General features: G+C 44.0%; 52 protein-coding genes and 1 tRNA gene. 31 read left to right on the top strand and 22 right to left on the bottom strand.

Going from position 1 to position 51830, the window contains the following annotated elements; all coding sequences use genetic code 11:
* Nucleotides 1–1744, bottom strand: a 1744-nt coding sequence (locus tag ABIO93_RS05600; protein ID WP_348065299.1) for an LTA synthase family protein, incomplete at its 3' end; no start/stop codon positions are given.
* A 105-nt stretch (nucleotides 1745–1849) separates the two neighbouring features.
* Between ABIO93_RS05600 and ABIO93_RS05595 the strand changes: the two genes are divergently transcribed.
* The 8 genes from ABIO93_RS05595 to ABIO93_RS05560 all read left to right on the top strand — a co-directional run bounded on the left by ABIO93_RS05595 (nucleotide 1850) and on the right by ABIO93_RS05560 (nucleotide 7787).
* Nucleotides 1850–1922: transfer RNA gene (locus tag ABIO93_RS05595), tRNA-Met, on the top strand.
* A 193-nt stretch (nucleotides 1923–2115) separates the two neighbouring features.
* A complete protein-coding gene (locus ABIO93_RS05590) occupies nucleotides 2116–2349 on the top strand; it encodes a hypothetical protein (RefSeq protein ID WP_348065297.1) in 234 nt (77 codons plus the stop codon).
* 193 nt (nucleotides 2350–2542) lie between these two features.
* A complete protein-coding gene (locus ABIO93_RS05585; RefSeq protein ID WP_348065295.1) occupies nucleotides 2543–3958 on the top strand; it encodes a hypothetical protein in 1416 nt (471 codons plus the stop codon).
* A 123-nt stretch (nucleotides 3959–4081) separates the two neighbouring features.
* Nucleotides 4082–4240: a 50S ribosomal protein L34 gene (gene rpmH / locus ABIO93_RS05580; RefSeq protein WP_015813300.1), complete on the top strand. Its 159-nt coding sequence runs from the start codon at nucleotides 4082–4084 to the stop codon at nucleotides 4238–4240.
* Between the two features lie 98 nt (nucleotides 4241–4338).
* Nucleotides 4339–4776, top strand: a complete 438-nt coding sequence (locus ABIO93_RS05575; protein WP_348065292.1) for a ribonuclease P protein component — start codon at nucleotides 4339–4341, stop codon at nucleotides 4774–4776.
* Between the two features lie 14 nt (nucleotides 4777–4790).
* Complete coding sequence (locus ABIO93_RS05570; RefSeq protein WP_348065290.1) at nucleotides 4791–6443, top strand: S41 family peptidase; 1653 nt, start codon at nucleotides 4791–4793, stop codon at nucleotides 6441–6443.
* Between the two features lie 38 nt (nucleotides 6444–6481).
* On the top strand, nucleotides 6482–7174 hold the full coding sequence (tsaB, locus tag ABIO93_RS05565) for a tRNA (adenosine(37)-N6)-threonylcarbamoyltransferase complex dimerization subunit type 1 TsaB (RefSeq protein ID WP_348065288.1): 693 nt from the start codon (nucleotides 6482–6484) through the stop codon (nucleotides 7172–7174).
* 76 nt (nucleotides 7175–7250) lie between these two features.
* Nucleotides 7251–7787 (top strand): DUF2480 family protein, encoded by a 537-nt coding sequence (locus tag ABIO93_RS05560; RefSeq protein WP_348065286.1) that lies wholly within the window; start codon nucleotides 7251–7253, stop codon nucleotides 7785–7787.
* Here ABIO93_RS05560 and ABIO93_RS05555 read toward each other — a convergent pair.
* The 4 genes from ABIO93_RS05555 to ABIO93_RS05540 are packed head-to-tail and all read right to left on the bottom strand — an operon-like array spanning nucleotide 7745 to nucleotide 11215.
* The gene (locus ABIO93_RS05555; protein ID WP_348065284.1) at nucleotides 7745–8374 is read right to left on the bottom strand and encodes a ribonuclease HII; all 630 of its coding nucleotides are present in this window, start codon (nucleotides 8372–8374) and stop codon (nucleotides 7745–7747) included. The two genes, ABIO93_RS05560 and ABIO93_RS05555, sit on opposite strands and share 43 nt — an antisense overlap.
* Complete coding sequence (locus ABIO93_RS05550; protein WP_348065303.1) at nucleotides 8374–9393, bottom strand: VWA domain-containing protein; 1020 nt, start codon at nucleotides 9391–9393, stop codon at nucleotides 8374–8376. Before ABIO93_RS05550 ends, ABIO93_RS05555 begins: the two co-directional genes overlap by 1 nt.
* A 12-nt stretch (nucleotides 9394–9405) precedes the next feature.
* A complete protein-coding gene (locus tag ABIO93_RS05545) occupies nucleotides 9406–10341 on the bottom strand; it encodes a hypothetical protein (RefSeq protein WP_348065282.1) in 936 nt (311 codons plus the stop codon).
* Complete coding sequence (locus tag ABIO93_RS05540) at nucleotides 10328–11215, bottom strand: DUF58 domain-containing protein (protein WP_348065280.1); 888 nt, start codon at nucleotides 11213–11215, stop codon at nucleotides 10328–10330. The genes ABIO93_RS05545 and ABIO93_RS05540 overlap by 14 nt, the downstream gene beginning before the upstream one ends.
* 84 nt (nucleotides 11216–11299) lie before the next feature.
* Here ABIO93_RS05540 and ABIO93_RS05535 point away from each other — a divergent pair, with 84 nt between their 5' ends.
* On the top strand, nucleotides 11300–11659 hold the full coding sequence (locus ABIO93_RS05535) for a DUF4296 domain-containing protein (RefSeq protein WP_348065278.1): 360 nt from the start codon (nucleotides 11300–11302) through the stop codon (nucleotides 11657–11659).
* A gap of 52 nt (nucleotides 11660–11711) precedes the next feature.
* The gene (locus tag ABIO93_RS05530) at nucleotides 11712–12461 is read left to right on the top strand and encodes a polyprenol monophosphomannose synthase (protein WP_348065276.1); all 750 of its coding nucleotides are present in this window, start codon (nucleotides 11712–11714) and stop codon (nucleotides 12459–12461) included.
* Here the strand turns inward: ABIO93_RS05530 and ABIO93_RS05525 are convergent.
* On the bottom strand, nucleotides 12439–13632 hold the full coding sequence (locus ABIO93_RS05525) for a M20 family metallopeptidase (protein ID WP_348065274.1): 1194 nt from the start codon (nucleotides 13630–13632) through the stop codon (nucleotides 12439–12441). The genes ABIO93_RS05530 and ABIO93_RS05525 overlap by 23 nt on opposite strands.
* 165 nt (nucleotides 13633–13797) lie before the next feature.
* Here ABIO93_RS05525 and ABIO93_RS05520 point away from each other — a divergent pair, with 165 nt between their 5' ends.
* The 5 genes from ABIO93_RS05520 to ABIO93_RS05500 all read left to right on the top strand — a co-directional run bounded on the left by ABIO93_RS05520 (nucleotide 13798) and on the right by ABIO93_RS05500 (nucleotide 18200).
* Nucleotides 13798–14679, top strand: coding sequence for a class I SAM-dependent methyltransferase (locus ABIO93_RS05520; protein WP_348065272.1), 882 nt, complete (start codon nucleotides 13798–13800; stop codon nucleotides 14677–14679).
* 39 nt (nucleotides 14680–14718) lie between these two features.
* Nucleotides 14719–15654, top strand: a complete 936-nt coding sequence (locus ABIO93_RS05515; RefSeq protein ID WP_348065270.1) for a hypothetical protein — start codon at nucleotides 14719–14721, stop codon at nucleotides 15652–15654.
* An 89-nt stretch (nucleotides 15655–15743) separates the two neighbouring features.
* Nucleotides 15744–16562: a phytanoyl-CoA dioxygenase family protein gene (locus tag ABIO93_RS05510; protein ID WP_348065268.1), complete on the top strand. Its 819-nt coding sequence runs from the start codon at nucleotides 15744–15746 to the stop codon at nucleotides 16560–16562.
* A gap of 4 nt (nucleotides 16563–16566) precedes the next feature.
* Nucleotides 16567–17397, top strand: coding sequence for a glycosyltransferase (locus ABIO93_RS05505; RefSeq protein ID WP_348065266.1), 831 nt, complete (start codon nucleotides 16567–16569; stop codon nucleotides 17395–17397).
* Nucleotides 17398–17435: 38 nt separating this feature from the next.
* Nucleotides 17436–18200, top strand: coding sequence for a glycosyltransferase family 2 protein (locus ABIO93_RS05500; protein ID WP_348065264.1), 765 nt, complete (start codon nucleotides 17436–17438; stop codon nucleotides 18198–18200).
* Nucleotides 18201–18207: 7 nt separating this feature from the next.
* Here the strand turns inward: ABIO93_RS05500 and ABIO93_RS05495 are convergent, their stop codons facing one another.
* The 3 genes from ABIO93_RS05495 to ABIO93_RS05485 are packed head-to-tail and all read right to left on the bottom strand — an operon-like array spanning nucleotide 18208 to nucleotide 21348.
* Entirely contained in the window at nucleotides 18208–18657 is a 450-nt protein-coding gene (locus tag ABIO93_RS05495) for a hypothetical protein (RefSeq protein ID WP_348065262.1), read from the bottom strand.
* Nucleotides 18658–19818 carry a 1-deoxy-D-xylulose-5-phosphate reductoisomerase gene (locus ABIO93_RS05490; RefSeq protein ID WP_348065260.1) on the bottom strand — a complete coding sequence of 387 codons (1161 nt, stop codon included), beginning with the start codon at nucleotides 19816–19818 and terminating at the stop codon, nucleotides 18658–18660.
* 27 nt (nucleotides 19819–19845) lie between these two features.
* Nucleotides 19846–21348, bottom strand: a complete 1503-nt coding sequence (locus ABIO93_RS05485) for a GH3 auxin-responsive promoter family protein (RefSeq protein WP_348065258.1) — start codon at nucleotides 21346–21348, stop codon at nucleotides 19846–19848.
* A gap of 174 nt (nucleotides 21349–21522) precedes the next feature.
* On the opposite strand from ABIO93_RS05485, the gene ABIO93_RS05480 reads away from it, so the two are divergent.
* From ABIO93_RS05480 to nadD, 7 genes are all read left to right on the top strand, one after another.
* Nucleotides 21523–22548, top strand: a complete 1026-nt coding sequence (locus ABIO93_RS05480; RefSeq protein WP_015813280.1) for a rod shape-determining protein — start codon at nucleotides 21523–21525, stop codon at nucleotides 22546–22548.
* A gap of 86 nt (nucleotides 22549–22634) precedes the next feature.
* A complete protein-coding gene (mreC, locus tag ABIO93_RS05475; protein WP_348065255.1) occupies nucleotides 22635–23474 on the top strand; it encodes a rod shape-determining protein MreC in 840 nt (279 codons plus the stop codon).
* On the top strand, nucleotides 23471–23974 hold the full coding sequence (locus tag ABIO93_RS05470) for a hypothetical protein (RefSeq protein ID WP_348065253.1): 504 nt from the start codon (nucleotides 23471–23473) through the stop codon (nucleotides 23972–23974). Before mreC ends, ABIO93_RS05470 begins: the two co-directional genes overlap by 4 nt.
* 179 nt (nucleotides 23975–24153) lie before the next feature.
* Complete coding sequence (locus tag ABIO93_RS05465) at nucleotides 24154–24753, top strand: sigma-70 family RNA polymerase sigma factor (protein ID WP_035360656.1); 600 nt, start codon at nucleotides 24154–24156, stop codon at nucleotides 24751–24753.
* Between the two features lie 81 nt (nucleotides 24754–24834).
* On the top strand, nucleotides 24835–25125 hold the full coding sequence (locus tag ABIO93_RS05460; RefSeq protein WP_348065250.1) for a phosphohydrolase: 291 nt from the start codon (nucleotides 24835–24837) through the stop codon (nucleotides 25123–25125).
* A 7-nt stretch (nucleotides 25126–25132) separates the two neighbouring features.
* Nucleotides 25133–25702 (top strand): guanylate kinase, encoded by a 570-nt coding sequence (gmk, locus tag ABIO93_RS05455; protein WP_348065248.1) that lies wholly within the window; start codon nucleotides 25133–25135, stop codon nucleotides 25700–25702.
* A 4-nt stretch (nucleotides 25703–25706) separates the two neighbouring features.
* On the top strand, nucleotides 25707–26279 hold the full coding sequence (gene nadD, locus ABIO93_RS05450; protein ID WP_348065246.1) for a nicotinate (nicotinamide) nucleotide adenylyltransferase: 573 nt from the start codon (nucleotides 25707–25709) through the stop codon (nucleotides 26277–26279).
* Nucleotides 26280–26289: 10 nt separating this feature from the next.
* Here the strand turns inward: nadD and ABIO93_RS05445 are convergent, their stop codons facing one another.
* Both ABIO93_RS05445 and ABIO93_RS05440 read right to left on the bottom strand, forming a co-directional pair.
* A complete protein-coding gene (locus ABIO93_RS05445) occupies nucleotides 26290–28032 on the bottom strand; it encodes an SWIM zinc finger family protein (RefSeq protein WP_348065244.1) in 1743 nt (580 codons plus the stop codon).
* Between the two features lie 37 nt (nucleotides 28033–28069).
* On the bottom strand, nucleotides 28070–28462 hold the full coding sequence (locus ABIO93_RS05440; RefSeq protein ID WP_348065242.1) for a hypothetical protein: 393 nt from the start codon (nucleotides 28460–28462) through the stop codon (nucleotides 28070–28072).
* Nucleotides 28463–28647: 185 nt separating this feature from the next.
* Here ABIO93_RS05440 and ABIO93_RS05435 point away from each other — a divergent pair, with 185 nt between their 5' ends.
* Nucleotides 28648–29082 carry a nuclear transport factor 2 family protein gene (locus ABIO93_RS05435; protein WP_348065240.1) on the top strand — a complete coding sequence of 145 codons (435 nt, stop codon included), beginning with the start codon at nucleotides 28648–28650 and terminating at the stop codon, nucleotides 29080–29082.
* Between the two features lie 71 nt (nucleotides 29083–29153).
* Here the strand turns inward: ABIO93_RS05435 and ABIO93_RS05430 are convergent, their stop codons facing one another.
* Nucleotides 29154–30083 carry an AraC family transcriptional regulator gene (locus tag ABIO93_RS05430; RefSeq protein WP_244824830.1) on the bottom strand — a complete coding sequence of 310 codons (930 nt, stop codon included), beginning with the start codon at nucleotides 30081–30083 and terminating at the stop codon, nucleotides 29154–29156.
* 172 nt (nucleotides 30084–30255) lie between these two features.
* Complete coding sequence (locus ABIO93_RS05425) at nucleotides 30256–31395, bottom strand: acyl-CoA dehydrogenase (protein WP_348065237.1); 1140 nt, start codon at nucleotides 31393–31395, stop codon at nucleotides 30256–30258.
* A gap of 186 nt (nucleotides 31396–31581) precedes the next feature.
* Between ABIO93_RS05425 and ABIO93_RS05420 the strand changes: the two genes are divergently transcribed.
* The 3 genes from ABIO93_RS05420 to ABIO93_RS05410 all read left to right on the top strand — a co-directional run bounded on the left by ABIO93_RS05420 (nucleotide 31582) and on the right by ABIO93_RS05410 (nucleotide 35498).
* Entirely contained in the window at nucleotides 31582–32853 is a 1272-nt protein-coding gene (locus ABIO93_RS05420) for a hypothetical protein (RefSeq protein ID WP_348065235.1), read from the top strand.
* Nucleotides 32850–34091, top strand: a complete 1242-nt coding sequence (locus ABIO93_RS05415; RefSeq protein ID WP_348065233.1) for a hypothetical protein — start codon at nucleotides 32850–32852, stop codon at nucleotides 34089–34091. Before ABIO93_RS05420 ends, ABIO93_RS05415 begins: the two co-directional genes overlap by 4 nt.
* Nucleotides 34092–34154: 63 nt before the next feature.
* Entirely contained in the window at nucleotides 34155–35498 is a 1344-nt protein-coding gene (locus ABIO93_RS05410) for a DNA mismatch repair protein MutS (RefSeq protein WP_348065231.1), read from the top strand.
* Between the two features lie 30 nt (nucleotides 35499–35528).
* On the opposite strand, the gene serS is transcribed toward ABIO93_RS05410, so the two are convergent.
* The 5 genes from serS to glyA all read right to left on the bottom strand — a co-directional run bounded on the left by serS (nucleotide 35529) and on the right by glyA (nucleotide 41016).
* Entirely contained in the window at nucleotides 35529–36821 is a 1293-nt protein-coding gene (gene serS, locus ABIO93_RS05405) for a serine--tRNA ligase (RefSeq protein ID WP_348065229.1), read from the bottom strand.
* Between the two features lie 12 nt (nucleotides 36822–36833).
* A complete protein-coding gene (locus tag ABIO93_RS05400) occupies nucleotides 36834–38192 on the bottom strand; it encodes an aspartate kinase (RefSeq protein ID WP_348065227.1) in 1359 nt (452 codons plus the stop codon).
* Nucleotides 38193–38238: 46 nt separating this feature from the next.
* Entirely contained in the window at nucleotides 38239–38736 is a 498-nt protein-coding gene (gene ribH / locus ABIO93_RS05395; protein ID WP_348065225.1) for a 6,7-dimethyl-8-ribityllumazine synthase, read from the bottom strand.
* 110 nt (nucleotides 38737–38846) lie between these two features.
* The gene (locus tag ABIO93_RS05390; protein WP_348065223.1) at nucleotides 38847–39548 is read right to left on the bottom strand and encodes a tetratricopeptide repeat protein; all 702 of its coding nucleotides are present in this window, start codon (nucleotides 39546–39548) and stop codon (nucleotides 38847–38849) included.
* A gap of 163 nt (nucleotides 39549–39711) precedes the next feature.
* Complete coding sequence (glyA, locus tag ABIO93_RS05385; RefSeq protein WP_348065221.1) at nucleotides 39712–41016, bottom strand: serine hydroxymethyltransferase; 1305 nt, start codon at nucleotides 41014–41016, stop codon at nucleotides 39712–39714.
* A 361-nt stretch (nucleotides 41017–41377) separates the two neighbouring features.
* Here glyA and nagB point away from each other — a divergent pair, with 361 nt between their 5' ends.
* The 5 genes from nagB (at nucleotide 41378) to dxs (ending at nucleotide 49485) form a co-directional block, all read left to right on the top strand.
* On the top strand, nucleotides 41378–43318 hold the full coding sequence (nagB, locus tag ABIO93_RS05380; RefSeq protein WP_348065301.1) for a glucosamine-6-phosphate deaminase: 1941 nt from the start codon (nucleotides 41378–41380) through the stop codon (nucleotides 43316–43318).
* Between the two features lie 492 nt (nucleotides 43319–43810).
* Nucleotides 43811–45697 carry a DNA mismatch repair endonuclease MutL gene (gene mutL / locus ABIO93_RS05375; RefSeq protein ID WP_348065219.1) on the top strand — a complete coding sequence of 629 codons (1887 nt, stop codon included), beginning with the start codon at nucleotides 43811–43813 and terminating at the stop codon, nucleotides 45695–45697.
* A 59-nt stretch (nucleotides 45698–45756) separates the two neighbouring features.
* Complete coding sequence (locus ABIO93_RS05370) at nucleotides 45757–46542, top strand: rhomboid family intramembrane serine protease (RefSeq protein WP_348065217.1); 786 nt, start codon at nucleotides 45757–45759, stop codon at nucleotides 46540–46542.
* 3 nt (nucleotides 46543–46545) lie between these two features.
* Nucleotides 46546–47460, top strand: coding sequence for a rhomboid family intramembrane serine protease (locus ABIO93_RS05365; RefSeq protein WP_348065216.1), 915 nt, complete (start codon nucleotides 46546–46548; stop codon nucleotides 47458–47460).
* An 84-nt stretch (nucleotides 47461–47544) separates the two neighbouring features.
* Nucleotides 47545–49485, top strand: a complete 1941-nt coding sequence (dxs, locus tag ABIO93_RS05360; RefSeq protein ID WP_348065214.1) for a 1-deoxy-D-xylulose-5-phosphate synthase — start codon at nucleotides 47545–47547, stop codon at nucleotides 49483–49485.
* Nucleotides 49486–49985: 500 nt separating this feature from the next.
* On the opposite strand, the gene ABIO93_RS05355 is transcribed toward dxs, so the two are convergent.
* The 4 genes from ABIO93_RS05355 to ABIO93_RS05340 form a co-directional block, all read right to left on the bottom strand.
* Nucleotides 49986–50405 carry a transposase gene (locus ABIO93_RS05355; RefSeq protein WP_348065212.1) on the bottom strand — a complete coding sequence of 140 codons (420 nt, stop codon included), beginning with the start codon at nucleotides 50403–50405 and terminating at the stop codon, nucleotides 49986–49988.
* Nucleotides 50406–50479: 74 nt separating this feature from the next.
* Nucleotides 50480–50794, bottom strand: a complete 315-nt coding sequence (gene tnpB / locus ABIO93_RS05350; protein WP_348065210.1) for an IS66 family insertion sequence element accessory protein TnpB — start codon at nucleotides 50792–50794, stop codon at nucleotides 50480–50482.
* Nucleotides 50795–50827: 33 nt separating this feature from the next.
* The gene (locus tag ABIO93_RS05345; protein ID WP_348065208.1) at nucleotides 50828–51136 is read right to left on the bottom strand and encodes a hypothetical protein; all 309 of its coding nucleotides are present in this window, start codon (nucleotides 51134–51136) and stop codon (nucleotides 50828–50830) included.
* A gap of 91 nt (nucleotides 51137–51227) precedes the next feature.
* On the bottom strand, nucleotides 51228–51503 hold the full coding sequence (locus ABIO93_RS05340; RefSeq protein WP_348065206.1) for a hypothetical protein: 276 nt from the start codon (nucleotides 51501–51503) through the stop codon (nucleotides 51228–51230).
* Nucleotides 51504–51830 lie beyond the last annotated feature (327 nt).

The following is a 51830-nucleotide window of genomic DNA, read 5'->3' as shown; positions in this document are numbered from 1 at the left end:
CGTCATAGTTCACGGCAAAGTTCAAAGGCATCTTGCCAAATATGTTTTTGCCATACGCGAAAAAGGGTTTATCATAATGTAAATAGCCCAGTACCGATGGCAGAATGTCAATCTGCTGGACCAATGTGGTACGATCAATACCATTCATTGTGGTGTCGCCCGGTGCATAAAAAAGTATCGGGACAGAGAAATTCCCCGCGGCTGTCTGGTACTCCGGGTAATGCGCAAAGGTGGCCGAATGATCAGCAGTAATGACGAAAAGGGTATTCTTAAACCACGGCATTGTTTTCACATGATCAAAAAACTTCCGCAATGACTGATCGGTATAGCCCATTGTTTCATAGATAGGTAACACTCCTTTGGGAAACTTTCCTTTGTACCGCCTAGGAACTTTATAGGGGTCGTGGGAAGAAACGGTAAACAATGTACTCATGAAGGGCTGTTTGAACGTATTCATTTTATTACCCCAGAATTGCAAAAACTCTTCATCCCAAATACCCCAGATGCCATCGTAATCCGCATCATTATGATACTCGGTTTTTCCATAGTAATTTTTTACGCCGATCAGGTTTGTAAACGCCTGAAAACCCATTGATCCGTTGGGAGCTCCGTGGAAAAAAGAGGTGTTGTATCCTTTCTCCTGCAACATTTCCGGCAGGCTCGGTAGCTTGTTGTCCGTGTACCGCGTCAGTACAAATGGCTCGACCATTCCAGGTATACTAGTGAGCACCGACGGGATCGCTTCGATAGATTTGGCACCATTTGCAAACGAATACCAATTTACCTTGCTATGCAGCATCAGCGAATCAATGAAAGGCGTGTAACCCTCATATTTCCCATTTTCAAGGTGATGATTATAACTACCTACCATCTCCTTTCCAAAACTCTCCCATATCAGGATGACCACATTCTTAGGCTGAAATGGCTGACCGTTAGTCTCAGGGGTGTGGACGGGCGTGTAGATACGGTTCAGTTCATCATCGTCCGTAAAAAATGTAACCCGTACGTAATCTGTTTGTTTTAATGTTTTATAAATACAAAAAGGCGTGTTCAGAACAATGAACATTTCCTTCGGCTTATTCACATATTCACCTGCATTACTCAATGTAATAGGTCGGGTACTGTGCAAAAATCCGCCTCTTACCCCTCCTATAAAAAGAAAAACGGATCCCGCCATCAATACGCTGTGAATCAGGAAGACCTGCCAGGCGGGTTTAGTAGGTCGGTCAGTAACCTTCCACTTTTTGGTAAAATAAATCACCACGATGACCAGCAAAACCCATATCACGAAAACATACCAATAATTAAACAGGAAGCCGAGGAAAAGCTTGAAAAGGTTGCTTTCATGTGAAAATTCCTGTAAAACCGTCCAGGTACTTCTTTTGATCGTAAAGCGGTAGTAAATAAAGTCGGCGCAGTTAGCGAGCAGGGCAATGCTGTTGGTCCCGATAAAAAGGTAATCCAGTACTTTCTGATATTGTCTCCTGAACTTGAAAGTAAAAGGAGCGAGCATTAAAACGATGTAGAGAATATTGGTGTAAAGTACAGCTACAGTGTCAAAACGCAATCCTCCAAGCAATAACCTAAGCGCCTGACTAGCGTCAATCCCGGGAAAAAAGGAAATGTTAAACCAATAAAACAGAATCCGGCAGACCGTAAATAAAATCATGATGCCAAGCAGCCTGATCAGCAGCACCTGATGCACACGCCACCCGTAACCGGCAGCGCTAAATTGAAAACTCATATGTTGATGTCAGAATGTTAGAGTCGACTTTCTAATATTTTTTTACAAAAATAGTTGTTTTCTTCAAAACAAATGTTGTATGTTTGCACTCCAATTCAACGACACCGCGGGATGGAGCAGTTGGTAGCTCGTTGGGCTCATAACCCAAAGGTCGCTGGTTCGAGTCCAGCTCCCGCTACACAGAAAAAGCCTAATTAGTTATTTATTAACTGATTAGGCTTTCCTCTTTTTACCCGTTGGACGGATTTTTGGAGGATTGCCAAGACAAGAAGAACTACTCCCCTCTAAATAATCAAAATAATTCTACAAATTATCTACAACAAAAGCCACATTCTCGTATCTTTCGGCCGTATTATGACGAAAGCACGAAAATGACTACCACCACAACCTCATATTTTTCCGGATTTGAACATGGTGCTGCTCAGATACAGAAATTTCTACAAACTCAAAAAACATTCACCCTGGTGCTCTCCGAGGGAAAAATCGTCCATTACAGAATGGAAGATGACATGCATTTTCGCAATTGGCTCATCAATAATCACATTGAAGACATGCGGGAATCGTTCTACAAGAACTACTCAGCACTAGTATTTCCATCCGCATAACAATTCTTCCTCCCGGACGACAACCTTCATCTTTTTAAAAACAAAATCTGATTTAACCGTCTAATTTCAATACGAACCGTTCAGTCAACCGACTGATGAATCGCGTATGCTTGCGGGGCAAAACTGCTGTCATTAGAAATAAATGTTTTAAGTTTGACTATCGTCCTGACGTCAGAAATAGAAACTTTTACTTATGATCAATTTGTCCTGGTTTGAAAATCCCGGCAACAAACAAAAGTTGCTTGTAACGGCTTTTGTTGTACTTCTTTTGCCTTTTGTGGGAGTCTCATTCTTTACTTTTCCAACCACTGACGATTACTGTCACACGCTCGCTGTGAAGGATCTGGGGTATTGGGGCTACCAGCAACATTACTGGAAAACATGGTCAGGCCGCTACATAGGCACACTGATATCCTCCACACAGCCACTCGCATACGACTCTTACCTGGGTTACAAAATTGCGCCGATCGTGCTGCTGCTGTTATACGTGCATGCCTTTTTTTGTTTTGTAAAAGCACTGACATTGAACAAATTTTCTGCCTGGCAAACAGGGCTTTTTGCATTCCTTTTACTCTTTGTAATGCTTGCCGAAATGCCTGCCATTTCAGGATATTTTTATTGGTATACCGGCTACTACTACACCGTTGCCGACATTGGTACGCTCTACTTTTTCGCCTACCTTTTCCGACATTACCCTACACTCAGCAGTAAAAATGTCGTCCTAATATCCCTGGGACTCATTTTGCTGATCGGTATGAATGAATACACACTGGTTTGGCTGGTAATACTTTCAGGCTCTCTTTTCTTTTTCCGCAGTATAATCAATAAGAAATTGCAGACTAAGGAGTTGCTTTTCAGCATTGTTACACTGGCTTTTGGCGTGTTGTCCGTAACGGCACCAGGTAATGGCGCCAGGGCTGAATCCGGACTGTATCCTACTCCGCTCAAATACAATCTGATCTTTTCGCTAAAAAACAGCCTGGTGTGGGGTATTCATAATTTTTCAAAAATGGCCCCGACTTTATGCGTGCTGACATTGGTACTGATCCCTTTGGCCGCACAACTTTATCATTCCAGACAAAAAGGAGAGTTCAAATTTTTGTCGGTTAACCCCATACTTTCGTTGCTCATTTTCGCAGGATGCCTTTATCTAAGCTATTTTCCCTCCTACTGGTCCATTGCGGAGCCGCCAAATCTTCGCGGGCAGTGTGTGATCAATTTTTGGACGCTGATCGGCTGGACTTTCAATGTATTTGTACTGACTTTCAGGGCAATGGAAAAACCTAATGTGAAAATCGCCACCAGTCTCGGCGTCCTCGGCTGGGCTGTCGGACTATATTTTCTGACGGTTTATGCAAGTAATTTCAATTATCGCTCGGCCTGGTCCGACCTCCTTACCGGTCGGGCTTACCGCTACAATCAGGAAATGGTGGCCAGAACGGCACTCGTATTGAATACCAAAGAACCACAGGTTTATGTCCCCAAATTGAAGAATATGCCCTACACTATATTGTCCGTTACCGACCTTTGGGACCCTGCGTGGGCGTCCATGGAAGTGAATAACGGCTGCGCAGAATGGTATTTCAAGAAGAAGTTTTTCTATAAATGAGGCCTACAAGCATATATTTTTTAAAATTCGAGTTAAACATTGACTTAATTTAAATATTTGTCTACCTTTGCAAGCCAAAATTACGGGTAGAAGAGATTTATATCGCAATAATTTGATACTGAGATGAAACGTACCTTTCAACCATCGAATCGCAAGAGGAGAAATAAGCACGGTTTCCGTGAAAGAATGTCCACGGCAAACGGGCGTAAAGTAGTTGCCGGTCGTCGCAAAAAGGGCCGTTGGAAACTGACGGTGTCTGACGAAAAACGTCATAAGCAATAATCAGTGTTTGAAAGTTTAAGTAGAGGACGTTAGTCTGAGACGCATAGTCGGGGACGCATAGTCTTTTCATAGTCTGACAAGTTCGATCATATTCAAACTTGTCAGACACTTTTTTCTACAAGGACTTGAAACAAACATTTGGTAAAAAGGAACGTTTGTGCAGCCCCCGTCTTATCGGAAGGCTTTTCCAGAGAGGTAGTGCGGAGATTCATACGTTCTACCTTTTTCCTTTTAGAGTGCTGTATATCTATGACATGCAGTCTCCTCCCCCCTTTCCACAAGTGCTCTTTTCTATTTCCAAGAAGCAGTTCAAAAGAGCTGTTGACAGGAATCTGGTACGCCGCCGTTGCCGCGAATGCTACCGCCTCAACAAAGCATCTCTGCTTGCATTACCCACGGAATCAAGACCTTCATACATTGCTTTTTTGTATCTTGCAAAAGAAATAACATCTTACGACGTTATTGAAACGGCCATGAAACAATCGCTCAAAAGACTTGAAAGATTGCCTGCGTCGCATCCGAAAAAATCAATCTAATTTCCTGAACATAGATGAAAAAGTATTTTCGCTCAATCTGGTTGGCCATACCAGTTATTGCAGGTCTTGCATTTGTATCCTTCCGGCAGGACGACCGCCTGTTCGAAATTGCGCGTAACCTCGATATATATGCCACTTTGTTCAAGGAGCTGAATGCCTATTATGTCGACGAAATCAACCCTAATCAGCTGATTAAGACTAGTATCGATAACATGCTGCGGTCGCTGGATCCTTACACCGTGTATTATGCGGAGGATGATATTGAAGACTATATGACGATGACCACCGGGAAATACAATGGTATTGGGGCGATGGTTAACTCTGCGGAAGGAAAGCATACAGTAATGATGGTATATGAGGATACCCCTGCACAAAAAGCGGGATTACAACTTGGCGACGAAATCACAAAAATCAATGGAATAGACCTTTCGACCAGAGAAGATTTTGATACCGGAAAACTATTAAAAGGCCAGACCCAGACCAGCGTTACCCTGACGGTAAAACGTTACGGGATTACCAAACCACTCGAAATATCGCTCAACCGCGACATCGTGAAAGTGACCAATGTTCCTTATTATGGCATGATCAGTGAAGATGTGGGGTATATTGACCTGAAAGATTTTACGGCTACGGCATCCCGCGAAGTTCGCAATGCATTTCAGGAGCTGAAGGGAAAAGGGATGAAATATGTCGTCCTCGATCTCCGTGACAATCCGGGAGGTTTGCTGAATATGGCCATTGAAATTTCAAATATTTTTATTCCAAAAGGTCAGGAAATCGTTTCTACCAAAGGTAAAGTGAGTGAATGGAACAAAACCTACACGGCCTATAATCCTGCATTGGATACCGAAATTCCGGTGGTTGTACTGACTAATAACCGCAGCGCTTCCGCGGCAGAGATCGTTTCAGGGGTTATTCAGGATTATGACCGCGGCGTGCTGATCGGGCAACGTACTTACGGAAAAGGTTTGGTACAAACTACCCGCGATCTTTCATTTAATACTAAGATGAAGATTACAACTGCCAAATATTACATTCCCAGCGGCAGGTGTATTCAGGCGATCGATTATAGCCACCGTAATGATGACGGCAGTGTCGGTAAAATTGCTGATTCATTGATGACTGAATTCAAAACGAGCAACGGGCGCTCGGTATTCGATGGCGGCGGTATCCTGCCGGACATTATCACAGAAAAAGAGACTTATTCACCATTAGCTACGTCTTTGGGCCGTAATCGCCTGTTCTTCGATTATGCCGTGAAATATCATTTTGAACATCCTACAATTAAACCTGCAAAGGAATTTCACTTGTCTGATGCCGAGTATGCAGCATTCGTGAAATGGTTGGGAGACAAGGAGTACGACTATACCACACAGGTTGAAAGGGACCTGAACAATCTGGAAGCGTCTGCGAAGAAAGAAAAGTCCCTGGAAGTGATCGAGGATCAATTGAAAGCGTTGAAATCCAAACTTACGCACAGCAAGGACAACGATTTGCAGATTTTCAAACCAGAGATCAAACAGATTGTGGAAGAGGAGATTATCAAACATTACTACCTTGAAAAAGGAATGCGGGAAGCTTCCTTCAATGAAGATGCGGAAGTGAAAGCTGCTCTTGCCCTTTTTAAAGACTCCGCCCGCTACAACGAAATCCTGAAAAAGAAATAACATTCCGCCCGTCACTAACCTGACGGGCTTCTCTTTTTATGCTCTTATTAAGTATTGACACATCGATCCGCGGATGCTCCGTGGCGCTTCACGGAGATACCGGCTTACTCGCATCCTACGATCTTTATACCGACAAGTCATCGTCCGCCATGCTGACCACGCTTATAAAAAATGTCGTTAAGGACGCTGGTTATAGCTTATCAGACCTGGATGCGATCGCGATCGCGAAAGGCCCGGGCTCGTATACAGGCTTGCGGGTAGGCGTATCCACCGCGAAAGGACTTTGCTATGCATTGGAAAAACCATTGATCGCCATAAATACTTTGGAAGCAATGGCGTTACAGCTCTCTCCTTTCTATGCAGGACATTTGCTTTGTCCGATGATCGATGCGCGTAGAATGGAAGTTTACTCAGCTGTTTTCAATGATCAGAATGAATTTGTACAGCCAACGCAGGCCGTTATCATGGATGCCGATTCTTTCCAGGGCTTGCTGAAAGAGAACAAGGTTGTGTTTTTCGGTGATGGAGCGGCTAAATGCAAACCATTGCTTTTCGATCATCCCAGTGCTGTATTTCCTGACCAGAACATCCGGCCGTCTGCCAGAACGATAGGAAGCCTGGCTGTCAGGGCATTTGAGAATAGCCAATTTGAGGACGTGGCGACTTTTGAACCTTATTATTTGAAAGATTTTATGTCTCCGGCGCCCAAAAAGGCTAAAATAAATGCCTGAGAAAATTCATTTTCAGCCCGCGGACAAACAATCTCTATCTTTTTGTTGTTAGCCTTTTGAAAAACAAAGTTTAAAGATGGAAACAGAGGAAATTGTAAACCGGGTTGCAGGCAGTGGCATTATTTCATTGGATCTGGAAGAACTATATCACCCCGGCGAGCGTGTACTTTACGATATCAAAGATAATCTCTGGCAGGGAATGATACTCCGGGAAAAAGATTTCCGCGAATTCCTTAAAGCCCATGACTGGGCACAATATCAAGACCAAAACATCGCTATTATTTGTTCAGAGGATGCAATAGTCCCTACCTGGGCTTATATGCTGCTCGCGGTACAGCTCGAACCATTTGCTAACACCATTGTTTTCGGAGATTTGAATGCATTGGAAGACAAGCTCTTCACAAACGCTATTCAGCAAATTGATCCTGAGGAATACCGGGGAAAAAGAGTGGTAGTAAAGGGATGCAGCAAGGTGGAAGTACCCATATCAGCCTATGTTGAGATCAGCAGGATATTAAAGCCTGTGGTTCAAAGCCTCATGTTCGGGGAGCCTTGCAGTACCGTTCCGCTTTATAAAAAACCCAAATCTTCCGTCGCTTCTTCCGCCGACTGATCCAGTTCTTCTTTTAACAATTTGAATGTCATGCGGTGATATGGGCAAGGACCGTGTAGGCCGATGGCTTTCCTGTGATGTATGGTAGGATAACCAACATTATGCTCCCAGCCGTAATGCGGAAAATGTGCAGACAGGTTGGACATCAGTTCATCGCGGTAATTCTTGGCCAGTACAGATGCCGCTGCAATGGACAGGTAATGTGCATCGCCTTTGATGATGCATGTATGCGGGATCATCGGATACGGCGTAAACCGGTTTCCGTCCACAAGCAGATGTTCCGGCTTCTTTCTCAGCTTGTCAACCGCACGGTGCATGGCCAGAAAACTGGCTTTCAGAATGTTAATTTTATCAATTTCAAGATTATCCACTTCTGCGACAGCCCACGAAATCGATTCACGGATTATTTCCTTTTCGAGTTCAAGGCGCTGAATTTTCGTGAGTTGCTTGGAGTCATTCAGAAATGAATGCTTGTAATCTCTTGGCAAAATAACAGCGGCTGCTACAACCGGACCGGCCAGGCACCCTCTCCCCACCTCGTCCAGGCCAGCTTCAACTACATCAATGTTATAATAAGATTTCAGCATTAATCTTCCAGAATATTCGACATAAAGGTACTTTTTGTCCCAATCGCCAGGAGCAGGAACAACACTGCCCAGTAAAGATAAATTCTGTAAAAGTCACTTACATCCCGCGACAACACGTCCCGCGACTTAACTTTTTCCAGCTGGTCTATTTGTTTAAACACTGTTTCAAGAGCGGTATTATCGGTAGCACGAAAATACTTTCCATTGCCCAGACCTGCAATATTTTGTAGCTCCCCTTCATCTACTAACGCGCCTCCAACACTAATACTGTCTGTCCGTGCACCTTTTTTGGCTCGGCCCACAGAAATCGTATACACTTTTACGCCAAATGCATTAGCAAGCTGCGCCGAAGTCGCCGGCCCCAGATTACCTGAGGTATTGTCGCCGTCGCTGATCAGAATGGCCACCTTACTCTCTCCCGGTGTTTCTCTCATGCGGTTCACGGCCACGGCCAGCGCGCTGCCTATTGCGGTTCCGGCAGTAGGGATCATGGCAGGGTTAATTTCATCCAAAAAACCATAAAGCAATTCATAATCCGTAGTAAGCGGGCAAAGCGACACTGCCTCCCCAGCAAAAATGATCAGCCCGATCCTGTCCTGCAAACGTCCTTTAATGAATTGCCTCGCCACTCTTTTCGCCGCTTCCAGCCGATTAGGGTTTAAATCTTTTTCCATCATGGAATCCGAAATGTCCAGCAATAGCATAATATCAATGCCTTCTGAATACTGGTCCCTGCGCTCTGAAATGACCTGCGGCCGCGCCAGGGAAACCAATATAAGACAAATGGCCAATCCTACGAAAACAGGCTGAACGAAGCGCAAAAGGGTAAGCCAGCTTCTGAGACCATCTACCGAAGTATAAGTAATGGTGAGCCGCTGCTTGTGATTGCGATGAAATGCATTTCGCAGCCAGAACAAGATAGGAACTAACGGCAGCAGGTATAAAAAATATGGGTACACCCATTCGTATGAGCGCAGCGCCTCATAACCAAACCATTTGGGTGAAAACCATGGGTCTATCATAGGAAATTATCAGGTCATCTGGGTATCGAGGATGAATCTTCTTTTGGCGCGGTACAGTCGCGTTGCACCGGTTTTCAGCACTTCGAGGTACACATCCATGTTTTTGGATTTTTCCTGTCCATACACAATGCCGTCCATATTTTTCAATGCGTCGGCCAGATCATCGTCGGGCATATTGTCCATAATCTCGCGGGTAGTATAGGTTGCAAATGGCTTTTTTTCAAGTCGTTCCAGGTAATTTTTCCAGACAATAATTGCCTTTTCTGCATCCTTAATATTGCTTCTCTCCCTTGCATTCCGCATCAGTCTGTTGAATGACCGCAGGTATTCCAAATGTCGCCGCTGCAATTTCACAAGCTGCCACTGCTTGTATATATCTTGTCCGAAAACCCAATAAATGCTTCCCACTACGCCGATGATCAATGCTATCGAGCCAATCAGCATAGAGAAATTGAATTCTCTGCTTAATGGCGACAGGCCTGTTTCGGCTTTTAAGACCGGTTTTTCCTTCGAATCCAGTATGTTGCTTTTGATCAAAAAAACAGAATCCGGCACGGTAAACACAGCAGTACAGTCCTTTTTCTGAAAAATATAAACCGGCATTCTGAGTGCCTGTACTTTGGCAACATCAAATGACACTAGCTGATACACTGCACTGTCTAGCGTTCCCCTGTCATCGGTGACTGAAACGAAGCTTTTCAGCGATATGATTTCGAAAGGCGAGAAATTGTAAGATGAGTCAGGAAAGAAAACCTCAACCTCTGGCTTGTGACGGGCAATGAGCGAAAAATAGACTGGTTTTCCTACCTCAACACTATCCGAAAGGAAAATTCCCGTGGGCTTAATCCGCTGAGCTGAGGCAGTTTGAATGTTCGATGCGAAAAGACAGATCAGCCATATTCGAAGATAGAAAAAAGCTATTTTATCCATTTCACGACTGGGCATTACTTTTGGTATAACGCCTTACTTTAAACAAATGGATAAGTGCAGGCACATAGTCTTCCTGTGTATTGATCGAAATGTAGTCTGCCCGGTTTTGGTGGCAGAGCCTTTTTAGCTCCGAGCTTCTCACGTCGAATCGGGTTGCCATTTCTTCACGGTATTTCTTTGAAGATGTATTGACCCATACGGTACTTTGCTTTTCGGCGTCGTATAGGGGAATAATACCAAGTCCTGGTAAATTCACTTCCCGGGAGTCGTACAAATGAATGACAATGAGGTCATGCTTTCTTGCCAGTGCTTTCAGGTTGTGCTGGTAATTGCTATCGATAAAGTCGGAGATCAGGAATATAAGACTACGCCGTTTCAGCACATTCAATGTGATCAGGATTGCTTCGGCTATGTTGGTTTTGGTTGACTCAGGGACTAATTTGTACAATTCCGAAATCACCCCGTACCCGTGTTTCATTCCGTCGGAAGGCCTGATATAGCGCTCATTCCGATCGGAAAAACACAGCAAACCTACCCGTGTTGCTTCCTGAATGGCTGATAGCGCCAAAACTCCGCAGATCTCTTTGGCAATGTCAATTTTGAGCCTGTTCACTTCCCCTACCTGCTGGGAAGCACTCACATCCAGCATGAAGAAGGCGGTCTGCTCTTTGTCCTCTTTGAAGATCTTAACGAATGTACCGTGTCCCTTCGCAGAAGTGTTCCAGTCTATGGCCCTGACGTCGTCCCCATACTGGTAAAGCCGGAGATCGTCAAATTCTAGGCCCGAACCTTTGAAGACCGAATGAAAATTGCCGTGACGTTCACTGGTCACCGCTTTCCGCATCCGGATTTCATACTTTCTAAGCTTTCCCAAAAACTGCTCAAACATAAGTTTTCCGAAAAAATTACCACCTTTGTTACCAGGTGTACCTTAACAAAGATATGCATTTTGAGAGTTATGCTGCGTCCTACTATGAATTTCAAGAATGAAGTAATCCTTTTTCTCTTCTGTTGTTTGCTTTTTTCAAGCTGCGTAGATGAAGAAAAACCACCTAAAAATACACTTTCAGAAGAGCAGATGGCGACCATATTAACGGATATCCATTTGGCGGAATCGCGGGTGAACAGGCTTCAATTGAGATCCCTGGATTCGTCTTTAATGATTTTTAACCAACTCAAAAACGATATCTGGAAAAAGTATAAGGTGGACACATTGCTTTACAGAGAAAGTTATTCCTACTATATGACGCATCCGCAGACTATGACACGCATTTATGAAAAAGTGAACAAGAAAATTGAGATTCGGGAGAAAAATAATAATATTAAGCTTTGAATCGCATATATCCTTCTATATCACACATTTAACTTCTAACCATCATTTGATTGTGAACAATTGTATTGTAGTAATCCCCACCTACAACGAGATTGAAAATGTTGAAGCCATCATACGAAAAGTATTTAGCTTAAAGCATAAGTTTGACCTTCTGATTATCGATGACGGATCTCCCGACGGCACCGCCGCAGTTGTGAAGGAATTAATGAAAGAATATGACGGCTCCCTCCATATCGTAGAAAGAAAAGGAAAACTGGGTCTCGGTACCGCCTACATCCATGGTTTCAAATGGGCCCTGGAAAAGGGTTATGAGTATATTTTTGAAATGGATGCGGACTTCTCCCATCCTCCTGAGGACCTCATCCGCCTTTATCATGCTTGCGCCACGGAAGGTCACGACGTAGCGATCGGGTCGCGTTACATTACAGGCGTTAATGTCGTGAACTGGCCGATCAACAGGGTTTTAATGTCTTATTTTGCTGGCTATTATGTAAGGATGATCACCGGGATGAAGATCATGGACCCTACCGCCGGCTTTATTTGCTACACTGCAAAAGTTTTGAGAACCATTAATCTGGACAACATCCGGTTTATCGGTTACGCATTCCAGATTGAAATGAAGTTTAACTCCTGGAAATTCGGATTTGACATTGTGGAAGTACCGATCATTTTCACCGACCGGACCAAAGGTGCTTCGAAAATGTCAAGAGGAATATTTAAAGAAGCTATTCTGGGTGTGATCAGCCTGAAAATCAATAGCTATTTCAAACGCTATATTTCTAAACACCCAATTCAGAAATAGCCAGCCAGCCCATGAGTCCGGTTGAAATTTCCAATGCGCTCTCGTCAATATCGAAGGTAGGCGTGTGCACGCCGGATATAATTCCTCTTTCTTCATTGCGGGTGCCGAGACGATAAAAGCAGGAATCTACAACCTGTGAGTAGAATGCAAAATCCTCTCCGGCCATCCATAGATCCAGGTCGATCACGTTCTCTGCGCCTACATAACCGGTAGCGGCCGTGCGTACGCGTCTCGTCAGTTCGGGATGATTTTTGAGAAATGGATATCCTTTCACGATCTCAAAAACACAGCTTCCGCCCATGGCTTCTGCGATATTTTCGGCCATTTTTTTCATTCTTTTCAAACCGTCTTCCCGCCATTCTTCGTCCATACAACGCCATGTTCCCTGAATCGTGACTTCATTAGGAATCACATTGGTAACGCCGTCGGCAATGAAGCGACCGAAAGAAAGTACCGCTGGGTTGGCAGGATTGCGGTTACGGCTGATGATCTGCTGCAACGCCACAATGATATGTGAAGCCATCAGTACCGGGTCAATTAGCTGGTGTGGGGCCGCTGCGTGACCGCCTTTTCCTTTAACTGTCAGATATAATTCATCCGTACTGGCCATGTACATTCCCTCACGGAAACCTATTTTGCCAACCGGAATATTAGGAGCTACGTGCTGTCCTACCATGCTGGCAGGTCTGGGGTTTTCCAAAACACCCTCTTTAATCATGAGTGATGCTCCGCCTGGCGCTTTCTCCTCTGCGGGTTGAAAAACCAGTTTTATAGTTCCTTCAAACTCCTCTTTCAGCCGGTTCAAAATGCGTGCAGTACCCAGCAACGAAGACGTGTGCACGTCATGTCCGCAGGCATGCATTACGCCCGGAACGGTAGATTTGTAAGGTACATCATTGGCTTCCAAAATGGGCAACGCGTCCATATCGGCCCGCAGGCCAACGACTCTTTTTTCAGGATTCCGCCCTTCAATAATCGCCACGACACCAGTACCCGCAACGCCTTCTTCCGGTTGTAATCCAATGGCTGTCAGCTCGGAAGCTACATATTTAGCCGTTTTAAATTCCTCAAATGACAATTCCGGAATACTGTGAAGGTGACGGCGATGGGCAATGATATCTGCTGACTGTTCCTTAGCAAGCGCTTTTATTTTTTCCTGAAGCTGAGACATATTGAACTGAAATCTTTACTGACTAATGTTTGACTTTACAAATCTTTCAAAGGTAAGCATAAAGACAATAACGTTATCCTTTTGCTAAGAAGCCGGTAAACATTGAATGTTGTTCCAAAGAAAAAAAGTAATTTTGACCAGTATGAATCAATCAGCAAAGCACAAATGAATCAAAAGGAGTTTTTAGAATCGTTGGTTTGTCCGCTTACAGGAACAGCATTAACAATAGCCGAAGACGGCAAAAGTCTTACCAGTGAAGACGGTACCATATATGAAGTGGGTGATACAGGGATCGTCAATATGCTTTATCCCAAAGAATTACTGCCCGAAGATGCTCGTGAACAATATCTTTACGATCAGGCTTTCCTTCGCTATGATAAAGGCGTTTCCTGGGTTTTTGAAACGCTAAACCATTCGGATGAAGCAGCCACAAGAAAATTCTTCATTGATCTGATGGAGCTGAAACCCGGTATGAAAGCGCTCGAAGTGGGCGCAGGAACAGGTAAGGATTCAGCGCTGATACTGGATAAAGTAAGACCAGGCGGAACTGCGGTACTTTCCGATCTTTCTCCTAATATGCTTAAACTGGCCCAGGAAAAGCTTTCCACTGAAGACATTAACGTGCATTACTTCCTCGGCAACGGTTCTTACCTTCCTTTCCCCGACGATACATTCGATGCCGTTTTCCATTTTGGGGGAATCAATACCTTTTCAGAACGCAAAAGAGCCTTTGACGAACTGACCCGCGTGGTGAAACCGGGCGGAAAAGTGGTGGTAGGAGACGAAAGCGTTGCGCCGTGGCTACGGAACACGCCTACTTATGCTACTTTATTAAAAGCAAATCCGCTTTTCCGCGCGGAAGTGCCTTTGGAAGATGTTCCTGCTAACATTGAGAATTTCAAACTGCATTATGTATTTGGAAATGCCTTTTACGTAATGGAATACAGAGTTACTGCCAAAGCACCGGAGGTTGATGTTGATCTGCCAATTCCGGGAAAAGATTTCGTTGATAACTGGCGCATCCGGGCCGAAAAAGCTGTCGACTAAGTTTTAAGCCTTTGTTCAATCACTAAAAAGCAGTAATCCATGTGGGTTAAAAAAGGAGTTATTTACAAACCTGACGGAAGTTTGGCCCACAGCCTGACCCACGCACAGGTTCCATTTGCATATAAACACAAAGATTTTCTCCGTATCTATTTTTCGTCGCGTGATGCCAATACCCAGTCACGGCCTACTTTCATTGATGTAGACTACGACGATCCGAAGAAGATCCTTTACGTACACGATAAATCCGTCCTCGAACTGGGTGGCCCGGGAGAATATGACGAAACGGGCGCAATGCCAGCCTGGTTTGTAGATCGTCCCAATGGTGATATATGGCTTTATTATACCGGCTGGAACCGTACTTGGAATTCGTACAGGCTTTCAATGGGACTCGCTGTGAGCCACGACGGCGGATTAACGTTTGAAAAAATGTTCCGCGGACCGATTATGGACCGAAGCATTCAGAATCCATTGTGGGCAGCACAGCCTTCCGTGATGCTTGAAGACGACGGTACCTGGCGGATGTGGTACATATCGGGGCACAAATGCGAGTATATTCATGGGTATCCTGAGCCATACTACCGCGCTCAATCAGCCACTTCCAAAGATGGTATTCACTGGGAGATTAGCGACATTCCGACGCTTGATTTTGATGATTTTCTGCATGCAGTAGGTCGTCCAAGTGTTTTAAAAGAAGATGGCATTTACAAAATGTACTATTCCTACCGCCATTCCCGCGACTACCGCACAGACCGTAACCAAAGCTATCGTCTGGGTTATGCAGAGTCATTGGATGGTACCACCTGGGAACGTAAGGATCATTTGGTAGGAATTGCGAAATCTGAAAACCCGGAAGACTTCGATTATCAGATGATCGATTATGCCAATGTTTACACACATAATGGTAAAAAGTATCTGCTTTACAACGGAAATGGTTTCGGGGCCGCAGGGTTCGCTTATGCGGTTTGGGAAGATTAACGTCCTGAAAAAGTCTGATCTAAATCATTCTGTTGATTTTAAAAGAGTGATAAATTTGAAAAAATAAACATCACAAAAGTGATCCAACAATGAGTACACTTCAGGAACAATTTAACAGAGATGGATATGTCCTTTTGAGAAATCGCCTCGATAAGGATGTGATCAGCAACATATATCAGGACGCCCGCAAAATTTTCGCGGCTCAGATCAAACGTGTTACCGGCAAATCGGTTGACATTGATGATCGTGATGCATTTGAAAATGCGATGTTCGAATTTTTCGAGAAAGATTTTAATGCATTTGTCAATACCGGTAAAACCGTTCAGCATACATTCTCGCTGCACAGGCTGGGAGTTGATCCTGTGATCGAAAACCTGTTGAAAGAGGTTGGTCTTGCCAATCCTATCATCGGCGCACGTGCAGCAATGCAGTTCAATAGCCGGTTTTTGTCCAAAGACGGCAGCAAGCATTGGAAACTGGACGCGCATCAGGATTGGCGCACTGGCCAGGGTTCGTTGGATAGTACCGTGATATGGTTTCCAATGGTGGACGCCGGTGCGGACATTGGTGCTTTGCAGGTTATTCCAGGCAGCCATAAGATCGGTTTGCAGGAATCGACAACGTCGGGCTACCAGGGCGGTATCACTTCTAGTTTGAAAGAAGAGGATTTTGTTCAAACTGAGTTCCAGGTAGGAGACATTCTGGTGTTCTCAGCATTCCTGATCCACCAGTCCGGCAACAACATTACCCGTAACATTCGGTGGTCGGTACAGCTTCGGTATAACAACCTCGACGAACCTACATTCGTCGATCGCGGCTACCCGATGGCTTACATTTACAAACCGGAAACTGAGCTGGTAACGCCTGACTTCCCCACAGTCGAGCAGTTGAAGGAGGTTTTCAGTTAAGAATATGAAACTTTCCGTTTGCGTGCCTGCCTATAATCACGAGAAGTACATTGCACAAATGTTGGATGGCGCATTGATGCAGCAAACTGATTTTCCTTTCGAAATCGTGATTGGCGATGATGCTTCAACTGACCGTACTCCCGATATCATTCGACAATATATTGCCCGGAATCCAGGAAGGATCCGGGCATTTTTGCATACTGAAAATCAGGGCCCTAAGGAGCCCAGAGAATTTGCTGGACGAAATAATGTACTCCAACTACTGAAAGCCTGCCAAGGTGAGTACGTCGCGATGTGTGAAGGTGACGACTATTGGACCGATCCTTTGAAGCTTCAAAAGCAGGTTGACTTTTTGGACAAAAATCCTGATTTCGCTATTTGCCATCATAATATGCTGGTTACCTATGAAGACGGCTCTGATTCGCATTCATTCAATGCTCCCGATCAAAAACAGGTGTCCACCATTGAGGACATTCTGGAAGATAAGTGGTTTATGGCTACTGCCAGCTGGGTTTACCGCAACCACTTTTTAAACAACGACTTTGCCGAATGGCATGCGAAAGCGGCAGCGGGAGACTGGGCAGTAATGATACAGCTCGCTGCTCAGGGCAATATCGGCTACATTCCAGAAACAATGGGCGTGTACAGAAAACACAGCGCGGGACTCAGCAATGTTCATTCTCAAACCAACCGGAATTTCTTATTGAACCGGAAACAAATGTTTGAAAATGTAGATCAATGGTTGAATTATCGTTATCACGAAACAATCGAAAAGACACTGATTAAATACGAGAGGCAACTTTCGGACTTGGAAAAAATTGGCAGTTCGAATTAATAATCTTTAATTTGTACTGTTTTCAACAACTCACATCTATGAAGCTAAGCGTCGTAATACCCGCCTATAACGAGGAGGAATCTATTACTCACACACTAACATCGCTGCACAGCACATTAAATAAGTACAATATTCCTCACGAGATCTGCGTAACAAACGACAATTCGAAAGACGGTACGCTCCGGGTTTTGGACGAGCTTTCTCTCGAAATTCCAACATTGGTTTATTACACAAACCCGGGTCCCAATGGCTTTGGCTACGCGGTAAGGTATGGTCTTGAACGTTTCAAAGGTGATTGTGTGGCTGTGTTTATGGCTGATATGTCTGACGATCCTGAGGATCTTGCGAAATATTATTTCAAGATGCTGGAAGGCGATTATGACTGCGTGTTTGGCTCTCGTTGGGAAAAAGGAGGAAAAGTGATTGACTATCCTGCGGTGAAAAAGCTGATCAACCGTGTCGCGAATTTCATCGTGCGCATTTTGATGGGAATCAAATACAATGATACTACCAATGCATTCAAACTTTACAAGCGCGAAACGATTGAAGGTATCAAACCTTTTTTGGCACCTCACTTTAACCTTACCATTGAACTTCCGCTCAAAGCAATGGTAAGAGGCTACAATTATGCGGTAGTTCCGAATAGTTGGACAAACCGGAAATATGGCGAATCGAAGCTCAAAATCAAGGAAATGGGCAGCCGGTATTTCTTCATTTTAATGTATTGCCTCATTGAAAAATACTTCTCGCAAGGCGACTTTATGAAGAAATCAGTTGCTCCAAAGAAAGAAGTCAGCAGGTAATTGCAGGCTATTTGATCCAGTCCTGGATAAAATGTACTTTGTGGGCAATGTAAGAAATACCCAACCCCCACAAAATCGCACTAATTGACATCCAAAGGAAAATTGAAGCGCGCGGTACTTTAAAAGCTACCGCCAGAATGGGACCGAATATTGGAGTAAACAGCGGCGGCGTAAGAAATGCGATGCCGATAATCCCGAAACGTTTCCAGATATTGACCGCAATACGCGTTGTTCTCGTAAATTTTTTAGGTGGAGACTTCCGGTGCTTTTTAAGTAATGCCTGAATTCCGCCGCCTACATACGTCAAAAGGAGAACGGTGAACATCATGCCGACCGCTGAACATATAGCGGTTTCTATCCAGGTCAATTTAAGGATAACGCCGGCAATGGGCCCTCCAAAAAATTTAAGTGTACTAGCAAGAGCAACAGATAAGTACTTCAACAAGGTGGTTTTCATTTATGCTTTTACCTGGATCATTTCAGAGGCAAATCTTCTGGCTGCCTCATTGGTGTGAACGTAATCGGAATATGAAGGATTCCCCACATATTCTATTTTAGCAAGGGTCTCAACAATTACGTCCGAAATATCCAAAAATCCTATCTTATCATGAAGGAATGCATCAACGGCAATTTCGTTGGCAGCATTGACAATACAAGCGGCATTTCCTCCTTTTTCCAGCACTTCGTATGCGATGGCAAGATTCCTGAAAGTATCCAGGTCGGGCTTTTCAAAAGTGAGGCTGGGGTAATCGATAAAATTAAAACGGGGGAAAGCTGATTTTAGCCGGGAAGGATAATGCAATGCATATTGGATCGGCAGCTTCATATCCGGCAGCCCCATTTGCGCCTTCATACTCCCATCTTCAAACTGTACCAGTGAGTGGATAATGCTCTGCGGATGCACGATGACGTCTATTTGAGAAGCTTCCAGGTCGAAGAGCCACTTGGCTTCTATCACTTCCAGGCCTTTGTTCATCAGCGTTGCGGAGTCGATCGTTATCTTCGCCCCCATAGTCCAGTTAGGATGTTTCAAAGCCTGCGCCTTGGTGACATTGGCCAGAAAAGCACGGTCTTTTCCTCTGAATGGCCCGCCCGATGCCGTCAGAATAATTTTTTCCACCGGGTTATTTTCCTCCCCTACCAAACATTGAAATATAGCTGAATGCTCCGAATCGACCGGATAAATACTGACATTGTGCTGCTTGGCAAGTCCGGTGATCAGCTCGCCGGCCACTACCAGTGTTTCCTTATTGGCAAGAGCGATGGTTTTTCCCGCCCTGATGGCGTGGATAGTAGGCAACAGCCCGGCATAACCGACCATAGCCGTCAGTACAATGTCAATGGATTCCGATTCTACAACCGAAACCAGCGCCTCAGCTCCTTGATAGACTTTGATCTGAAAAGAAGAAAGCGTCGATTTTACTTTTTCAAAATGCTTTTCGTTTCCGATAACCACCTCTTTCGGAAGGAATTTGGCAGCCTGCTCGATGAGCAAATCGGCATTGTCCTGCGCTGTGAGTACCTCTACCGAAAAAATCTCTGGATTCGCTTCTATGACTTCCAATGCCTGGGTACCAATAGAACCGGTGGAACCCAAAATGGCTATTCTTTTTTTCATTTTACAATCGCATTAAAAGTCCCGGCATTATGACCGGTTAATTCTGACAAGCTCATCGGCAATTTTTCGGTCATTGGATAACCTTGGAACCTTGTTTTGTCCGCCCAGTTTCCCATTCGCCCGCATGAAATCGATAAAGGTATTTTTACGTAGCGGTACCAGTTCGAGGCGACGTAAAATATTGCCTTTGATCAGATCCAGGTAATAAATGTTCAGTTCCGTGAGACGTCTGTCGATGTCCTCCACAAATTTTTCCTGGTCATAGGGCAATGTCGCAAACTCTACTAACCATTCATGATAAGGAAGTCCGCCGTGCTCCGAATTTACCATCGGGGCCACCGTGAATTCTATTACCTCTACTTCGGGATGCCGCTCCATCGCATAACGCAATGCTTTTTCAATTTCCTCGCCAATGACATGTTCTCCAAATGCAGAAATAAAATGCTTGATCCGGCCGGTAACCAGTATTTTGTAGGGCTGCGTGGAAACGAACCGAATGGTATCACCTAGCGAATAACCCCACAGGCCAGCATTGTTATTGACGATGACGGCGTAATTACGACCTGTTTCTACTTCACTGATGGACAACCGTTTCGGGTTTTCATCAAAGAAATGCTCGACTGGAATAAATTCATAAAAAATACCCGTATCGAGCAGCAGCAGCAACCCTTCATCAGCCTGGGAATCCTGATAGGCGAAAAAGCCTTCCGAAGCGGGATACAATTCAATAGAGTCAATCTTTTTCCCTATTGATTCAAATAACTTGGCACGATATGGTTCAAAATTCACCCCTCCATAAATAAAGAGAGAAAAGTCCGGGAATACGTCTTTGATTTTTTTACCAGTACGTTCAGTGATCCTGTCAAAATACATTTGAACCCACGGTGGAATACCGGATATGAGCGACATTGGCTGATCTATCGTTTCGTCAATGATCTTGTCCAGCTTGGTTTCCCAATCTTCTATACAGTTAGTTTCATAGCTGGGCATCTGGTTGGCCCGCAGATAGGCGGGTACGTGGTGATTGGAAATACCTGACAAGCGACCTGTCAGTACCCCGCCGGTTTCCGTCAGTATCGGGCTTCCAGATAAGAAAATGAGCTTGTTATCCAGGAAAGCCGCTTTTTTAGTCTCCGCTATATACGTCAAAATGGCATTGCGGGCCGAATTGATGTGGTTGGAAATAGAATCTTTGGAAATGGGAATGTACTTCGTACCAGAGGTAGTACCTGATGTTTTGGCAAAATAGAGTGGCTTACCTGGCCAAAGCACATCACTTTCGCCCGTTTTGAGCTTTGCAATGTAGTCTTTCAGATCCTCATAATCATGAACCGGAATGGCTTCCTTAAAATCTGAATAAGAATGAATGTCCTTGAAAAAGTGGTCCTTACCAAACTGCGTGTTAGCGGCCTTTTCAACCAGCTCTTTTCGCCATTTCTCCTGGACTTCTGTACTTCGGCTGATCCAATCCTGCTGTTGTTTTACAATGTACCGAGCCAGCGGCTCACTCAAAATTGCTCTGATTCCCATAGTAAAACAAAGGTACACAGGTTTTGTAAATTCCATTCTACACCGTTGTCGAACTGCCCGTTTTGGGTCTGAAAACGCTATATGCCGAATTTTTTTAAATGCCTTTGTTTGTGGTTATTTATCTGTAATTTTGCCATCCTGAAATCAAAGTGAGCGAAAATTTTAATAAATTATATGGGATTGTTTGATTTTTTGACGAGCGATATAGCGATAGATTTAGGTACTGCAAATACCCTGATCATCCATAAAGATACAGTAGTTGTTGATGAGCCTTCGATCATTGCCATGGATAAAACCACCGGTAAAGTTTTAGCAATCGGACACACAGCTATGCAAATGCACGAGAAGACGAATGAGAATATCAAGACAATCCGTCCGCTCAAAGACGGTGTGATCGCAGACTTTACCGCTGCGGAAATGATGATCCGGGGGATGATCAAAATGATCGATACAGGAAGCCGGTTTTTCACTCCTTCCCATCGTATGGTAGTATGTATCCCTTCCGGAATTACCGAGGTAGAGAAACGCGCTGTTAAGGATTCTTGCGAGCATGCAGGTGCGAAAGAAGTTTACATGGTGCACGAGCCCATCGCGGCTGCTATTGGTATTGGTATTGACATTACCCAGCCTAATGGTGTCATGATCGTCGACATTGGCGGTGGGACTACTGAGATCGCGGTAATTGCATTGTCAGGCATTGTATGCGAGCAGTCGGTACGTATTGCTGGTGATGTTTTCACCAGGGATATCGTAGACTATATGCGTCGCGAGCACAACCTGCTGATCGGGGAACGTTCTGCTGAGCTGATCAAAATGGCCATTGGTTCTGCTTCTCCTGAACTGGAAGTTCCTTTGGACGACTACCAGATACGCGGTCGTGACCTGATGACAGGTATTCCAAAAGAGATTCGGGTCACATACAGTGAAATAGCCTACTCTCTCGATAAATCCATTTCGAAAATTGAAGAGGGTGTCATGAAGGCACTTGAAATCTCACCTCCTGAGCTTTCTGCTGATATTTTCAAAAACGGAATTTACCTTACCGGCGGCGGTGCACTGATTCACGGATTGGACAGGCGTATTGCCCAAAAAACCAAATTGCCTGTTCACATTGCCGATGATCCATTAAAAGCGGTGGTGAAAGGCACAGGTGAAGTCCTTAAAAATCTTGAATTATATAAGCCGGTACTGATATCGTAGTATTGGATCGTTCACAGTTCATCAATCGGCGCACGGTACGTAGAAAAGATTTTTGATTGATGAACTGCGCATGAACATTTTAGCCCATGCTCCAACTCGTTGATTTCGCTGTCCGGAATCGTTTCTTTTTGGTATTTGTTTTGCTGGAAGTACTCAGTGTATGGCTGATCGTGCGCAGCAACACATACTGGGGCGCAACCTATTTCAATACTTCCAATTATTACGTCGCCAAAACACTGGCCTTTTCCAATTCTGCGCGAGAGTTTACCAAGCTGGACGAAATCAATGCGGACCTGGCGAATGAAAATGCACGCCTGCACGCAATGGTGACTGCATTGAATCAGAAAAAACCTGTTGATTCCCCTACCGGCTACATTCCCGACTCCGTTTTCGCGTCAAGATTCACTTACACCGTTGCGAAAGTAGTTGATAATGAAACCAATAAAACGAACAATGTCCTGACGATAGACAAGGGTACGGCACACGGTATAAAGCCGGGTATGGGTGTAATATCCGCTACCGGCGTAGTAGGCAAGGTCCGGTTCTGCTCGGAAAATTATTCGGTAATTACCTCCATTCTGCATTCGCAGTTTATGGTGTCTTCGAAACTCGTACGGAGCAAGGAGATCGGTTATGCTAAATGGCAGGGCAAGGATCCCAATCTTGTGGATATGATCGATGTTTCGAAGTATACCAAAATTTTCAAAGGAGACTCCGCTGTTACTTCTGATCAGAATTCTGTTTTTCCGCCGGGTATCATGGTTGGAAAGGTAGAAACAGTCACTGTCAACCCAAATCAGACCTTTTACAATATCGTTTTACGCCTGGCTACCGATTTTAGAAACCTCTCTTATGTCTATGTGGTGCAAAATCAACAACTTGGGGAGCAGGATAGTCTTAAATTACGTACAGTAGAAACCCGATGAGCTTACGAGAAGCAATACAATATTCCCTGATGATCCTGCTCTACCTGTTTTTGCAGATCTTCTTCATGCGGAATATCGTCATGTTCAACTACGCTTTCTGCTTCATATACATAGCAGGGGTACTGCTGCTTCCCGCCGACGTTGACAGGATGTATCTCTTGCTGATCGCCTTCGGAATAGGTTTTACGGTGGACGTTTTCTCCAATACCTTTGGTATGCATGCCTCGGCTACTGTCATGATCGCGTACATCCGTCCTTTCCTGATCCATTATCAAATGAAATCGAGAGGTGCGGAGCGGGCGGAGGTAGGGCTTCGTGCGCAGGGTTTCGGTGCATTTTTGGCTTACATTCTGCCGCTTATCCTGCTGCATCATGCGATGCTTTTTTTCATGGAGATGAATCATTTTGGAATGATCCTTTACACATTGATCCGAATAGGCGCGAGCACGCTCTTCACTACCCTCTTAATTATACTATTGGAACTTTTTTCCAAGCGTTAACATGACATTTTGACGCAAATTATTTTTTGGCTCGAAATTTGATGTTGTTACATGTAATAACATCAACATTTGATTTTATCTTGAAATAATGGCGGTTAAAGTGCTTCAATAAGCCATTCATCAAATTTTAATTTGTACCATTTGGAGCTGTTGTTAATCTTTGTAAATTCAGCATTCCTATGTTAGTTGCCATGTCAGAAACGCTCACTACTAATGAATACACGGATGACCTTCGTTATGAAGTTTTTAACCGTGAGTTCATGCCTCACATTGACTCCATGTACAACTTCGCTTTCCGCCTTACCATGGATGAAGACGATGCAAATGACCTGGTACAAGACACATATTTAAAAGCTTTCCGTTTTATTTCTTCTTTTGAACAGGGTACCAATGCGAAAGCATGGCTTTTCCGGATTCTTAAGAACAGTTTTATCAACGATTACCGTAAGAAAAGCAAAGAACCATCCAAGGTCGATTATCAGGAAGTGGAAACGACCTATAATTCCGAAGAGGCTTCTGACACTACTTACACTGTTGATCTTCGTGCCGACGCGGTACAGGAACTGATCGGCGACGAGGTAGCCAATGCATTGAATGCATTGCCAGTGGACTTCCGTACCGTAATTATTTTGTGTGATATTGAAGGATTTACTTACGAAGAAATGGCCAAGATCCTTGACATTCCGATCGGTACAGTAAGGTCCAGATTACACCGTGCGCGTAACTTATTGAAAGAAAAATTGAAGAGTTATGCTAGTTCAATGGGATATGATTCGTAGGTTGTGAAACTTTTTTTACAATCTATACGGTTATAGGGTACAACTGTACATATTCCATTATTCTTATTTTCATTGTTCATAATGAATGCATCTCTTTCGACGCCTTCTGTAACAGAAGAAGCGCAAAAACCAACCATGAAGCATACCTGCGAGCACCATGTTGAGTGCATGAAGATCATTCAGGCCATACTGGATGACGGAGCCACGGAAGCTGAAAAAGATCATTTCCGCGAAAACATGGATAAATGCATCCCTTGTATCGAATCGTATCGTTTGGAAAAATGCATCAAGGATTCTCTCAATTCTAAAATTGCGAAAAAGCCCTGCCCCCAAAGCATTTTGGATACAATCATTTCAAAAATAAACAGTTAATCTGTTAGTGAACGGTAAGCTTATCATATTTTCTGCTCCTTCCGGTTCTGGAAAGACTACCATTGTAAGACATTTATTGAAAAAATTTCCGGGTCTTTTGGCTTTCTCAGTCTCGGCATCGACACGGGAACGGCGCGATCATGAGATCGATGGGAAAGATTATTACTTTTTGCAAAAAAAGGATTTTCGTGAGCGCATTGCCAATAATGAGTTCGCCGAATGGGAAGAGGTGTATGCTGGAAATTATTACGGCACTTTTAAAACAGAGATCGAACGCCTCTGGCTGGCAGGAAAGCATGTTCTTTTTGACGTGGATGTCAAAGGCGGTTTGAAATTAAAAGAAATCTACCGGGAGAGTGCGCTCGCTATTTTCGTGAAAGTTTCTTCCGAGGCCGAAATCATCCGCAGACTGGGCGAAAGAGGGACCGAAACGCAGAAATCGCTCGAAACCCGATTGGGAAAAGTACATTACGAGCTTAGCTTTGAGGATAAATTTGACATCACCCTGGTCAACGACGATCTTGACGAAACACTTCGCAAGGCGGAAGAGATCGTGATGGAATTCATCGCTTCCTGATCAAATGAAAATCGGCCTCTTTTTCGGATCCTTCAATCCCATACATGTCGGCCATTTAATTATAGCCAACACCATGGCCACTACTACTGATCTTGAACAGGTTTGGTTTGTAGTAAGTCCGCAAAATCCATTTAAGAAAAATAATAGTCTCCTGCACGAATTTGACCGCTATGATCTCGTTCAGCGGGCCATTTCGGATAATACGCTTCTGAAAGTAACGGACATTGAGTTTCACATGCCCAAGCCGAGCTACACCATTGATACGCTGATCAGGATGCAGGAAAAATTTCCCCAGCACGAGTTCAAACTCATTATGGGTGAAGATAATCTGGCTCAATTCCCTAATTGGAAAAACCACGAAAAAATACTAAAATATACTGGGCTATACGTTTACCCGCGCCCCAATTCCAAAGCGCATTCATTTGGAAACCATCCCGCTGTGAAGTTTGTAGAAGCTCCTTTGCTTGACATTTCTGCTACCTTTCTGAGGGCTTGCATTAAAAATGGCAAATCCATCCGGTATATGGTTCCCGAGCCGGTGGAGCAGCTAATCAAGATCAAGAAGTTTTACCTGTAAGCCGGAAAGTTCATGTCAATTTTTTGAATTCGTCGATCATAGCCGGCCTGCGGGGATATTTTAATTTGAGCAACTCCGCTGCTTCCAAAATTTTGCTCCGACTTTCCGGAATTGCCTTCAATACTTTTTTCATTTCTGAAACGAGCTGCGCGTAGTGCGACCTAGCGCTTGCCTTCTCCCCCGATTTTATCAAGGCGGGAACGAGCAAATTAGTCATTTCTGTGCCAAAATCGGGTGCCAAATACTGCATATAATGTAAAAGCGAAGGCATCGCTGGATAAGCTTTCACTACACCAAATAGTAGATCCCATTGTTTTTCTTCCTGGTAAATCGGGCCAAGGATAAGCAACAAAGTGTACTCTTTCGACCACCAGTTTTGACCCTGATGTTTCTTCGCATCTTTGTTTATACCATCAGTTATTCGTGCAATTAATTGTGCATATTCATCCCCCCATTCCCGAGCATTGAATGTTGTTTTCCACCTCCGGTAATAGTCTGGGTTGAAGCCACCATCAAAAGCAAAATACAACGTATACAATCTAACCGTGTCCAGATCTCCTTCCAGTTCGGCGATTTTTAGAAGTACCTGTTTCCATTGGGATACTGTTCCGCGGTGACCATTCTTCTCCACAATTAGCATTCCCTCATTGACCAACTTTTTAGCTAACGCAAAGTCGCGGTTCAGAATCGCTTCATCTACAACAATTTGTCTAATCCGGGCAATACTTATGTTTTGAAGAGCGAGTTCATTCGCACGCTGCCGATCGCCGGTCTCCTGAAAAAATTGTATTTTTTGCCTGACGAAAAACTCCTGCTGATAGGAGTCGGACGACTTTTTCTGTTCCTCCCAAATTCGGGAGTCGGCAAAGCGCATAAAGTCCTGCCCCTTTCCCAGAAAAACAGCCAGACCACGGTAAACTTCGAAGAGTTCGTAACCATAATCGCCGTAATCAAAATAAACACGATCGGTAAGTTCCTTATCCAGGAAAGTGAACAAATTTTCTTTCAACTCCCTCGAACAAAGTGGAGACTCTTCCACGGCGCGTAGCAATCCTATTGCTTCTGCGATTGTATCTCCTAGTTTTCCGCTGGAGTCATCGCAGGAAGGAACAACTTCTTTCACCAAATGCTTCAAAACCACTTTTCCAATGGTCAAGCCGTCTTTGAAATTATCGGAATGGACACATTCTGCCGCTTTGGAAATCATTGAATCCATCTCGCGGGACAACGCATTGGTGGAATGATAATCAACAAAACCACGGCCAGAGAAAGCGCGGATTGTCATTTTAACCAGGTCTGTATATTTTTGTTCAAGGTCAATCCGCTCGTCCTTATGTGCAAAATACAATTCAAATTGCCTCTTGAACTTTTTATCGCTGCCCGCATAAGCTTCTACGAAAGCCTGTAATTCCGACCGCGTCACTTTTCCGGCCAGCTCAGTAAATGATAGCTTTTTGGCTTGCTTTCCCGGTTTGATCCTGGCTGACTTCTTTTGTTTCTTCAACGTGAACAAGACTGCAACGACATGCTTGCAAGCCTCCCCATTAAATGGACAATCGCAAAACAGGGTTTCTATTTCTCCGTCCTCTTCGATCGCCACCTCAACTGTATAAACCTCAGTCCCCTCAACTTCGGCGGTCCACAGTCCCGGGTTATTCTCTTCAACATGCAGAACTGCGCCATTTTTGTAAATTTGCTTTCCCTTCTGCCGGATAGCAGAAGGTATATTTTGTTCGAAATCTTGCAGGTTCATGTGCTAACTAAAACAAATGATACTAATAACTATATGCTTACAACTCAGACAAAGGGCGGTCCTGGTAAGTGATCTCAGACAGTAAACCAACCGCATTGAATTTCAGGATCACCTTGGGCGCTTCCGACTTCAACTTCATGTCTTCGCATTGCGGCCCTTTTTCGAAGTAGTAAACGTAGAATTTAACATTCCTTTCTCCCAACTGGTGAATGTCGGGCCTGCCCAGTAATTCACCGATATCGTCTGCGAATTTACCTTTCAGCTGCGCTTGAACGGCCTTAAAATCCTTTTGAAGCGTCGAACGCACATTATTGCAACCTCCGCGGTCACTGCGCCATTTATTAAGGTCCAGAGCGCCTATCTTGTCGGGTGGAGAAGAACAGGCCATTAATCCTGAAATCAGTAATATTATCAAACCTCGGGTCGTCATTTTGGTCATTGCAGCAATTACTAAATGTCTTGTGTAAACGGATGGCCGAATTTACTCATATAATCCCGGGCTTAGAAAATGTTTCATGTCAAATGCATGACGCCTTTTAATGTACGTTTACATGTTAAATTCTTTTCTCATACCTTGCGCCGGTACACTTTAAAGCACATTATCAACACATTCGGATGAAATTCATTGGATCGCTTATTATTCTTTTTGCCTGCATTTCACCAATATGGGCACAAACCAATGCTCCGATACCTGTTGACGGTACGGACTGCTCCAACCTGTTTTTCAAAGCATTATCGGAAGAAGATGCGAATAGTCTTGGAAGTCTTCTATCCAATGATTTTAACGCCGTTGGCTTTAATGGCCGTATCATCGACGGAGAGTCGCTGCGACAGGGCATTGCACAAGGATACATGAACATTGAGTCCGGACAGCTCTCAGGCACGCGCACGCGCACTTACGGGGATGTGGCCATTGTATCCGGGCAGTGGAATGTGCGGGCGAAGATTGAAAACAACAACTTTCAGGGAGAAGTCGCCTATATGACAGTATGTGTGCGGTCGGGAGGTAAGTGGAAAGTCACTGCCGCGCAGCTTACCCCCATTCAATAAACCAGAAGCATTGACCAACAAAAAAGAGAACCTGGGAAGGGTTCTCTTTTTGCTATACATTCAAATCTTTTCTAAACATTCATCAATGATTCACGACGGCGCATTTTGCCGGCAGGAATTCCAAACATCATTTTGAAACGACGGCAGAAATAAGCTGTGTCTTTGTAACCTACATCAGAACCAATCGCACGAATGCTCTTTTTAGAAGTACGTAGCAAGTCTACTGCTTTTTCCATACGCTGGTATTCAATGTAATCCTGAGGATTGATACCCGTCAGCATTTTGAAATACTGGCCTACATAATCTTCCGATACGTTCGCAACATTCGCGAGCACCTTGTTCGAAAGGTCACCGCCCAGGTTATCCTTGATATAAGCAAAGATATCGATCAGTCGGGGATCCTTGAAATAAGTACTGTTCGTAACAAGCTGCTCAACAAACAATTTGTTTTTCAGGATATAACGAATGATCTCGATCACCACCTCTTCGGTTTTGATCTTGATGATACGTCCTTTACCAGGGGTATCAAGCATATCTTCCGTCAAGATCTGGTTGATCGTAATGGCGATCTGGTCATCTCTTTTGATCAGGAACGGAGGAACGTCCAGAGAAGTAAAGAAGTTAACCGTATCAAAAACTTTTGCTTCAAATGATATTAACCCAAATGAGTTGGGCAACTTTCCGATCAGAGCAGGATCGTGGCCAGCCTCGATATAGTTATCACGGTTGGTCATGAACTCTTCATTGGATACCGTCTTCGCAGTCTGCGTATTGCCGTATGTTACCGTCGCGTGCTTGCCTCCCGGAATGAAAAGCATATCCCCTTCCTCAACCTTATGCGATTCCTCAGATCCGAAAGAAACTTCTCCGTCGTACAAAATCGTCAGCGAATTTTGTACGTCATAAAAGTTTTTAATAGTAATCGGTTGCAAAATCCGGATATGACGCGCCTTCACGAATTTCACCCCCAGCGACTCAATAATCTTATTATAGTCTTCCATACTTGATATATTTAAGGGTCCTTTTGACCATTGTTCCAATTTTTGTACAAATCTAATAAATTGTACAAAACTAATACAAGTATATATTGACAAAAAAGTGAAAAAAAGTGATATTTTTATATCATTTTAATCCAAGATTTAGAATAAAACCGTCCTGACAAGGAAAATCGATTCATTTCAGGAGCTCGCGGGCTATCACAAGTTTTTGGATTTCAGAGGTACCTTCATAAATCTGAGTGATTTTTGCGTCCCTCATCATACGTTCCACATGATATTCTTTCACATATCCATAGCCTCCGTGAACCTGGACTGCTTCCGTTGTAACCCACATGGCAACATCGGACGCATATAATTTGGCCATGGCCGCTGCTTGGATATAATCCTTTCCCTCATCTTTCGTACGTGCCGCCTTGTAAACGAGCAACCTCGCAGCTTCGATTTTAACAGCCATTTCCGATAACTTAAACTGTATCGCCTGGTGTTCACTGATTGGTCGGCCGAAAGTTTTTCTTTCCTTGGAATATTTCAAGGATAATTCAAATGCGCCCGCCGCAATCCCCAGTGCCTGCGCAGCTATCCCAATCCGGCCGCCATTTAATGTACTCATCGCAAATTTGAAACCGAATCCATCCTCCGCGATACGATTTTCCTTAGGTACCTTCACATCTGAAAACATCAGGGTATGCGTGTCAGAAGCCCTTATACCCATTTTATCCTCTTTTCTTCCGATCGCAAATCCCGGCAGCCCCTTTTCAACTATGAATGCATTGATGCCCCTATGCTGTTTTTCCGGGTGCGTTTGAGCGATGACCAGACATACTGATGATGTATTACCATTGGTGATCCAGTTTTTGGTGCCGTTCAATAAATAATGGTCGCCCATATCTACAGCCGTAGTATGCTGTGAGGTAGCGTCAGAACCCGCCTCTGGCTCTGATAAGCAGAACGCACCAATGATCTCACCTGCTGCAAGTCTGGTCAGATATTTTTGCTTTTGTTCTTCACTCCCATATTCTTCCAGTCCCCAGCAAACCAGGGAATTATTAACCGACATCATCACACTCGCCGATGCGTCGACTTTGGAGATTTCTTCCATCGCAATGACATAAGAAAGTGTATCCATTCCGCTTCCACCGTATTCAGGGGCGACCATCATGCCCAAAAACCCCAGCTCCCCCATTTTTTTGGTCAGTACCGGATCAAACTTTTGCGTATTATCTCTTTCTATGACCTCGGACAAAAGTTCGTTCTGTGCGAAGTCACGCGCAGCTTCCTGAACCGCCAGATGTTCTTCGCTCAGATTAAAATCCATTCCAATTAGTTGAGAAGCAATTGACATAATTAGCAACGATTACGGTGGATGACGTTTATCAAAAATATGATTAAGATAAAAGGTATGCAAGCATACAATTTTCTAACCAATTAAAACTTTGGGTTTTGCTGCTCATTTTCAAGAAAAGTTGTCTTAAGTTTGCGCCTTTATCACTGCATATCACACATGCCGATCCTTACGATTTTTTATATAAAGCTCCTCATCAACCTTGGATTAACGATTGGAATCATCTGGACCATCAGCAGATCCGACCTCTTTGCCCGATGGCAGGCAGAGAATGAGAAGCTGATCTTCGGCTTGGGGTTCGTTTTACTTCGGCTGATTCCGTGGATTGGCATTTTCCTTATTATTAACGAAGATCCGCGGGGCGATATTCCTTTCTTTTTTTATAAAGCCGAGGCAGCTAAAAAAGGTGGCTTTGTTTACCGGGATTTTTGGTCGTACCACGCTCCTTTATACGCTTACATTATCAGTTTACCCATCTGGATCTGGCATAATTCGCGGGCCATTGTTTTGTTCATGGTCCTGATGGAAAGCGGCATTCTCTGGCTAACTTACCAAACTTATAAGAAAAGGACCAGCAATGCTTTGCAATTGGCAATAATCTATTATATGCTGCCGGCTGCATTCATGTACATTCTGGTAGATGGCCAGGAGGAAGTGTGGTTCTGGGGTGCCGCATTACTAATATGGCGCTTTACGATCAAAAAACCAGTGGATTACGAAGTCGGGGTTGGGCTGCTTTATGCGCTGGCTTTGCTTACGATCAAGGTAACATTCATTTTCCTACTTCCTGCATTATTGGTTGTGGTCAAAAAACCAGTGAAAATGCTTCTCGTAATGGCAGCGGTGGGTTTGCCGGCAGTTGGTTTTCTGTACTGGCAGATCGGCGACCTTTTCCTGATGCCCATTCAGCACACGGAACAATTAATGACGCCAAACCTCTTTTCCATCACCAGGCCATTTGTTGAAACCATTATTCACATCAATGAGAAAAAATCAACATTGATCAACTGGTTCGGACTGCTGTTTACCGTTTTCATTCCTGCTTATATGGCTTTCAAGGCGCGCCACCGGCACATTAATGAAATCCTGCCCGGTATATTCATTGCCTGTTTTGTCTGTATGATGATATTCCAGGCCAGCGCAATGGGCGCCTACGTAATCGCCTACTTGATGGCCGTACTTTTTGAAGTCATTGATATTCGCAAATCCATTCATGTCATTGTATTACTGGCTGTTAACTGGCTTACCGTTGTACAGCCTTTTGTTTGGGTCTGCATTAAACAGCCGGCATATACGTCCTTAGGAATGTTCGGAAACCCCGCGTTTCTGTTTGAATATGCCCTGCAAATATTGAATGTGCTTTGCTTTTTCTGGATCCTGAGGGAAACCTACCGCAAGGTGGTGTATTCTGAAAACCTGGCAACGGCATGAGCATAGTCTTCGCCAAACTGGCTATCAGTCTACTGGCTTCATTACTGGTGATTGCAATTCTCTTGAAAAAAGATGCATTAACCTTGTGGCTGGAAAAAAAATCCGTTAATGCTACATTACTTATCGGCTGGGTTTTATTGCGGCTGTTACCATTCATTGCCATTTACCTCATTGCCGGGCAAGAGCCCACTTCCGACGTCAATGGATTTTGGGATGAAGGCAGCAAAGCGTCGCTCGGGCAAATTGTCTACCGCGATTTCTGGTCACCCTATTCGCCTTTATACGCTTATTTTCTGGGCTTTTGGTTGAAATTCTGGTATAGTCCCAAAATGATCGTATTGACCATGGCCCTCATGGATGGCGTGGCGATACTGGCTTCTTATCATTTCTTCAGGCCTTTTCAGTCAAAAGGTGTTTTTCTGTTCAAATCGTTGCTATATCTGTTACTGCCGGGTTCATTAGTACTCTGCATCATCGGTGCGCAGGAAGATGTTTGGATGTGGCTGTTTGTCATATTGGCCTATCTGATCCGGGAAAGGACGCTGCGGGTTGCATGGTATGCTATCATTCTCGCGATTGGGCTGCTGACGACGAAAGCGATTTTTGTGTTGATACTCATTCCCTTATTCATTCTAGAGAAACAAAAAATACGTCTGCTTATTCCGATGGTCATTGTTGGAATGATATCATTGGCCATACTCTATCCATTAGTAGGCTGGGAATTCACACAACCGCTGGACGAAGCCAAAACATTGCGCGCACCTAACATTCAATCTATCCTTAATCCACTGTTTCATAACCACATTGGAGTAGGTGAAAAATTCTGGAACTGGATTGGGCTGGCTATTTCTGTCGGTCTGGCGTGTTTAGCTGCATTGAGATTGCGTCATGCTGATTTCAGGGTAATGTTGTCCCGCGTCTGGATCGTGCTTTATGCTACCATGATGATCGTCCAGCAAAGTGCGTACAGTAATTACATTTTCCTCTTCCTGATCCCGCTTGTTTTTTACGTGATCGACTGGAAAAACAAGACGCAGATTGCGTTACTCTTGATTTTTAATGTGCTGTGCGTTGTGCATCCGTCTTACTGGTGGCGGCTGGGCATGCCCTGTTACATGACGCCGTCTGATCCTACTGCATCCACCGAGCTGCTCATTGACTACCTCATGCAGATTTGCATTGTCGGGCTCACAGGTTATTTCATCTGGCTGGCATTTCCCAGAAAAGAGGAAGTTTAACTTTATTTAACGCACCAACTTTACCACAGCTTTTTACTTTTGAGAATATCCTAAATTCTCAAAATGCATCCTGTTGATCATCATACGCTACTTGAATTGCAGATCATTGCGGAGAGTAACCGTTCCGTCAGCATTCTCAATTTTTTTGATCAGACCAAAACACCAGGCGGCAGAGATTGTCTTAAAGCAATGCTCAGCAAGCCCAAAAGCACCTTTTCAGAGCTGCTATCCCTGCAAAAGCTCCTCAAAACCATTCAGGAAGAACCGGGCTTTTGGGAAATTACCATTCCAAGGGCTTACATCATGGCTGTCGAAGGCTACTATGAGTTAAGCGTCGCACATTCCATGTCAAACGATGTGTTCCGACATTGGTTTGATACTTTCATTTATTTTCTGAAAAGCCCCGAAGAATATTACAGGATCCAGAGCGGACTGTTCGCCACATTCAGGTTTATCAAAGCCATTAAGAATACATTGATGGCACTGCAAGACGAAGACATTCCCGAGGAAATAGCTAATGAGGTAACTTTTATGCGGAAGTTCCTTTTGTCCGGTACCATTAAATCTTTCCTGAACCAAAATGAAGACAGGCTCTCAAACCGCGCTGTTTTTCGCATGGATTACTATTTCAGGATCTCACATAAGAAAGTATTGCGCCAGCTGCTCGATATTTTCTATCGCTTCGACGCCTATTTGGCCATCATCAAAACTGCCTCTCAGCATTCCCTTACATTTCCCCGATTTGATAAAAACATAAATGAATTCAATGCTGTGGCAATTTGGCATCCGCTCATTCCAAATGCTGTTCCGAACAGTTTCGTACTCGAAAATGAGAGCCCCGTCTGTATCCTGACCGGCGCTAATACCAGCGGCAAAACTACTTTTTTGAAAGCTTGCGGGATCGCAATTTACCTCGCGCACCTCGGCTGCCCGGTACCTGCAAGGGAAATGAGCCTGCCATTCTTTGACCGCCTTTATACCTCCATTCACTTATCGGATGACCTGTCAGCCGGGTATAGTCATTTTTATAGTGAAATGATGCGGATCAAAAACATTGCGGAAGCGCTGCATGCGGGAGACAAATGCTTTATCATTATCGACGAGCTTTTCAGAGGTACTAATCATGAGGATGCATTACACTGCTCCAAAACAGTGGTGGATGGATTTTCCCGAAGCAACGGCTCACTATTCCTGGTCTCCACGCACCTGATGAAGTTAGTCAATCATTATCGGACATCGTCTCAAATCGCCTTTCACTGTTTCAGGACACGAATTGTAGGAAGCCAGTTTGAAAATTCATTTCAGATCGAACCCGGAGTTTCTTCCGAAAAGGTTGGGCGGCTCATTATGGACCAAACCGGTATCACATTGCTTTTTGAAAATCCAAAAAGGCCCCCAAATGATTGAGAGCCTTTTTACTAAAATCTGAAATTTAATTTACTCAATCACATCAAAACCGCAATACGGTACCAAAACGGCAGGAACCTTCACGGTACCATCGGCCTGCTGATTGTTTTCAAGCAATGCGGCCACAATCCGTGGTAAAGCCAATGCTGAGCCGTTTAATGTATGTAGCAGCTGCGTTTTCTTGTCAGCGTTCTTATATCTCAATTTCAAACGATTGGCCTGGTAGGTTTCAAAATTTGATACAGAACTACATTCCAGCCAACGCTCCTGGCCCGCAGACCATACCTCGAAATCGTAAGTCAATGCGGATGTAAAGCCCATATCTCCTCCACAAAGCCGTAAAATCCGGTAAGGTAGTTCCAGCTTTCCAAGCAAGCTTTTGACATGATCGACCATTTCATCCAATGCCTTGTAAGAGTCTTCCGGCTTGTTGATCTGAACGATTTCAACTTTATCGAACTGGTGTAACCTGTTCAAACCTCTCACATGCGCGCCCCAGCTACCCGCCTCGCGACGAAAACAGGGCGTGTATGCGACATTCTTAACCGGCAACTCACTTTCCGCCACGATCACATCGCGGTACAAATTCGTTACCGGAACTTCCGCAGTCGGGATCAGATACAGATCGTCGGCAGCATCGTGGTACATTTGGCCTTCTTTGTCTGGCAACTGCCCTGTAGCAAACCCTGAGTCAGCATTTACAACAATAGGAGGCTGTATTTCGGTATACCCTGCCTTGCCGGCTTCATCCAGGAAGAATGCGATCATCGCACGCTGCAACCGTGCAGCTTTGCCCTTATAGACCGGGAATCCAGCCCCGGAAATCTTATTTCCCAGTTCAAAATCAATGATAGGCGCCTGGTTCTTTCCCAATTTCCTGATCAATTCCCAGTGAGGTAATGCTCCTTCCGGCAACACCGGCTTTGCCCCAGTTTCCAGCACATTTACATTATCCTCGGCTGTTCTGCCTTCGGGAACACTAGCATGCGGCAAATTGGGAAGCTTAACAAGCTCTTCCAGCAGCAATGCTTCAACAGACTTATGCTCTTCATCCAATGCTTTTGAGCGTTCTTTTAAAGCTGCGGTGTCTGCTTTGGCTGCTTCTGCCTCTGCCTTCTGGCCAGCCTTCATCATCGCACCGATCTCCTTGGCTTTGTTGTTGGCCAATGCAAGGGTTTCGTCCAGGTTTTGCTGCAACTCGCGTCGCTTCTGATCCAGTTCGAGAATCCTGTCAACTGCCGCCTCAGCGTCTTTGAAATGTTTCTTTATTAATCCCGCAATCGTCAGATCCTTATTATCACGGATAAAATTGGTTTGTAACATATAGGGGATAGCTTATGGTGCTGTAAAAATATCTCTCATGGCATCCTCATAGTAAAACAGTCGCTCATTCAACACATTAAGCGCTTCTGCTTTGTATTTGGAGTGAATCAATAACGAAAGATTGTGTTCCGAGGCACCATACGAAATCATTCGTATAGGAATGTGCTTCATGGCGTCCAGCACTTTTAAAGCGATACCTTCTTTATCCGCACTGAAATTACCTACGATACAAATGATGTTCTGATCACGGTCATGTTCCTCTAAATCAGCGAATTCTTTCAATTCTGCACTGATTTTGTCCAGGTTTTCGGAGTTATCAATCGTGACCGATACCGACACTTCCGATGTAGTGATCATATCCACCGGTGTTTTATATTTCTCGAAGATTTCAAAAACCCTACGAAGAAAGCCGTAAGCATTCAGCATACGGGTCGAATGGATGTAAATCGCCGTAATGTTGTCTTTGGCGGCAATCGCTTTAATGTCGCGGTCAGATGTTTGATTGGCGATCAATGTGCCGGGAGCTTCCGGCTGCATAGTGTTTTTCAACCTAACGGGAACGCCTCTTAATTTGGCAGGGGTAATGGTGCTCGGATGCAAAATTTTCGCCCCGAAATACGCCAGCTCCGCAGCCTCCTCGAAAGTCAGCTCGCGAATAGGAAATGTACGTTTCACAATCCGGGGATCATTATTATGCATTCCGTCAATGTCGGTCCAAATCTGAATTTCATCCGCACGGATCGCTCCTCCGATCAGGGATGCGGTATAGTCAGATCCGCCTCTTTTCAGGTTATCTACCTCTTCACGGGGGTTGCGGCAAATGAAGCCTTGTGTGATGATCGTCTGCTTGTCTGTATATTGATTTAAAATCGTGACCAGCTTTTCCTCAATGGTAGCGAGCTCAGGTTCACCGTCGGCATCTATACGCATAAAGTCCAGCGCAGGAAGCAGTACGGAATTTTCTCCATTTTCTTCCAGATACGACTGAAACATTTTGGTACTCAGTATCTCGCCTTCCGCAACCAGTTCCTTTTCTTGTTTAATGGTAAATGGTTTGATACCTACCAAAGATTTGATAAACCCAAACTCATTGTCCACGATCGTCTGACCATTCGCTAGGCCTGCAGGCGTAGCATATAGTTCTTTGATGAACAAGCCGTAATGTGTTTTCAGATCTTCGATCAAAGCGGCAGCTTTGGCATCGTCAAACGCCTTGGCTGCTTCACCGATGGCGATCAATGCATTGGTAGACCCTGAAAGTGCTGATAGTACGACAATTTTCCGGCTTGGATCGCTATTAAGAAGTTCGCGAATCGAATGCATGCGTTCAGGCTTTCCAACCGAAGTGCCGCCAAATTTCCAGACTTGCATATTTTAATTTTGAATTATGAATTTTGAATGAGTGAATGTTGGGTGGTTATCCCTGATTGATTTGTGCTTTCAAGCCTAACATTTTGATGGCTGTCATGGCTGCCTCGTCTCCTTTATTTCCGTGTACACCACCCGATCGCTCCAAAGCCTGCTCCATATTATTGGGTGTCAGTACCCCGAAAATTACCGGCTTGTCTGTTTTTAGGCTTACATTGGTGATACCTTGTGCCACAGCATGGTTGATGTAGTCATTATGCTTTGTTTCTCCCTGAATCACTACACCCAGTGCGATCACGGCATCAATGTCGTTGCGTTGTGCAAACCATTGAGCCCCTAATGTAAGTTCGAAGCTTCCGGGCACATTACCTCTCACGATATTGGCAGCAAGGGCACCATATGTAATCAATGTCTGAAAAGCTCCCTCAAAAAGCTTCTCGGTTACCTCACTATTCCATTCCGCTACGACGATTGCAAATTTGCGGGCACTAATGTCCGGAAGGCCTTCGGTTGTAAAAACGCTTAAATTCTTATCCGCACTTGACATAATAATTGATTTTCAGAAATCTCTATTGGAAATATGAATGTTGAAAAAATAAAAAAAGGATAAAACCTTTGTCGGCTTTATCCTTTTTCAGAAACAGAAATGGTTAACCATTATTTGCCGACCTGTCCCTCTAATAATCCCATGTATTTCTTAGCGTTAACCACTTCCGATGAAAGAGGAAACTCATCAATAACACGTTTATATGTCGCAACAGCATCAGGAGCCTGGTTTGCTTTTTCCTGAGCGATAGCTAGTTTCATTAAATATACCGGCGTAAAATATTCGTTTTTTTCGTAGTCAGCAGCTTTCTGGTAGTAAGAAATAGCGTCAGCTGGCTGGTTTTTTTCAAGATATGCGTCTCCGATCAATGATTGAGCACGAGCGTGAACCAACAGGTCAGAAGAACTGAAAGACTGAAGGTGGCTGATCGCGTCATCATATTTACCTTGTTTGAGCAAAGCAACACCTGCGTAGAAGTTAGCAAGGTTGCTGGCATCAGTACCTTTATAACTGTCTGCAATGGACAACAAGCCTTCGTTTCCGCCGCTACCGTTCAATGCTTTTTGCAGAGAATCTGCTTCAAAATCATAAACTACACTTGCAAGCGCATCCTGAGCTGTTCCTTCCTGGCCGTCAATGTAAAAACGATACCCGGCAAACGCCACAACGGCAACCAGTATCGCTCCACCAATCCCTAAAACTATCTTACGATTTTTTATAAAAAAAACCTCTGCTTTATTGATTTGGCCAGCTAGTGCTTCCGGAGTTTCAATAATTTCAAGCCCGGACTCATCCGTGTTTTTCTTGCTCATATCAATTAATTCGATTTTGGAGTGCAAAGTTATGAAAACTTTATTAAGTCAAAACAAGTTAGCGCACAATTCTTTAAGATATAGACGTTCTGCCTTACATTGTCTGTAAACAAAAACTGCGTGACAGCAGGGCCATCACGCAGTTAACGTATTTTATAATTTATCAGATATATAACGGATACTGCTTCATCCAGTTATTAACTTCCTGTTTAACAGCAGCAATTTTAGCATCTTGATCATGGTTAACCAGTACTGTGTCCAATAAATCAACGATACGCTCCATATCCGTCTCAACCAAACCACGAGTGGTCATAGCAGCAGTTCCTACACGAATACCTGACGTGACCATCGGTGATTTGTCATCAAACGGCACCATATTTTTATTAATGGTAATATCCGCCTTAATCAATGTGTTTTCGGCTAGCTTACCAGTCAGTCCTGATTCGATTCCGTTTTTAGTGCGAAGGTCGATCAGCATTAAATGGTTGTCGGTTCCGCCAGAAATGATGCGGTAACCCTTATCAACAAATGCTTTTGCCATAGCCTGCGCATTTTTCCCAACCTGGGTAGCGTAGTTGTAATAGCCTTCGCTCAATGCTTCACCAAATGCAATCGCTTTTGCTGCAATGATATGTTCCAATGGCCCACCTTGCGTACCCGGGAAAACTCCTGAGTCCAGCAATGAAGACATGGTACGCAGCTGGCCTTTTTGTGTTTTGATACCAAAAGGGTTTTCAAAATCATTACGCATCATAATCACACCACCGCGTGGGCCACGCAAAGTTTTGTGTGTTGTAGTAGTTACAATGTGGCAATGATCGAACGGATCATTCAAAAGACCTTTTGCAATAAGACCGGCAGGGTGAGAAATATCTGCCATTAACAATGCGCCTACCTGGTCAGCAATAGAGCGCAGACGCTCGTAGTCCCAGTCGCGGCTATACGCGGAAGCTCCGCAGATCAATAGTTTTGGACGCTCTCTTACCGCAGTTTCTTCAACTTTATCCCAATCGATCAAACCGGTTTCTGCCTCAACGCCATAAAATACAGGCTGAAAATATTTTCCTGAAATGTTAACTGGCGATCCGTGAGTCAAATGTCCGCCGTGGGCAAGATTGAAACCCATTATTTTGTCGCCCGGATTCAGGCAGGCAAGAAAAACAGCAGTATTAGCTTGTGCTCCTGAATGCGGCTGTACGTTAGCCCAGGTAGCACCGAAAAGTTCTTTCAGACGGTCGATGGCGATTTGCTCGATCTCATCTACTACTTCACATCCGCCATAGTATCTTTTTCCTGGCAATCCTTCGGCGTATTTGTTGGTCAGTACACTCCCCGACGCTTCCATTACCTGTTTGGAAGTAAAGTTTTCAGAGGCAATCAGCTCGATACCAGATTCCTGGCGGTGCTTTTCTCTGTTAATCAGATCAAAAATGGTAGTATCACGTACAACGCTTGTGAGTGTAGACATGGGATTTATCAGAAAAAAATGGTGTGATGTTTTCGTAGAATAAGCCGCAAAAATACGAGCAATTCTTTTGGAATAAAATAATTACACTTACTTTATCTCTCCATGAATGCCGCTCTACAATTTCACAAGCCTCGAAATAGCCGCATTTGAAGTAAAAAGAGTAGTTTTAAGTAAAAGTTATTTTTTAAATTTTTTTAATAATATTCGTTTTGAGTTGTACTTTTGCACAACCGAATTAGTCTTGCGTGATCGAACACTCAGGCATAAATCCAGTAATTCACTGCTCCGTCTATTCGCAAACTCTTAAAATAAATTCAAGCAAATTATGAGCCAACAAACGGTGAGTCCCCAAACAATTTTGATGCAAGCCTCCGCTAACGGAAAAGGCACAGCCGGTACCATCGGCCAGCCTATTACCTACGAGAAAATACCTACGCAGATATTTGCCGATTCAAAGGAAGCTTCCAATGCGGTTGCGAAAGAGATCGCGGATTTGATCCGTCAAAAGCAAAAAGAAGGTAAGCCTTGTGTTTTGGGACTTGCAACAGGGTCGTCTCCCAAAACTGTTTATGCGATTCTTGTGAAGATGCATAAAGAGGAAGGCCTGAGTTTTAAGAACGTGATCACCTTTAACCTGGATGAGTATTATCAAATGGAGCCGGAATCCATTTATAGCTACCACCGGTTCATGAAAGAGCAGCTGTTCGATCATATAGATATTCCAAAAGAAAACTTTTTCCTTCCCGACGGAACGGTACCTCCTGCTATGCTGCGCGAATACTGTACTTCCTATGAGAACAAGATCAATGCAGTAGGCGGACTGGATTTCCAGTTGCTGGGTATCGGTGGAAACGGCCACGTTGGTTTTAATGAGCCAGGGTCGCTGATCAACTCCCGCACCAGACTGATTACACTCGATCATTCAACACGGGTTGCAGCCGGAATGGAATTTGGCGGCTTGCATAATGTGCCTCGTAAAGCGATTACATTGGGTGTTGCTCCTATTTTGAATGCACGTCGGATCGTTTTACTTGCATGGGGTGAAAGAAAAGCTGCGGTGATCCGCGGCGCTGTGGAAGGACCGGTTACCGAACTCAACCCGGCTTCTTACCTGCAGGCGCATCCGGATGTATCATTCGTTGTAGACGAAAGCGCCGCTACCGAACTGACCCGTATCAAAACACCATGGGCGGTTGACTCGGTGATCTGGGATAATAAAATGATCAAAAAAGCGATCACTTATCTTTCCAGTGCATTGAACAAACCGATCCTGAAACTGACAGATAAGGACTATAATGATAACGGGATGAGTGATTTGCTGGCCCAATATGGTTCAGGTTACGAGATCAACATTAACGTTTTCAACCAATTACAACATACTATTACCGGCTGGCCGGGTGGCAAGCCTAATGCCGACGACACACATCGTCCGGAAAGAGCGCAGCCCGCCAAAAAGCGTGTATTGATTTTCAGTCCGCACCCGGATGATGACATTATCTCCATGGGCGGTACTTTCCAGAGGCTTGTAGATCAGGGCCATGAGGTACATGTTGCGTACCAGACTTCCGGTAACATTGCCGTAGCCGACGACGAAGCATTGCGTTTTATCGATTTCGTGGTTGATTTCAATAGTGGTTTTGGAATAAACAGTCCTGATGCAAACAAACTGTTCCTGGATGCCAAAGAATTCCTGAAACATACCAAAGACAGTGAAATTGATACGCCTGAGATCCGTAAGGTGAAAGGGTTGCTGCGAAGGGGAGAAGCGAAGGCTACTTGTCGTTTTGTTGGAATCCCAACCAGCCAGGCTCATTTCCTTGATATGCCGTTTTATGAAACGGGTACTGTTCAGAAAAAACCGATCGGAGAGGAAGATATTAAGATCATCGAAAACCTGATCGAAGAAATAAAACCACATCAGATTTACGCTGCGGGAGACTTTGCCGATCCACATGGAACACACAAGGTTTGCTGGGATGCGATCGAGGCTGCATTACAGCGCTCGAAACATAAAAATTTCATGAAGGACTGCTGGGTATGGCTTTACCGTGGTGCCTGGGCTGAATGGGATATTTATGAAATCGAGATGGCGGTTCCAATGAGCCCGGATCAGGTTTTGAAAAAACGCCAGGGGATTTTCAAACATCAGTCACAAAAAGACGGTGTGGTATTCCAGGGAGAAGATTCGAGGGAATTCTGGCAACGTGCCGAAGAGCGCAACCGCGCAACTGCTCATTTGTATGACGAGCTGGGACTTGCCGAATATGAAGCAATGGAAGCTTTCGTGAGATGGAAATTCTGAAAGCAGTAAATAAATAAAGCAAAAGCGCCCGGAAAGTTTCCGGGCGCTTTTGCTTTTGTATAAAACCTGATAAAATCGAATTTCAAATTATAACTCCATATCCATCCACATTCTCTGCGCCATTTTCTCGACCATAGTCAGTATACCTTGTAAGGCTCCGAATATGATACAAAGAGGCAATATTACCGGCAAAAATATAAGCCACTGTAATGCCATAGTAAAATTGAATCTTTTAAAAATGGGTGCTTTCATGTCAGGATCAGGTGATTAAGTAGGGAGTTTAGTATCCCAAGATATACAAAATATTTAAGGTCCACAAAAACTTGTTACAAAAATGTTCTATTATTCTATAAGATTTCAATAAATAATGTAATTATTTCGATTGAAATAAAAGTAAAAGAAGTCTCCCGCTCCTTACTACCCGCCAAATTTAGCCCGGCTGTTAAAAAATTTTTGTTTATTTGTTATAGTAAAATAAATACCAATCCGCACATGCCGTCTTTCGACATCATACAATTATTACCAGATTCCATAGCCAATCAAATCGCCGCCGGGGAGGTCGTTCAAAGACCCGCTTCTGTGGTAAAAGAGCTATTGGAAAATGCGATTGATGCGAAAGCAACGCATATTCAGGTCATACTCCGCGAGGCCGGACGGACACTGATCCAAATCATCGACGATGGTACCGGAATGTCACAAACTGATGCGAGAATGTCTTTCGAAAGGCATGCTACATCGAAGATCAGACAATCGGAGGACCTGTTCAGAATCCGTACGATGGGTTTCAGAGGTGAAGCGCTTGCTTCAATTGCCGCTATAGCCCAGGTTGAATTGCGTACGAGGCAGGAGTCGGATGAGCTTGGTAGCCTGATACGCATTGATGCCTCTGAAATCAAAACACAGGAGCCTGTGGCCTGTTTGAAGGGTACCAATATTTCGGTTAAAAACCTGTTCTTTAATGTCCCTGCGCGTCGGAATTTCTTAAAATCCAATTCCGTCGAAATGCGTCACGTGCTGGATGAATTTCAGCGCGTTGCCCTGGCACATCCTGAGGTAGCCTTTTCATTACACCATAACGACACTGAGGTTTTCAATCTGCAATCCGGAAAACTCGTGCGCCGGATCATTGATATTTACGGCAAAAGCTATCGTGAGCAACTTGCTTTCTGTCAGGAAGACACGTCCTACATTTGTGTTCGCGGCTACATTGGTAAGCCTGAATTCGCTAGGAAGACACGCGGGGAGCAGTTTTTCTTTGTAAACGATCGCTACATCAAGCATAGTTACATGCATCATGCGGTGATCAGCGCATTCGATGGTACTATCCCGGAGGGAAGTCATCCGTTTTATGTGTTATTCATTGAAATTGATCCTTCCCACATTGACATTAATATCCATCCCACCAAAACGGAGATTAAATTTGACGATGAGCGATCGGTGTATGCTATCATTATGGCTGCGGTAAAAAAAGCAGTGGGCGTATATAATCTATCTCAATCTATTGACTTTGATGATAATATCAATTTCTTGAATCCGTCGCCGTCCGATCAGAACCATAATCTGATACCAAGGACAGTTATGCCCGACTGGGCCGCCCAGTCCAGAAAAGATGAAGCCGGTCATTCAAAATCCAATCTGACTAACTGGAACAAGTTATTCGAAGGGTTACAGAACTCGGAGGACAGGAGCCGCGAGCTCGCTGCTTTTGAAATGAATACCACTACTGTTTCCAGACCGGCTTATCAGGAACAGGCCAAAACGGTGGCGAGTAAGGTAAACAGAATGGCTTCTGAAGTCATTTCGGCTCCTGAAAGTGATGCGGTCCTTTTTCAACTCCACAACCGGTACATTCTTTCGCAGGTCAAAGACGGGATCATGCTCATTGACCAAAAAGCCGCCTACGAGCGAATTCTCTACGAGCGATATCGTAAAATGCTTACTAACCGCAATGGTGCATGTCAGCAGCTACTGTTTCCGAAAACGATCCGGCTGACGCATTCCGATATGCAGCTGGTGCATGAAACTAAAAAGGAGATTCGCAGTCTCGGCTTTGAATTCGATGAATTTGGCTCCAATGAATTAATCATAAGGGGTATACCCGCTGATTTGCCCGAAGAAAGCGAACAAGACTTGTTCGAAGAGTTGATTGAGCAGTTGAAGCAAAGTTATTCCGATCTGAAACTCAATAAGCCCGAAAGTCTCTCACGATCGTTGGCAAGACGGTTTTCGGTACGCTATGCCGTCAAGCTCTCATTCGTTGAGATCCACACGCTCATTGACCAATTGTTTGCATCTACCGACCCAAACCGTACGCCTAGTGGTGAAGCGATTATCGTTTTATTGACTATGGACAAACTCAGCAGCATATTTAAAAACTAGGAAACAAAAATATGCAGCAAGCAGTTATTGAATTCTAATCCTTGATTTTAATATTTTATATGTTAGCCATAACCCCAACTGTCAGAAACCTACTTATCCTTAATATCCTTTTTTACCTGGTCGACTCCAGTGTCATGAATTTAAGTGAGGATTTTGCCCTCAGATCTTTGTTGTCACCTCACTTTCACATTTTCCAGTTCGTAACGTACATGTTCCTGCATGGCAGTTTGGGCCATTTGTTCAGTAATATGTTCGGGTTATTCATGTTCGGCCCATTGCTGGAAAGAATGTGGGGGCAGAAGAAGTTTCTGTTTTTCTACTTTTTTACGGGAATAGGCGCGGGCCTTCTTTTTTCAGGAATTGATTACTATGAGAACAGCCAGGTACGCCATGCTGTTGAGATATTTACACAAAATCCTACACCCGACGGGCTGGCAGAATTCATGAGCCAGCATGCAAAAGGCATTTACGAATCCAGTCTTGATTTTTTAAATAAATTTGAAGGAAATCCAACTAATACCAGCTATATTCAGGATAGTGTAAATTTTGTCAATGCTTATTACGAACGTTTGATCAATACGCCAATGGTAGGGGCTTCCGGAGCAATTTTCGGCATCCTTATGGCGTTTGGATTATTATTTCCAAATACTGAGCTTTTCCTGCTATTTGTTCCTTTTCCCATAAAAGCTAAATATTTCGTCGCTTTTTACGGTTTGTACGAATTGTATTCAGGGATTCAAAACGCTCAATCAGATAATGTTGCGCATTTCGCACACATTGGAGGAATGCTATTTGCATATATATTGTTGCGTTACTGGGGTACGCAAAAAACAAATTTCTATTGAAAGATGAGCAATATTGTTGACGACGTTAAAAGGGAATTCGCCAAATCAGAGAATGCACTGATAAAAATAATCTTGATCAATACCGCAGTATTCCTTGTATTGCTGCTTTTGAAAATTATACTGACACTCTCTCAGTCCTCGAATGTATACCTGGCAGTTATTAATTCCCTACAGCTTCCCGCTGCTACTAATGAGTTTCTATACAAGCCCTGGACGCTTATAACCTACTTTTTCACACACGACGACATATTTCATATTTTGTTCAATATGCTGTTCCTCTATTGGTTTGGAAAGCTTGTGGACGAGTATTTGGGTGCAAAAAGGGTGATCGCATTGTACATGTTGGGCGGTATTGCCGGTGGATTGATCTACATTGTTCTTTACAATATACTTCCATATTTCCAGGCTCATATTGTTGGATCAAGAATGCTGGGGGCTTCCGCTGCTGCATTTTCAGTGGCTGTAGGCGCTTCCACATTGCTTCCTAATTATACTTTCAATCTGATATTTTTAGGTCCGGTAAGGATTAAATTCATTGCGTTATTTTACATTATTCTTTCTTTGGCTCAAACAGTAGGGCCCAATGCAGGTGGCAACCTTGCGCATTTGGGCGGCGCGTTTGTTGGCTATGTTTTCATCAAACTATTGCAAAGTGGTACAGATCTTGGCAAGCCTCTGTATGCAGTAATGAATGGTTGGTCGAGACTTTTCCGAAAGCGGCCGTCGATGCAGGTAACTTATCGCGAAAGACAGGTGTACCGTAGTAGCAGTGTGTATTCTTCATCGTCTTCGGGAACTATTGAAATGCCGGATCAAATGGAAATAGATTCCATTCTTGACAAAATCTCCAAGTCTGGTTATGAAAGCCTTACCAAGGAAGAAAAGCAAAAGCTGTTCAAAGCTAGTCAGCAAAAATAAAAGTCAGATTTAATACCCATTTGCTTAATTTTGTTCATATTTTGAATAAAAACGGTTGCCGAAATCTGATTAATAGTCCACGACATGCTTATAACACCAGGGAAATTATTAGCTACAATTGATTCTCCAGAGGACTTACGTAAACTTGACAGTTCGCAACTTCCCCAGGTATGTAATGAATTACGTCAGTTTATAATCGACAATGTTTCTGTTTACGGAGGTCATTTTGGAGCTAGTCTTGGTGTGGTAGAATTAAGCGTTGCGCTTCACTACGTTTTCAACACACCCGACGACCAGCTGGTATGGGACGTGGGGCATCAGGCATACGGCCACAAAATACTCACCGGACGTCGTGATAATTTCCATTCCAACCGTACATACGGAGGGCTTTCGGGCTTCCCTAAAAGAAAGGAAAGCGTATATGATGCCTTTGGAGTAGGACATTCTTCTACTTCCATTTCAGCAGCCCTGGGTATGGCGGTGGCATCCGCATTGGAAAAGAATTTCGAGCGACAGCATATAGCCATCATTGGCGACGGCGCTATGACAGCCGGAATGGCTTTTGAAGGCATGAACCACGCAGGAGCAACGGATTCTAATCTGCTGATTATCCTGAATGATAACTGCATGGCCATTGATCCCAATGTAGGTGCATTAAAAGAATACCTTACCGACATTACCACTTCTCAAACTTATAATAAGTTCAGGGATGAGGTTTGGAACCTGCTAGGTAAGATGAGTAACTTCGGTAAAAGTGCTCAGGAGATTGTATCTAAGGTGGAAACGGTGATGAAAACCGCCATACTTCGTCAAAGCAATCTTTTTGAATCCTTAGGCTTGCGATATTTTGGTCCGATCGACGGTAATGATATCAGCCATCTGACAGAAGTTTTAAAAGATCTTAAAAGTATTCCCGGTCCCAAGCTGCTACATTGCCTTACAGTAAAAGGAAAAGGCTACGGCCCGGCCGAAAAGGACCAGACCAAATGGCACGCGCCTGGTGTTTTTGACAAAATAACTGGTGAAATAAAAAAGAAAATCTACGATACGCCTCAAGCACCGAAGTATCAGGATGTATTTGGTAACACGATTGTAGAATTGGCCAAAACCAATCCCAAGATTGTTGGAGTGACGCCGGCAATGCCGTCTGGATCTTCTCTGAATATCATGATGGAGGCCATTCCGGATCGTGCATTCGATGTCGGGATAGCAGAGCAACATGCTGTTACTTTCTCGGCAGGAATGGCTACTAGGGGAGATATTGTTTTTTGTAATATCTATTCCACGTTCATGCAGCGATCGTACGATCAAGTCATTCATGACGTTTGCATTCAAGAATTACCGGTTATCTTTTGTCTGGATCGTGCGGGATTAGTGGGAGCAGACGGACCGACGCATCATGGTGTTTACGACATTGCGTTTATGCGTTGCATTCCCAATATGGTTGTGGCTTCTCCGATGAACGAGCAGGAATTGAGAAATATGATGTATACCGCGCAATTGGACTCGTTCCAATCCGGTACACATGCTTTCACTATTCGCTATCCAAGAGGTACAGGAGTAATGCCGCAATGGAAGACACCGTTTGAAGAAATCAAGATAGGTAAGGGCAGATTGATTCGTAAAGGTTCCGACGTCGCAATTCTTTCATTTGGACCACTTGGTAACTTCGCTCAGCAAGCCTGTGAACTGTTAGAAAAACAAGGTATCTCTGTCGGCCTATACGATATGCGCTTCGCAAAGCCCTTAGATGAGGCTCTGCTTCACGAAATATTCTCTTCCTTTGACAAGGTCGTGACATTAGAAGATGGTTGCTTACAGGGAGGTTTTGGTAGCGCCGTTATAGAATTCATGACCGACAACGCCTATTCTTCTCAGGTGAAGCGACTAGGAATTCCTGATTTCATCGTAGAGCACGGTGAACCGCATGAGTTGTATCAGGAATGCGGTTTGGACACTCCAGGTATTGTTAATTCAGTCAAAGAACTGATATCAGCCAAAGCCATTCGGCCAGCTTTCTATTAGATTTAAGTTTCTTGATAGTAAAATCATCGTACTAGGAAGACCGGGGAGTGGCTCTAAATGGTGGAAACTCTACTTTCAGCCTTCTAAAAACCAGGGGGAGCTCAGTTATAATAAATCTAATACATAAATTTGTTCAACTTTTTGGTACAGTCCAAATGTATATTGGTCCATAGGGTTGTGTTAGTAGCTGTCAATAGTTATCCTTACTTGGAGTGGTTGTTTGCCCAATTTGATGGTCATGTGGAGAATATTGAGATTGTTTCAACGTTTTTGGAAAGCCAGAATATTTGAGGATACCTTCGGGCAATACGAACTGGCCTACGGGTAGATAAAACTCTCGCAATGTATTATCAATTGATTCAAGGCAAAACAACTACTTTTTTAGCTTGCCCCCAACTTTTCGGACTGATCCCAAGAAACTCTCCAAAACTATGCGGTCTGATTAAAAGCACAAACCTAGATAAATCATATCCAGGATCAAGTGGAATTCTTGGGGGAAGTTAAGCATAGATCTTCGAGAGCCTGAATAAGAAGAATGAGATGTCTCTCATGCCTCTTGAAGACGACCTAAAAAACTTGATTTTAGCATTGAATGACTCAGCCGAAGCGTTGGTGCTCCTAGTTGTCAAAATAATTGACAATAGTTTTGTCATGATTCTCAATTGATCGGGCAACAGTGATAGTTCTTCTTGCTGCGTCTGGTCGGTTCCCAGTTTAAACAGATTGATCTGGTTTACGTCCGTATGTATGCCGGCTAGTTTCTCATTCTTTTTACCAAATATATACCGCTTGTATTTATCAAGTTCAAAGTTCAGGGCCTGGATCTGTTCATCTTTCTCGGAGATCAATTCCAGCGACTTTTTATGTTCAGCAATCGCCTGCTCATAAAGTAATTTATAGTCCGTCGCTGTATCTTTCATAACCCGAAGATACGATACAAAACCAGCTCAGACAAGCTTTAAGGTGCTTTTTGGGCAGAGTTTCCCTGTGAGCCTCACATCTGTTTTGTATGCTGATAACGTTTTCTAAGGCGAACCGAATCCAGCATTACACCCTGTAAAAGAAGTGTTAACTGCTGACTGGTGATGGATATCCCTTCTTCCTTTGGCCATTCAAAAGTGCCTTGTTCCAGCTTTCTGACATACATCGCAAAACCGTCCCGATCCCATTGTAAGAGCCGGATCTGATTAAGTCTTTTGCCCAGAAAAACAAATACATCACCACTTGACGGATCAAACCCCAGTTCATTGCGTACCAGTCCGGCCAAACTGTAAATACCATACCGCATGTCCGTTGGGCTCTGGTACAAAAAGTACCGGCAGCAGTGAGATAAGCCAGCATATTAAAGAATGATCCTCTTGATAAATGAAGCGTCGAGAGATCCGAACAGCTCTATACGCGCTCCAGATGGAAAAGTAATGGCTGCCAGCGCCTGTTGATTTTGCTCAATTACATCCGGTAGTTGAACCGGTGTCTGGCTGAAACCACCGGTCGATACGACAGGAGTGGAATTCTTGCTGCGGATTTTTTTAACCCAGTAATTGAATTTATGGTATCCCATACCATTCCGATTGCAAAAAGCCTGTTTGCTTATGCCTTGCGTTCGCCACTGATCATAAAGTTCACGCATTTTTTCTGCTTCATTTCTCATGAAACAAGATTACGAACTATGCGGATCTGTTAAAATATCGTTTTATCAGACGCATACGTTTAATGCGGATTTCTTGCAATGCTTCAATTGGCTAATCCTTGCACGTGAAAACGTTCTGTGACGCGGGTAGCCTTAGGGAAACAACGTTGGCGATCATGGTCATGCTGCCAGCCATATCAAGCGTAATTTCGGACACTTTCTTGCGCAGGGATTCCGGGATTCTGCGGAGGACCTCAATGATAGTTTCGGCCTTGGTGCCAGCCATAATGGCGGCTATACTCCCGCAGCGGCGGCCGCCTTTACCGCCCTTTGCAGCTTTATTTGTAAGAATAAGTGTAGAGCTCACCACGGGAGAGACTGGTTTCATCTATTGATAGCTGTGCCCCAATTTTCAGGGTAGAGAAGCCACTTTTTCGCGTACCCTCTTTGATTCCAATCTTTAAATCCGCTCTGAAAATCCCGATACTGCCGTAATAAATCCTTGCCATTGACACCATAAAAACGGCCAATACTCCAAACATCATTAGCCCTCTTTCAGTTCGACAAATATTGATCCCGCATTCTGAGCGATTGTGCTTTGATTAAACGCAAAAACGCCATCCCTTATCAGGACGGCGTTTTTAATGGTATTGTGGCGACTACCTACTTTACCAGGTTTGATCCAAGTATCATCGGCGGTTCTGGGCTTAACTTC

It is taken from the genome of Dyadobacter sp. (assembly GCF_039919315.1).
In the GTDB taxonomy this organism is placed as follows: domain Bacteria; phylum Bacteroidota; class Bacteroidia; order Cytophagales; family Spirosomataceae; genus Dyadobacter.
Note: the sequence above shows the minus strand (reverse complement) of the source record. Positions and strands in the feature narration are given on the sequence as shown.

Excerpts from the sequence above, each read along its gene's own strand:
- ABIO93_RS05590 (WP_348065297.1), top strand. The coding sequence starts at position 2,116 with ATGACTACCACCACAACCTCATATTTTTCCGGATTTGAACATGGTGCT.
- ABIO93_RS05585 (WP_348065295.1), top strand. The coding sequence starts at position 2,543 with ATGATCAATTTGTCCTGGTTTGAAAATCCCGGCAACAAACAAAAGTTG.
- rpmH (WP_015813300.1), top strand. The coding sequence starts at position 4,082 with ATGAAACGTACCTTTCAACCATCGAATCGCAAGAGGAGAAATAAGCAC.
- ABIO93_RS05570 (WP_348065290.1), top strand. The coding sequence starts at position 4,791 with ATGAAAAAGTATTTTCGCTCAATCTGGTTGGCCATACCAGTTATTGCA.
- tsaB (WP_348065288.1), top strand. The coding sequence starts at position 6,482 with ATGCTCTTATTAAGTATTGACACATCGATCCGCGGATGCTCCGTGGCG.
- ABIO93_RS05560 (WP_348065286.1), top strand. The coding sequence starts at position 7,251 with ATGGAAACAGAGGAAATTGTAAACCGGGTTGCAGGCAGTGGCATTATT.
- ABIO93_RS05555 (WP_348065284.1), bottom strand. The coding sequence starts at position 8,374 with ATGCTGAAATCTTATTATAACATTGATGTAGTTGAAGCTGGCCTGGAC.
- ABIO93_RS05545 (WP_348065282.1), bottom strand. The coding sequence starts at position 10,341 with ATGCCCAGTCGTGAAATGGATAAAATAGCTTTTTTCTATCTTCGAATA.
- ABIO93_RS05540 (WP_348065280.1), bottom strand. The coding sequence starts at position 11,215 with ATGTTTGAGCAGTTTTTGGGAAAGCTTAGAAAGTATGAAATCCGGATG.
- ABIO93_RS05535 (WP_348065278.1), top strand. The coding sequence starts at position 11,300 with ATGAATTTCAAGAATGAAGTAATCCTTTTTCTCTTCTGTTGTTTGCTT.
- ABIO93_RS05525 (WP_348065274.1), bottom strand. The coding sequence starts at position 13,632 with ATGTCTCAGCTTCAGGAAAAAATAAAAGCGCTTGCTAAGGAACAGTCA.
- ABIO93_RS05520 (WP_348065272.1), top strand. The coding sequence starts at position 13,798 with ATGAATCAAAAGGAGTTTTTAGAATCGTTGGTTTGTCCGCTTACAGGA.
- ABIO93_RS05515 (WP_348065270.1), top strand. The coding sequence starts at position 14,719 with ATGTGGGTTAAAAAAGGAGTTATTTACAAACCTGACGGAAGTTTGGCC.
- ABIO93_RS05510 (WP_348065268.1), top strand. The coding sequence starts at position 15,744 with ATGAGTACACTTCAGGAACAATTTAACAGAGATGGATATGTCCTTTTG.
- ABIO93_RS05505 (WP_348065266.1), top strand. The coding sequence starts at position 16,567 with ATGAAACTTTCCGTTTGCGTGCCTGCCTATAATCACGAGAAGTACATT.
- ABIO93_RS05500 (WP_348065264.1), top strand. The coding sequence starts at position 17,436 with ATGAAGCTAAGCGTCGTAATACCCGCCTATAACGAGGAGGAATCTATT.
- ABIO93_RS05495 (WP_348065262.1), bottom strand. The coding sequence starts at position 18,657 with ATGAAAACCACCTTGTTGAAGTACTTATCTGTTGCTCTTGCTAGTACA.
- ABIO93_RS05490 (WP_348065260.1), bottom strand. The coding sequence starts at position 19,818 with ATGAAAAAAAGAATAGCCATTTTGGGTTCCACCGGTTCTATTGGTACC.
- ABIO93_RS05485 (WP_348065258.1), bottom strand. The coding sequence starts at position 21,348 with ATGGGAATCAGAGCAATTTTGAGTGAGCCGCTGGCTCGGTACATTGTA.
- ABIO93_RS05480 (WP_015813280.1), top strand. The coding sequence starts at position 21,523 with ATGGGATTGTTTGATTTTTTGACGAGCGATATAGCGATAGATTTAGGT.
- mreC (WP_348065255.1), top strand. The coding sequence starts at position 22,635 with ATGCTCCAACTCGTTGATTTCGCTGTCCGGAATCGTTTCTTTTTGGTA.
- ABIO93_RS05470 (WP_348065253.1), top strand. The coding sequence starts at position 23,471 with ATGAGCTTACGAGAAGCAATACAATATTCCCTGATGATCCTGCTCTAC.
- ABIO93_RS05465 (WP_035360656.1), top strand. The coding sequence starts at position 24,154 with ATGTTAGTTGCCATGTCAGAAACGCTCACTACTAATGAATACACGGAT.
- ABIO93_RS05460 (WP_348065250.1), top strand. The coding sequence starts at position 24,835 with ATGAATGCATCTCTTTCGACGCCTTCTGTAACAGAAGAAGCGCAAAAA.
- nadD (WP_348065246.1), top strand. The coding sequence starts at position 25,707 with ATGAAAATCGGCCTCTTTTTCGGATCCTTCAATCCCATACATGTCGGC.
- ABIO93_RS05445 (WP_348065244.1), bottom strand. The coding sequence starts at position 28,032 with ATGAACCTGCAAGATTTCGAACAAAATATACCTTCTGCTATCCGGCAG.
- ABIO93_RS05440 (WP_348065242.1), bottom strand. The coding sequence starts at position 28,462 with ATGACGACCCGAGGTTTGATAATATTACTGATTTCAGGATTAATGGCC.
- ABIO93_RS05435 (WP_348065240.1), top strand. The coding sequence starts at position 28,648 with ATGAAATTCATTGGATCGCTTATTATTCTTTTTGCCTGCATTTCACCA.
- ABIO93_RS05430 (WP_244824830.1), bottom strand. The coding sequence starts at position 30,083 with ATGGAAGACTATAATAAGATTATTGAGTCGCTGGGGGTGAAATTCGTG.
- ABIO93_RS05425 (WP_348065237.1), bottom strand. The coding sequence starts at position 31,395 with ATGGATTTTAATCTGAGCGAAGAACATCTGGCGGTTCAGGAAGCTGCG.
- ABIO93_RS05420 (WP_348065235.1), top strand. The coding sequence starts at position 31,582 with ATGCCGATCCTTACGATTTTTTATATAAAGCTCCTCATCAACCTTGGA.
- ABIO93_RS05415 (WP_348065233.1), top strand. The coding sequence starts at position 32,850 with ATGAGCATAGTCTTCGCCAAACTGGCTATCAGTCTACTGGCTTCATTA.
- ABIO93_RS05410 (WP_348065231.1), top strand. The coding sequence starts at position 34,155 with ATGCATCCTGTTGATCATCATACGCTACTTGAATTGCAGATCATTGCG.
- serS (WP_348065229.1), bottom strand. The coding sequence starts at position 36,821 with ATGTTACAAACCAATTTTATCCGTGATAATAAGGATCTGACGATTGCG.
- ABIO93_RS05400 (WP_348065227.1), bottom strand. The coding sequence starts at position 38,192 with ATGCAAGTCTGGAAATTTGGCGGCACTTCGGTTGGAAAGCCTGAACGC.
- ribH (WP_348065225.1), bottom strand. The coding sequence starts at position 38,736 with ATGTCAAGTGCGGATAAGAATTTAAGCGTTTTTACAACCGAAGGCCTT.
- ABIO93_RS05390 (WP_348065223.1), bottom strand. The coding sequence starts at position 39,548 with ATGAGCAAGAAAAACACGGATGAGTCCGGGCTTGAAATTATTGAAACT.
- glyA (WP_348065221.1), bottom strand. The coding sequence starts at position 41,016 with ATGTCTACACTCACAAGCGTTGTACGTGATACTACCATTTTTGATCTG.
- nagB (WP_348065301.1), top strand. The coding sequence starts at position 41,378 with ATGCAAGCCTCCGCTAACGGAAAAGGCACAGCCGGTACCATCGGCCAG.
- mutL (WP_348065219.1), top strand. The coding sequence starts at position 43,811 with ATGCCGTCTTTCGACATCATACAATTATTACCAGATTCCATAGCCAAT.
- ABIO93_RS05370 (WP_348065217.1), top strand. The coding sequence starts at position 45,757 with ATGTTAGCCATAACCCCAACTGTCAGAAACCTACTTATCCTTAATATC.
- ABIO93_RS05365 (WP_348065216.1), top strand. The coding sequence starts at position 46,546 with ATGAGCAATATTGTTGACGACGTTAAAAGGGAATTCGCCAAATCAGAG.
- dxs (WP_348065214.1), top strand. The coding sequence starts at position 47,545 with ATGCTTATAACACCAGGGAAATTATTAGCTACAATTGATTCTCCAGAG.
- ABIO93_RS05355 (WP_348065212.1), bottom strand. The coding sequence starts at position 50,405 with ATGAAAGATACAGCGACGGACTATAAATTACTTTATGAGCAGGCGATT.
- ABIO93_RS05345 (WP_348065208.1), bottom strand. The coding sequence starts at position 51,136 with ATGAGAAATGAAGCAGAAAAAATGCGTGAACTTTATGATCAGTGGCGA.
- ABIO93_RS05340 (WP_348065206.1), bottom strand. The coding sequence starts at position 51,503 with ATGAAACCAGTCTCTCCCGTGGTGAGCTCTACACTTATTCTTACAAAT.